This window comes from Streptomyces sp. NPDC002588 (assembly GCF_040295925.1).
Classification (GTDB): Bacteria; Actinomycetota; Actinomycetes; order Streptomycetales; family Streptomycetaceae; genus Streptomyces.
On record NZ_JBEOWF010000042.1, the window covers coordinates 1 to 56,596 of the forward strand.

51 protein-coding genes (1 of these 51 cut by a window edge) are annotated in these 56,596 nt (G+C 72.6%); 32 read left to right on the forward strand and 19 right to left on the reverse strand.

The genetic code is table 11. From position 1 onward, the window contains the following. Window positions 1–90 precede the first annotated feature (90 nt). Window positions 91–1,284 carry a helix-turn-helix domain-containing protein gene (locus tag ABT057_RS36850; protein WP_352348247.1) on the reverse strand — a complete coding sequence of 398 codons (1,194 nt, stop codon included), beginning with the start codon at window positions 1,282–1,284 and terminating at the stop codon, window positions 91–93. A 372-nt stretch (window positions 1,285–1,656) separates the two neighbouring features. Between ABT057_RS36850 and ABT057_RS36855 the strand changes: the two genes are divergently transcribed. Next, window positions 1,657–2,199: a hypothetical protein gene (locus ABT057_RS36855; RefSeq protein ID WP_352348248.1), complete on the forward strand. Its 543-nt coding sequence runs from the start codon at window positions 1,657–1,659 to the stop codon at window positions 2,197–2,199. A gap of 101 nt (window positions 2,200–2,300) precedes the next feature. Here the strand turns inward: ABT057_RS36855 and ABT057_RS36860 are convergent, their stop codons facing one another. After that, window positions 2,301–3,884: a right-handed parallel beta-helix repeat-containing protein gene (locus ABT057_RS36860; RefSeq protein WP_352348249.1), complete on the reverse strand. Its 1,584-nt coding sequence runs from the start codon at window positions 3,882–3,884 to the stop codon at window positions 2,301–2,303. Between the two features lie 189 nt (window positions 3,885–4,073). Beyond that, the gene (locus ABT057_RS36865; RefSeq protein ID WP_352348250.1) at window positions 4,074–5,312 is read right to left on the reverse strand and encodes a wax ester/triacylglycerol synthase domain-containing protein; all 1,239 of its coding nucleotides are present in this window, start codon (window positions 5,310–5,312) and stop codon (window positions 4,074–4,076) included. A gap of 202 nt (window positions 5,313–5,514) precedes the next feature. Between ABT057_RS36865 and ABT057_RS36870 the strand changes: the two genes are divergently transcribed. Continuing rightward, a complete protein-coding gene (locus ABT057_RS36870; RefSeq protein ID WP_352348251.1) occupies window positions 5,515–6,693 on the forward strand; it encodes a macrolide family glycosyltransferase in 1,179 nt (392 codons plus the stop codon). Here ABT057_RS36870 and ABT057_RS36875 read toward each other — a convergent pair. Together ABT057_RS36875 and ABT057_RS36880 are read right to left on the reverse strand one after the other, a co-directional pair. After that, a complete protein-coding gene (locus ABT057_RS36875; RefSeq protein WP_352348252.1) occupies window positions 6,687–6,863 on the reverse strand; it encodes a DUF397 domain-containing protein in 177 nt (58 codons plus the stop codon). The two genes, ABT057_RS36870 and ABT057_RS36875, sit on opposite strands and share 7 nt — an antisense overlap. Then, window positions 6,860–7,723, reverse strand: a complete 864-nt coding sequence (locus tag ABT057_RS36880) for a helix-turn-helix domain-containing protein (protein ID WP_352348253.1) — start codon at window positions 7,721–7,723, stop codon at window positions 6,860–6,862. The genes ABT057_RS36875 and ABT057_RS36880 overlap by 4 nt, the downstream gene beginning before the upstream one ends. Before the next feature lie 123 nt (window positions 7,724–7,846). Here ABT057_RS36880 and ABT057_RS36885 point away from each other — a divergent pair, with 123 nt between their 5' ends. The 3 genes from ABT057_RS36885 to ABT057_RS36895 all read left to right on the forward strand — a co-directional run bounded on the left by ABT057_RS36885 (window position 7,847) and on the right by ABT057_RS36895 (window position 10,085). Next, the gene (locus ABT057_RS36885) at window positions 7,847–8,335 is read left to right on the forward strand and encodes an ATP-binding protein (RefSeq protein ID WP_352348254.1); all 489 of its coding nucleotides are present in this window, start codon (window positions 7,847–7,849) and stop codon (window positions 8,333–8,335) included. Between the two features lie 138 nt (window positions 8,336–8,473). Continuing rightward, window positions 8,474–9,313 carry a helix-turn-helix domain-containing protein gene (locus tag ABT057_RS36890; RefSeq protein ID WP_352348255.1) on the forward strand — a complete coding sequence of 280 codons (840 nt, stop codon included), beginning with the start codon at window positions 8,474–8,476 and terminating at the stop codon, window positions 9,311–9,313. A 178-nt stretch (window positions 9,314–9,491) separates the two neighbouring features. Next, window positions 9,492–10,085 carry a Uma2 family endonuclease gene (locus ABT057_RS36895; protein ID WP_352348256.1) on the forward strand — a complete coding sequence of 198 codons (594 nt, stop codon included), beginning with the start codon at window positions 9,492–9,494 and terminating at the stop codon, window positions 10,083–10,085. 56 nt (window positions 10,086–10,141) lie between these two features. Here ABT057_RS36895 and ABT057_RS36900 read toward each other — a convergent pair whose 3' ends face one another. The 3 genes from ABT057_RS36900 to ABT057_RS36910 form a co-directional block, all read right to left on the reverse strand. Beyond that, window positions 10,142–10,801 carry a class I SAM-dependent methyltransferase gene (locus ABT057_RS36900; protein WP_352348257.1) on the reverse strand — a complete coding sequence of 220 codons (660 nt, stop codon included), beginning with the start codon at window positions 10,799–10,801 and terminating at the stop codon, window positions 10,142–10,144. 118 nt (window positions 10,802–10,919) lie between these two features. After that, entirely contained in the window at window positions 10,920–11,828 is a 909-nt protein-coding gene (locus ABT057_RS36905) for a hypothetical protein (RefSeq protein WP_352348258.1), read from the reverse strand. A 179-nt stretch (window positions 11,829–12,007) separates the two neighbouring features. Further along, entirely contained in the window at window positions 12,008–14,743 is a 2,736-nt protein-coding gene (locus ABT057_RS36910) for an AAA family ATPase (RefSeq protein ID WP_352348259.1), read from the reverse strand. A 321-nt stretch (window positions 14,744–15,064) separates the two neighbouring features. Between ABT057_RS36910 and ABT057_RS36915 the strand changes: the two genes are divergently transcribed. From ABT057_RS36915 to ABT057_RS36925, 3 genes are all read left to right on the forward strand, one after another. Further along, a complete protein-coding gene (locus ABT057_RS36915; protein WP_502974027.1) occupies window positions 15,065–15,775 on the forward strand; it encodes a helix-turn-helix transcriptional regulator in 711 nt (236 codons plus the stop codon). A 160-nt stretch (window positions 15,776–15,935) separates the two neighbouring features. After that, window positions 15,936–16,592 carry a Pvc16 family protein gene (locus ABT057_RS36920; protein ID WP_352348260.1) on the forward strand — a complete coding sequence of 219 codons (657 nt, stop codon included), beginning with the start codon at window positions 15,936–15,938 and terminating at the stop codon, window positions 16,590–16,592. Further along, window positions 16,589–18,562 carry an ATP-binding protein gene (locus ABT057_RS36925; protein WP_352348261.1) on the forward strand — a complete coding sequence of 658 codons (1,974 nt, stop codon included), beginning with the start codon at window positions 16,589–16,591 and terminating at the stop codon, window positions 18,560–18,562. Before ABT057_RS36920 ends, ABT057_RS36925 begins: the two co-directional genes overlap by 4 nt. Before the next feature lie 27 nt (window positions 18,563–18,589). On the opposite strand, the gene ABT057_RS36930 is transcribed toward ABT057_RS36925, so the two are convergent. From ABT057_RS36930 to ABT057_RS36945, 4 genes are all read right to left on the reverse strand, one after another. Next, window positions 18,590–19,975, reverse strand: coding sequence for a ricin-type beta-trefoil lectin domain protein (locus tag ABT057_RS36930; RefSeq protein WP_352348262.1), 1,386 nt, complete (start codon window positions 19,973–19,975; stop codon window positions 18,590–18,592). 98 nt (window positions 19,976–20,073) lie between these two features. Next, complete coding sequence (locus ABT057_RS36935; RefSeq protein WP_352348263.1) at window positions 20,074–23,994, reverse strand: trypsin-like peptidase domain-containing protein; 3,921 nt, start codon at window positions 23,992–23,994, stop codon at window positions 20,074–20,076. Between the two features lies 1 nt (window position 23,995). Beyond that, on the reverse strand, window positions 23,996–24,343 hold the full coding sequence (locus ABT057_RS36940; RefSeq protein ID WP_352348264.1) for a CU044_2847 family protein: 348 nt from the start codon (window positions 24,341–24,343) through the stop codon (window positions 23,996–23,998). A gap of 129 nt (window positions 24,344–24,472) precedes the next feature. Beyond that, window positions 24,473–25,915, reverse strand: a complete 1,443-nt coding sequence (locus ABT057_RS36945) for a hydrolase (RefSeq protein WP_352348265.1) — start codon at window positions 25,913–25,915, stop codon at window positions 24,473–24,475. Window positions 25,916–26,295: 380 nt separating this feature from the next. On the opposite strand from ABT057_RS36945, the gene ABT057_RS36950 reads away from it, so the two are divergent. From ABT057_RS36950 to ABT057_RS37005, 12 genes are read left to right on the forward strand one after another with little or no spacing between them, the layout of a single operon-like run. Further along, window positions 26,296–27,879 carry a phage tail sheath subtilisin-like domain-containing protein gene (locus ABT057_RS36950; RefSeq protein ID WP_352348266.1) on the forward strand — a complete coding sequence of 528 codons (1,584 nt, stop codon included), beginning with the start codon at window positions 26,296–26,298 and terminating at the stop codon, window positions 27,877–27,879. Window positions 27,880–27,930: 51 nt separating this feature from the next. After that, window positions 27,931–28,374 (forward strand): phage tail protein, encoded by a 444-nt coding sequence (locus ABT057_RS36955; protein ID WP_352348267.1) that lies wholly within the window; start codon window positions 27,931–27,933, stop codon window positions 28,372–28,374. Continuing rightward, window positions 28,374–28,847: a hypothetical protein gene (locus tag ABT057_RS36960; RefSeq protein WP_352348268.1), complete on the forward strand. Its 474-nt coding sequence runs from the start codon at window positions 28,374–28,376 to the stop codon at window positions 28,845–28,847. Before ABT057_RS36955 ends, ABT057_RS36960 begins: the two co-directional genes overlap by 1 nt. After that, the gene (locus ABT057_RS36965) at window positions 28,844–29,002 is read left to right on the forward strand and encodes a DUF6760 family protein (RefSeq protein ID WP_352348269.1); all 159 of its coding nucleotides are present in this window, start codon (window positions 28,844–28,846) and stop codon (window positions 29,000–29,002) included. Before ABT057_RS36960 ends, ABT057_RS36965 begins: the two co-directional genes overlap by 4 nt. A gap of 3 nt (window positions 29,003–29,005) precedes the next feature. After that, window positions 29,006–32,584 carry a hypothetical protein gene (locus ABT057_RS36970; RefSeq protein WP_352348270.1) on the forward strand — a complete coding sequence of 1,193 codons (3,579 nt, stop codon included), beginning with the start codon at window positions 29,006–29,008 and terminating at the stop codon, window positions 32,582–32,584. 53 nt (window positions 32,585–32,637) lie between these two features. Then, window positions 32,638–33,063: a phage tail protein gene (locus tag ABT057_RS36975; RefSeq protein WP_352348271.1), complete on the forward strand. Its 426-nt coding sequence runs from the start codon at window positions 32,638–32,640 to the stop codon at window positions 33,061–33,063. A gap of 29 nt (window positions 33,064–33,092) precedes the next feature. Then, on the forward strand, window positions 33,093–33,818 hold the full coding sequence (locus tag ABT057_RS36980; protein WP_352348272.1) for a CIS tube protein: 726 nt from the start codon (window positions 33,093–33,095) through the stop codon (window positions 33,816–33,818). Next, window positions 33,818–35,719 carry a VgrG-related protein gene (locus ABT057_RS36985; protein WP_352348273.1) on the forward strand — a complete coding sequence of 634 codons (1,902 nt, stop codon included), beginning with the start codon at window positions 33,818–33,820 and terminating at the stop codon, window positions 35,717–35,719. Before ABT057_RS36980 ends, ABT057_RS36985 begins: the two co-directional genes overlap by 1 nt. Before the next feature lie 58 nt (window positions 35,720–35,777). After that, window positions 35,778–36,221 (forward strand): GPW/gp25 family protein, encoded by a 444-nt coding sequence (locus ABT057_RS36990; RefSeq protein WP_352348274.1) that lies wholly within the window; start codon window positions 35,778–35,780, stop codon window positions 36,219–36,221. Then, complete coding sequence (locus ABT057_RS36995; protein WP_352348275.1) at window positions 36,221–38,179, forward strand: putative baseplate assembly protein; 1,959 nt, start codon at window positions 36,221–36,223, stop codon at window positions 38,177–38,179. The genes ABT057_RS36990 and ABT057_RS36995 overlap by 1 nt, the downstream gene beginning before the upstream one ends. After that, window positions 38,176–38,742: a phage tail protein gene (locus tag ABT057_RS37000; protein WP_352348276.1), complete on the forward strand. Its 567-nt coding sequence runs from the start codon at window positions 38,176–38,178 to the stop codon at window positions 38,740–38,742. The genes ABT057_RS36995 and ABT057_RS37000 overlap by 4 nt, the downstream gene beginning before the upstream one ends. Beyond that, window positions 38,739–40,079 (forward strand): NADase-type glycan-binding domain-containing protein, encoded by a 1,341-nt coding sequence (locus ABT057_RS37005; RefSeq protein ID WP_352348277.1) that lies wholly within the window; start codon window positions 38,739–38,741, stop codon window positions 40,077–40,079. Before ABT057_RS37000 ends, ABT057_RS37005 begins: the two co-directional genes overlap by 4 nt. A 73-nt stretch (window positions 40,080–40,152) precedes the next feature. Here ABT057_RS37005 and ABT057_RS37010 read toward each other — a convergent pair whose 3' ends face one another. Continuing rightward, complete coding sequence (locus ABT057_RS37010) at window positions 40,153–40,764, reverse strand: TetR/AcrR family transcriptional regulator (protein WP_352348278.1); 612 nt, start codon at window positions 40,762–40,764, stop codon at window positions 40,153–40,155. Window positions 40,765–40,886: 122 nt separating this feature from the next. On the opposite strand from ABT057_RS37010, the gene ABT057_RS37015 reads away from it, so the two are divergent. Next, window positions 40,887–41,684: an SDR family NAD(P)-dependent oxidoreductase gene (locus ABT057_RS37015; protein ID WP_352348279.1), complete on the forward strand. Its 798-nt coding sequence runs from the start codon at window positions 40,887–40,889 to the stop codon at window positions 41,682–41,684. A 73-nt stretch (window positions 41,685–41,757) separates the two neighbouring features. On the opposite strand, the gene ABT057_RS37020 is transcribed toward ABT057_RS37015, so the two are convergent. Then, window positions 41,758–42,777: an aldo/keto reductase gene (locus ABT057_RS37020; RefSeq protein ID WP_352348280.1), complete on the reverse strand. Its 1,020-nt coding sequence runs from the start codon at window positions 42,775–42,777 to the stop codon at window positions 41,758–41,760. A 143-nt stretch (window positions 42,778–42,920) separates the two neighbouring features. On the opposite strand from ABT057_RS37020, the gene ABT057_RS37025 reads away from it, so the two are divergent. Beyond that, a complete protein-coding gene (locus tag ABT057_RS37025; RefSeq protein ID WP_352348281.1) occupies window positions 42,921–43,517 on the forward strand; it encodes a TetR/AcrR family transcriptional regulator in 597 nt (198 codons plus the stop codon). Window positions 43,518–43,643: 126 nt separating this feature from the next. Next, a complete protein-coding gene (locus ABT057_RS37030) occupies window positions 43,644–44,144 on the forward strand; it encodes a GtrA family protein (RefSeq protein ID WP_352348282.1) in 501 nt (166 codons plus the stop codon). A 14-nt stretch (window positions 44,145–44,158) separates the two neighbouring features. On the opposite strand, the gene ABT057_RS37035 is transcribed toward ABT057_RS37030, so the two are convergent. Continuing rightward, window positions 44,159–45,022, reverse strand: coding sequence for an SDR family oxidoreductase (locus tag ABT057_RS37035; RefSeq protein WP_352348332.1), 864 nt, complete (start codon window positions 45,020–45,022; stop codon window positions 44,159–44,161). A 140-nt stretch (window positions 45,023–45,162) separates the two neighbouring features. On the opposite strand from ABT057_RS37035, the gene ABT057_RS37040 reads away from it, so the two are divergent. Then, complete coding sequence (locus ABT057_RS37040; protein ID WP_352348283.1) at window positions 45,163–45,903, forward strand: TetR/AcrR family transcriptional regulator; 741 nt, start codon at window positions 45,163–45,165, stop codon at window positions 45,901–45,903. Window positions 45,904–45,953: 50 nt separating this feature from the next. On the opposite strand, the gene ABT057_RS37045 is transcribed toward ABT057_RS37040, so the two are convergent. Next, a complete protein-coding gene (locus ABT057_RS37045) occupies window positions 45,954–46,445 on the reverse strand; it encodes a MarR family winged helix-turn-helix transcriptional regulator (RefSeq protein WP_352348284.1) in 492 nt (163 codons plus the stop codon). A 148-nt stretch (window positions 46,446–46,593) separates the two neighbouring features. Between ABT057_RS37045 and ABT057_RS37050 the strand changes: the two genes are divergently transcribed. Together ABT057_RS37050 and ABT057_RS37055 are read left to right on the forward strand one after the other, a co-directional pair. Then, a complete protein-coding gene (locus tag ABT057_RS37050; RefSeq protein WP_352348285.1) occupies window positions 46,594–46,752 on the forward strand; it encodes a hypothetical protein in 159 nt (52 codons plus the stop codon). Between the two features lie 156 nt (window positions 46,753–46,908). Next, complete coding sequence (locus ABT057_RS37055; RefSeq protein ID WP_352348286.1) at window positions 46,909–48,177, forward strand: sensor histidine kinase; 1,269 nt, start codon at window positions 46,909–46,911, stop codon at window positions 48,175–48,177. 178 nt (window positions 48,178–48,355) lie between these two features. Here the strand turns inward: ABT057_RS37055 and ABT057_RS37060 are convergent, their stop codons facing one another. The 3 genes from ABT057_RS37060 to ABT057_RS37070 form a co-directional block, all read right to left on the reverse strand. After that, the gene (locus tag ABT057_RS37060) at window positions 48,356–49,759 is read right to left on the reverse strand and encodes an LCP family protein (RefSeq protein WP_352348287.1); all 1,404 of its coding nucleotides are present in this window, start codon (window positions 49,757–49,759) and stop codon (window positions 48,356–48,358) included. A gap of 326 nt (window positions 49,760–50,085) precedes the next feature. Continuing rightward, a complete protein-coding gene (locus ABT057_RS37065; protein ID WP_352348288.1) occupies window positions 50,086–50,559 on the reverse strand; it encodes a carboxymuconolactone decarboxylase family protein in 474 nt (157 codons plus the stop codon). Between the two features lie 131 nt (window positions 50,560–50,690). Beyond that, window positions 50,691–52,385 (reverse strand): lysyl oxidase family protein, encoded by a 1,695-nt coding sequence (locus tag ABT057_RS37070; RefSeq protein WP_352348289.1) that lies wholly within the window; start codon window positions 52,383–52,385, stop codon window positions 50,691–50,693. A 308-nt stretch (window positions 52,386–52,693) separates the two neighbouring features. Here ABT057_RS37070 and ABT057_RS37075 point away from each other — a divergent pair, with 308 nt between their 5' ends. The 6 genes from ABT057_RS37075 to ABT057_RS37100 form a co-directional block, all read left to right on the forward strand. Continuing rightward, window positions 52,694–53,182: a GNAT family N-acetyltransferase gene (locus ABT057_RS37075; RefSeq protein ID WP_352348290.1), complete on the forward strand. Its 489-nt coding sequence runs from the start codon at window positions 52,694–52,696 to the stop codon at window positions 53,180–53,182. Between the two features lie 15 nt (window positions 53,183–53,197). After that, on the forward strand, window positions 53,198–54,223 hold the full coding sequence (locus ABT057_RS37080; RefSeq protein ID WP_352348291.1) for a glycoside hydrolase family 26 protein: 1,026 nt from the start codon (window positions 53,198–53,200) through the stop codon (window positions 54,221–54,223). 64 nt (window positions 54,224–54,287) lie between these two features. Beyond that, window positions 54,288–55,091 (forward strand): M23 family metallopeptidase, encoded by an 804-nt coding sequence (locus tag ABT057_RS37085; protein ID WP_352348292.1) that lies wholly within the window; start codon window positions 54,288–54,290, stop codon window positions 55,089–55,091. 42 nt (window positions 55,092–55,133) lie between these two features. Continuing rightward, complete coding sequence (locus ABT057_RS37090) at window positions 55,134–55,625, forward strand: GNAT family N-acetyltransferase (protein ID WP_352348293.1); 492 nt, start codon at window positions 55,134–55,136, stop codon at window positions 55,623–55,625. 116 nt (window positions 55,626–55,741) lie between these two features. Further along, complete coding sequence (locus ABT057_RS37095) at window positions 55,742–56,260, forward strand: FxLYD domain-containing protein (RefSeq protein ID WP_352348294.1); 519 nt, start codon at window positions 55,742–55,744, stop codon at window positions 56,258–56,260. 126 nt (window positions 56,261–56,386) lie between these two features. Further along, window positions 56,387–56,596: the 5' portion of an SCO0607 family lipoprotein gene (locus ABT057_RS37100; protein WP_352348295.1), read on the forward strand. The gene runs 108 nt beyond the window's last position; the window shows 210 of its 318 coding nt (coding positions 1–210); its start codon is at window positions 56,387–56,389; the stop codon falls past the right edge of the window.

A 56,596-nucleotide genomic window follows, 5' to 3' on the forward strand; every position in this document is an offset into this window, starting at 1 on the left:
ATCCACACCAGGCCAGAAGGCCCTCACCTATTTCAAGATCCCTCAGCCGAGATCTGCCTCACCCGTCCACAACCTCCCGGGACAGAACACCTAGCTGTCGTAGGGGACCCAGGCGCGCTCGCCCGTGTCGTTGGTGCCGTACCAGTAGTGCGGCATTCCCTTGATGCTGGTGGTGTGAAACGGGCGGCCGTGGTCGTCGATGCGGATCGTGCCGGTGCGGCCCTGGGAAAACCAGTCGAGTTCGAGGTACCAGCGGGCGTCGTAGGCCTGTGTCGTCGTGTCGACCAGCAGCACCTCCGGGTCCTCGGCGGAGACGCGGTACGGGAAGTGCACGGCCGGGATGGTGTGTTCGCCCTCGGCGCCGTCCTTCGGGCGGGCGATGGGGCGGTCGACATCGAGGTTCACGGTGAAGCGGCGGGGCGCGAAGTCGCCGCCGCAGCCCTGGTCCATGGCGTACGCGTTCCCGGCGGCCGGGGTGCCGCGGCTGACGACGCGGACGTGCAGCGCCTCCAGGACCACGGCCGTGGACGACCGCCCCTGCACCGAGATCTGCACCCTCGTCTGCCGCCCGTGCACCGCGCCCTGCGTCGCCGCCCATGCCCCGGCGCTCTGCTCCACCGGCGGCGGAGGCACCTGTGAGGGCGGCTTGTCGATGACGTAGTCGTGGTCGCAGCCCTTGTCCCAGACCAGGGAGTCGACACTCCAGGCGAGGGGCAGGCCGGCGGTCGGCTTCGCGGCCGGGGTGGCACCACTGCCGGTGGCGGACGGGGCGGGAGTCTGCTGCCGGGGGCCGGACGAGGAATGGTCGTCGGACAGGGCGGACGTACTGCTCAGAACAGCGAGCAGCGCGCAGGCGACGGCGGTGGCCGTCAGGACCCGTCGGCGGCGGTACCAGGGGCGGGGAGCGGGAGAGGGGGCGGGCTCGTCCGGGTCGGGATCGTTTCCGGGCTGCTCCGCGGAGCGGCCTTCCTCGACCCGTACCCCGTCGGTGTCCGGCGCTGGAACTGCCGTCGCCGCCGAACCGGGCCCCGGCACCCGCTGCCGAGCTTCCACCGCCGACAACCACAGCCGGTGCAGTTCGAGCCGCTCCTTCGGTGTCGCCTCGCAGAAGGCCGCAAGCCGCTCCACGGGCGCGAATTCCTGCGGCACCGCCTCGCCCGCGCAGTACCGGTGCAGCGTGGAGGTGTTCATGTTGAGGCGGCGGGCCAGGGAGCCGTAGCTCCGGTCCGTGCGGTCCTTCAGCCGGCGCAGCAGCGCCGCGAACTCCTCGACGTCGTCGCGCATCGACACCGTTCCTCCGTCGTACGCCCACGACCCCGTATCCCAGGCACTCATATCCCTGCACGTCAGATGGGCTGGGATGGTTCCACCATCGCCAAAGGGGCGGCAGCCGTTGCGCCGGCCTCCGGTGACCGCCGATGCTCCTGGTGTCGCACCGACCACGGCCGTCCCGGCTCTGGGGACCGACCGGCGCCGGGCGACATCCGAGACGCATGCGCTGACGGTTGCCTCCATGGCCACCGCGCTTGATACGTCGTCACACACACCCACGACGCCGGTCGCGGTGTCAGGCGATCTGCTCACCGTGGCCGTGGGGCGGGCATGTCCGGAACCGGCCGAGAGCAACCACATACGGTTCAGAAAAGGAAGACGCACATGAACAACATGAACGACATGAACAAGAAGTCCCCCGCACACCGTCGTCCGGGCCGCCGCGCGGCCGTCGCTGCCGGCCTCGTCCTGGCTGTCGGACTCGGTGTGTCGGCACAGGCGTCGGCACAGGCGTCCGTCCATGCCCCCGCGAAGGTGTCCGTCGCCGCACAGAAGCCGGTCAGCGGCACGTCCGGCCAGGCGGTGACCCGGGTCGCCGACTTCTACGGCGCGTACGTCGACGCGAAGGGCGATTACTCGGACCCGGACGGCAAGCTGGCCACGGCGCTCCGCAAGCACTATCTGACGCCCGCCTTCGCCAAGCGGCTGGCGGCCTGGGAGAAGAGGAACGGGGCGGACGGCATCCTGCGTGCCCAGAACGTCCCGGCGCGGTGGACGGTGTCCGACAACGGCACCGTGGGCAACGGCCATGAGGTCGTCGTGACCTTGACCTTCGGCAGCGGAGGGACGACGCAGAAGACCAGGCTTTTCGTGCTGCTGGAGCGGTACGACCACATCGTCGACATCGGCACCACGAGCGCCCGCTGACGGCAGAGCCACCCTGGTGCCCTGTCCCGGCCGGGACAGGGCACCGGGGTGGAGAGTCGAACCGCTCGGCATCGACGGCCGGCCGGGGCCTGCCCGTACCGCTACAGCGTCACCTGCCTGCCCCCCAGCGTCACCACCAGCTTGCCGTCCGAGGCGAACGACCAGGCCAGTGCCCCGGAGTAGGAGGCGCACCGGGAGCCGTTCGTGCCGGTCCAGAACTGGTTGGTGCTGTCGGCGTCCCCGACGGTCTTGTCGTTGGATCCGCTGACGCCGAAACGGCAGGACGTGTTGTTGCGGAACACCGAAGTCCCCGCGTCCCAGCTGTAGTTGCGGGTGGCGTTGTCGATGCTGAGGTTGTTCGACACGGCCATGGAGCCCGGGTTGCTGTTGTAGGTGAACCCGTGCTTGCCGTTGCCGTACGCGATGCTCCGCCGGACGACGTGGTTCACGGCGATGTCGTCGCCGCCGAGCTTGTAGCCGTTGCGGTCGCCGTTGGAGTTCACGGTGCCGTCGGAGAGCGTGCCGTTGCCGTAGGACAGCGAGTCCTCGATGGTCACCGCGCCGATGGCACCGGTGTCCGTCTTGGTGTAGAGGTCCCAGCCGTCGTCGATGTTGTTGTGCGAGACGGCGTACCGGAAGACGTTCCCGGTGCCGGTGGTGAGCTTCGCGGCGAAGCCGTCGGCGTCCTCGCCGTCGGAGTCGGCGTTGTCGTGCGACTCGGCGGAGACGATGAGGTTGTCGGACGGCCACTGCGCGGCGGGCGTGCTGGAGGAGATCCGGCCGAGCTGGAGCCCGGTGTCGTGGTTGTAGCGGGTGACGGTGCGCTCGATGACGTTGTCGCTGCCGCCGACGTAGATGCCGTTGTCCCCGGCGTGTTCGACGACGATGCCCTGGACGTGCCAGTAGGAGCCGTAGAGCTGCAGGCCCCGGTTCGATGAACTCTCGCTCTGTGCGGAGAAGTTGAGGACGGGTGTCTCGCCGGGGTAGGCGGACAGCGTGGTCAGGGCGGCGGCGGTGCCGTTGCTGGTCTGCGGGACGGTGACCGTCGAGGAGTAGGCGTACGTCCCTCCGCGCAGGTAGATCGTGCCGCCGGCGGTGACGCGGCTGATCGCCGAGGTGAGGGTGGTCGGGGCGGACTGGGTGCCGGCCGCGCCGTCGGTTCCGCTCGGCGAGACGTAGATCGCGCCGCTCGCGGGGGGTGTGGTGCCGTCGGTGGTCGTCGCCTCGAGGTAGTCGACGTTGGGCAGGCCGTCCGCGGTGGTGGGGTTCAGCCGGATGGTGTTGCTGCCCGCGTTCAGCGTGACGGTGAGGGTCTTGGTGACCCAGGTCGACCAGGCGCCGGTGGCCTCGAAGGACGGCGTCTGCACGGTCGTGCCGTTGACGACGAGCGAGGCCGGGCGGGCGGTGGTGGCGCCGTTGGCGAAGCGGACGTTCAGGGTCGCCGTGCCGGCGGTGGCCGCGTTCACCGTGAACTGGGCGTATCCGCTGGTCGCGTTGGTGCCGTTGCAGAATCCGCTGCCGGAGTAGCCGGTCCAGTCGGAGTCGATGGTGCCGGTGCAGACCGCCGGGGAGGTCTCTGCCTCGTAGCGGGTGGTCGCGGCCTGGGCGGCCGGCGTGCCGGTGAGCGCGACGAGCGCGCCCGCCAGCAGGCCGGTGCACGCCAGGGTGTGTCTCGGATGACGCATCGTTGGTCTCCATCTCCAGAACGTGCGGGTGCGGGTGCCGCGGCGGTGGATCAGGGAGATTGCTCCCGAGGGGATGCAGAAAGCGCTTTCCACCGGGAAGCTAGAGGTGTTGGTCCGAGCACGTCAATAGTCACGTACATGATTGTTGTTCACGTGCATGGACGCACAAAGGTCGCCGGACGGTCCCCGTCAGGAACCCCCGGACGCGGCGGACAGGCCCGCCAGCAGCCCGAGTTCATGCAGGAACGCCTCGGCGAGGAGTTCCGCGTCCTCGGCGCCCGAGTTGGTCGTCACGCTCAGCGTGTGACCTCGGGCGCAGCCGCCGAGACCGAAGGTCACCGTGTCCTCCGGGGGCACCATCGGGACCACACCGACCCGCCGCAGCGGCCGCCCGGCGAGAGTGCGGCCGGTCTCCCGGAGATGGACGTAGCTACAGGCCGCCGGCGCGTACGCGGGCGCGAAAAGCCGCCCCCGGGCCAGCGACTGCGTCACACCGGGGAAAGCCCCGAACACCCCCTCGACCAGCCGCTCCGCCGTACGGCGGGCCCGGGTCTCGACGGTCAGCAGTCCGGTGCAGGCGGCCAGCCGGGCGGCCGGATCGGGCAGCGCCACGGGGGCCGCCACCCGGACGTTCGTGAAGGCGTTGCCGAGGAAGTTGCCGTGGGAAGAAGGCCGTTGGTCGACGGGAACGGACAGCCACACCCGGCGACGCCCGTCCTCCCCCGTCATGCCGCCGCCGAGCAGACAGGACCGCAGCACACCCGAAACGGCCGCGAGGAACACCTCGTTGGTGGTCGTCGCCCGCCCGGGAGCCGCCTCGCGCGCCGCCCTCATCCGCTCGGACGGCAGCCGCAGCAGCGTGTACGCCGGCGCCCGCTCCCCCTTCCCCGGCAGCGGCACCGCCAGCCCCGCCGTCAGCAGCCCCGGCCCGCCGACGACCGCCCGCCGCAGCGCGCGCGGCTCGGCCAGCGAGGCCGCGACGTCCACCGGAGGGACACCGTCCAGCAGGGACCGCAGCAAAGTGGTCAGCGAGCGCCCGTCGAGCAGGCTGTGGTGCATCCGGAACAGAAGGGAGAACTCCCCCTCCGCCGACCCCCGCAGCAGATGAAGGTTCCAGGGCGGCAGCCCCTCCGGAAAGGGGGTGTGGAACCACCGCCGTACGGCCTCCCGCAGGGTCACCTCCTCACACCGCACCCGCAGGGCGGGCGACCCGCCGTCCTCCACGGTCTCCCACCCGTGCCGCCGCGCCCCGCGCACCAGACGCTGCGCCAGCCGAGGCAGCGCGCCCCAGCGCGCGTCGACCAGGGCGCGCAGTTCGGCCGGGGTCGGCGGGGTCCCCGTGAAGTCGAGGGCGACCCCGGCGTTGGGCGGGCCGAACGGCCAGCGGGCCATGCCCTCCTCCATGAGGGGCAGAGGCGATCCGGGCATGAGACTGCTCCTGTCTTGAGGTGCTACGCCCAACTGCCCGAGGCCACCCCTGGTCACGCTGTCAACGGCACAGGGCGTCCGGCTCCCCGATGGAGTGAGCTTCAGCGGTTGACGGTCACACCCGCCCCCGGCACGTCGTTGGTCAAACCCTCCACCTCCGGCATCCGCCCCAACGGCCCACCCAGGACAGGAATCACGCAACGTGACTGGCACCCGCCCCGCTCACATCGCCGTCGTCAACCTGCCGATGCACGGGCACGTCAACCCGACCCTCGGGGTCGTCGAGGAACTCGTGCGCCGGGGCCACCGGGTCACGTACGCCATCACCGAGGACTTCGTGCACCAGGTGAAGGCGGCGGGCGCGGAGCCGGTCCTGTATCCGGTCGAGGCGGGAGACGGCTCGGAGCCGCCGGAACGCCTGTCCGAGGGCTTCGCCCTCGCCGTCCACGCCTCCCTCGGCTCCCTCCCGGCACTCACCCGCGCCTACGCCGGCGACCGCCCGGATCTCATCCTCTACGACGTCTACGGCTTCGCGGGCCCGCTGCTCGGCACGCAGTGGCGGATCCCCACCGTCCTGTTCTCCCCCACACACCTGCGCTACGACGGCATGATTCCGGAGTTCTTCGACGGCGCCCCCCGCCTCGACGCTCTCCCGGGCCATGCGGACCTCGTCGCCGCCCTCACCGACCGGGGCGCGGACGCCGCCCGCATCCACGAGATCGAGCACCCCGAGTACGCCGTCGCGGCCTTCCCCCGCGCCTTCCAGCGCCGCCCGGAGACGGTGGCGACCCGCCGCGCCGCGTACGTCGGCCCCACCCTGCACGACCGCTCCTACCAGGGCACCTGGCGGCCCCCGCACCCCGACACACCCGTCCTCCTCATCTCCCTCGGCTCCCAGTTCACCTGCCGCCCCGACTTCTACCGCGCCTGCGCAGAGGCGTTCACCGGCCTGGACCACCACGTGGTGATGTCGGTGGGCCCGAACCTCCCCCCGGACCGACTCGGCCCGCTGCCCGCCTCCTTCGAGGTACACGCGCACGTGCCCCAACTGTCCGTCCTGGCCCACGCGAACGCCTTCGTCACCCACGCCGGAATGGGCAGCACGATGGAGGCCGTCCACCACGGCGTCCCGATGGTCGCGGTCCCGCAGATGGCCGAGCAGCGCGTGAACGCCGCCCGGATCGAGGCCCTGCGCCTGGGCGTCCACGTCCCCCGCGACACGGCCACCCCCGAGACGCTGCGCGAGGCGGTCCTACGGGTCTCCTCGTCCCCCGACATCCGGGCGGGCCTCGCCGCCCTCCGCGCCGAACTCGACCGCGCGGGAGGGGCGAGGGCGGCGGCCGACCTGATCGAGGAAGCCCTCGGATCAGCCCCTCACTGAGCGGCGTACACCACGAAGTCCGCCCAGGCGGCGGAGGCGACCTGGAAGGTGGGGCTGTCAGGGAGCTTGGAGTCACGGATGTGGATGGTGGTGGGGGCGACGGCGACTTCGACGCAGGAGTCTCCGTCAGGGCCGCTGCTGTAGCTGCTCTTGAACCAGTTCAGGGTCATGTCTCTCCCAGCAGATGCTCAATGAGGGCCAGCGACTCCCTCGGAGGGAGAGCCTGCGCCCGGATGGTGCCATACCGCAGTTCAAGGATGCGCAGGTGTTTTGGATCGTTGATCCGACGGCCGTTGAACGCGCCGTCGGAACGTCCGACCGCTGAACCGTCCACGAACTTCAGCAACTCGATCCTGCCGCTCAGTCCGGGGTGGGGCCCGCTGTCCAGCGGCATCACCTGAAGCGTGACGTTTCGCAACTGGCCCACCTCCAGCAAGCGTTCGAACTGCTGTCGCCTCACCATTGTGTCCCCTACCTGGCGGCGCAGCGTGGCCTCTTCCTGGACGAAGCTGAGCGACGGGGCAGGCTCACGCCCGTAGACGGACTGCCGCGCCATACGAGCTGCGAGCATTCGGTCCGCTTCGGAGGGCGAGTACGGCGGTTGCCAGACGTCGAACAACGCGCGTGCGTGCGCAGGTGTTTGCAGGAGACCGTGGATGTTGTTGCACTCATACACCCCGATCTCAACCGCCTTCGCCTCCATGTCCGCAAGGGCGCGCACCTTCTTCGGGTACCGGACCTTCTCCACGTCCTCCTTCATCGCCGCCAGCAACCCGCCCGCCCCCAACACCTCGTCCGCCCTGTCGAGGAACTCCGGGCGCGGGATCCTCTTCCCGCTCTCAACCTTGTAGACCATGTCCTCGCCGTAGCCCACCGCCACGCCGAACTCGGCGGCCCGCATCCCCACCGCCTCGCGCCGCAGCTTCAACTGCCGCCCCACCGTGGCGATGACGGCGACTCCCCACTCGTCGTCCGGGTCCACCTCCCAGCCCGGCTCGTCCACTTCCACCCTGACGTCGACCTGCGTCATCCCGCACGCCTCCCTCGTACCGTGCTCGACAGCCCGGACACGCCCGGACAAAGAGCGGACAGTGACCGTACGCAACCGCGTTGTCACTGTTCACGGTAGGCGCAGACCGCCACGCTGAGTGACGTGATCCGAGAATTCCCCCAACTCCGTCTGTCCCCCACGCCCCGCGGCGCCCGCCTCGCACGCCTCCTCGCCACGGAGCAACTCCGCAGCTGGGGCGTGCCCCTGGACCCGGCGGCGCACATCGTCGCCGAGCTGGCCAACAACGCCGTCACCCACGGCCGCGTCCCGGGACGGGACTTCGCGCTCGACCTGTACGTCATCGCGGACACCCTCCGTATCGAGGTCACGGACACCCGCGGTGATCGTCTGCCGTGTCTGCGACCGGCGGGCCGGGGCCTGCTCCTCGTGGACGCGCTGGCCGACCGCTGGGGAGTGTTCGAGGGGCTGCGGCCGCGCAAGACGGTGTGGGCGGAGGTGCGACTGTCACCGGAACCCGAAAATCAGGGCTTCGGCGCCGGGGGCGGTCATTCCAAAACAAAAACCCGGGTGAAAGGACCCCACCAAGCCCCGCCCCTCCCTCCCGCGGAGCGGTCTCACCCTGGCGGGTGAAAATCACCAACTCAGCTGGATTTGGGTCCTATTGCCTGCCTTACGCTCAGCGCGACAACCCCCAGACATACGTCGGCCCTCGCCGGGAGTAGCGTCCCGAGGCGAGGGCCTGACCACCGAGGAAGCAGGACCTTCCTGATGGATACGCGAAACCCTAGCGCGCACCCGCACGCCAAGTCCCGCTTCTCGGGCACAAACCACCCCCACGGGGGTCTCACCCACGACAACACCCGCCACACCGCCCGCTTCACGGTGATCGGCAACCACCTCACCCAGCACGAAGAGCTGAGTCTCCTCGCGATCGGCCTCGGCGCACACATCCAGTCGCTTCCGCCCGGCGCCCGGGTCGACATCAAGTCCCTCGCCGCCCGCTTCCCCGAGGGCACGACCCGTATCGCCGCCGCGCTGCGCGAGCTGGAGACGCATGGCTACCTGCGCCGCGAGCGCAAGCGCAACGCCGACGGCCGCATCATCACCCGCACGGTGTCCTGCAACCACCCGGGGCAGCAGAGTCGGCCCGCAGCCGAGCGCCCTCCCAGCAGGCGGCCCCCGTCCCCGCCCCGCAAGGCCCTCCCCGCCGTCCCGCAGCCGTCGTGTCCCTCCCCCACCCTCATCCGGACGGCGACGGACCTCCTCGCCACCCTCCGCCGCCACGACCCCCGCCTGCTCCTTTCCGCCACCGACGCCGAACACCTCGCGCCCGGTGTCGCCGCCTGGCTGGAACGCGACCTCACCCCCGGCGCCGTACGCCAAGCCCTGACCGCCAACCTCCCCGACGAGCCGCTGCACCGCCCCGCGGCCTTTCTGGCCCACCGCCTCACGGCCCAGCTCCCACCGCTCGCGCCGTACCGCACACCCGAACCACCACCACCGGTCAAGCACCCGGTCCGAAACTGCGACGGCTGCGACCGCGGCTTCCGCTCACCGACACCAGGACTCTGCCGTGACTGCCGCCCTCCCCTCGCCGCCACCTCTTGAGACCGCTCTGTCCCGTTCTCTGCCCGCAGGCCGGACGCCTCGGGCAGTACGCCTTCGGGGAGCCGAGGAAGCCACCGATCCCCCTCCGGACCCGCCCCCCCCACGCGATTCCCGAAGGCCGCCTAGCATGAACGTGACGATCCTTGCCCCTGGGCACAGACGACGAGGAGCGAGCGCCATGACCATCGCCTCGGACAACGCGCAGCAAGGCGCCTCCCACCGGTACCGGGCCATGCGGGACTTCGTTCAGTCCATGGACGACACCCTGCCCGGCAAGTTCGAGGTCACCAAGGAAGGAATCGTCCACGACATGACGGCGCCCGTTGGTCCGCACGAGCTGACCACCCTGCATCTGCGGAAACGACTCGAAAAGCTGATGCCGGACGAGATCGTGGCCCATACGGGCGAACCGGACGTGGAGAACGAGCCCGAAGGCATCATGCGACGCCCTGACGTCATGGTGATCGCCATGACGGACATGGAGGTCCCGGGCAGCTTCGATCCCCGTACACTCATCGCCGCCGTCGAAGTCGTCTCCCGCTCCAACCCGGACAACGACTGGGTGAGCAAGACGCGCGACTACCCCCTCATGGGCATCCCCGTCTACGCGATCTTCGACCCCCGCACCGGCACCGGAGCCGTTCTCACCGACATCCACCTCACCCCCGACGGCCCCCGCTACGCCACCCGCAAGGACTTCGTCTACGGCGAGGACGTCACCATCGGGGACTGGACCATCTCCACCGACAACCTCCCTCGTTACACCCCCTGATCAGCCGGCCGCGCGGCTCCGGCGTCGTCCGGCAGGGGTGAACGCCGGAAGGCCCGCTACACCGGCTTCCTGGCCAGCAGGTAGGCCTGTTGGCCCTGGGTGGGCCGCTCCTGGTCGGTGGGCTCGCGGATCAGGCGGGCGTCCATGGTGAACCCGGCGCGAATCAGCTGTTCTTCGACCCGCTCGGGCGACACCCAGTAGACGTCGAGGGAGATGTCGTGGCCGTAGCCGTGGTCCAGGTGGCGGATCCGGTCGCCCGCCTTGAAGCCCGTCAGCAGATGGCCGCCCGGGGCCAGCACCCGGTGGAACTCCGCGAACAGCGTCGGCAGTACCTCGGGCGGGGTGTGGACGGTCGAGTACCAGGCGACGACGCCGCCGAGCGAGCCGTCGGGCAGGTCCAGGGCGGTCATGGATCCCACCTCGAACCGGAGGTCGGGGTGCCTGTCGCGGGCCACCGCGACCGTCTCCGGTGAGAGGTCGACTCCGAAGGCCGAGACTCCCAGGGAGTGCAGGTACGCCGTCACATGGCCCGGTCCGCAGCCGAGGTCGGCGACGGGACCGGCCTCGGAGCCCCGGGTGAGTTCGGCGAACACGCCCATCATCGCGTGGCCGTAGCGGTCGTCGTCGAAGAGGGACACGACGATCTTGGCGTAGTCGGTGGCCACGGTGTCGTAGGCCAGCCGGGTCTGGTTGAGGTAGGTCGACTCGGTCGTCATGGGCGGGGACGGTAGTGCCCATCGGCAACCCGACCCCCTCGTTTTCGCCAGCCCTTCGCTCCCTCTTCGCCCTCTTCGCTCCCTCACCGCACCGGGAACATCACCCGTGAGCGGCCCCCTAGCCCTCGTCCTCGGAGCCCTCGTCCTGGAACGGGTCGCCCATCCAGTTCGCGCCGACCCGGTCGAAGTGGCGGCTGGTGCTGGCGGCGGCGCGGGCGCCTCCGTTGCAGTGCTGGCAGTAGGCGCGCAGGTTCGACTCGGCGTTGTAGAGAGCCTGGGCCTCGTCGTGGGTGATGGCGCTGACCTGCCGGTACCAGCCGTGACCGAGGTCGTGCGCCCACGTGTCGCCGTCGGCGTTGCTGTTCACGTAGTCGAGGATCGCCGTGCGGTGATCGATCTCGACCCAGTTGTCCAGCCCGAGCTGGTCGGCCACGGCGCGCTGGTGGACCTCCTGCCTGCAGTTGGCGCATCGGAACAGCTGGTGCCCGTTCCTCGCATTGCGCGTGTAGGCCCTGCCGAGGACGTTCTGGGTGGTCTGCGGCCAGAAGCTGAGGCGGTCGCGCGTACCGTCCCACAGGCGTTCGTTGTTCTCTCCCCGGGTGGGCACCGGCTGCCGCCTGGCCCAGGACAGGTCGTGCCGGGTGGCGCCCTGCTGGCGGCTGCTGCGGGTGCGTCCCGAAGGGTCGGTGCGGTCGCGGTTGCGTTGCTGCCGGGTGGAGTCCCGGGTGCTGCGGCCGCTGTACATCCGCTGCACCGTGGGGGTGTCGCCCGTCGGTCCGGTGGAGCGCTGGACGACGGCGTTCACCGCGGCGTTGCCGGCGCCGCGCTGCAGCGCGGCGATCCCCGCGCTGCCCAGGACCGCCGGGCCCGCTGCGGGGCCGGGGTTGTGGAGCCAGCCGGTCACCGCGTCGTTGCCCGCGTCGCGCTGCAGCGCGGGCAGTCCGGTCCGTGCGGCCGGTGCCGCCGGACGGGTTCGGGTGGGCCGGCCTGCACCGGGGTTCTCGGTTTCCTCTTGACGAGCCGCCACGAACCCGCCCTCCAATCGTCATGCGAGCAATGGCCTGTATATCCGTCCGTCCCACCTCGGTACAGGGGGCGACGGGCACCTGCGAAGGCAGTCTTCCGGTCGTCCCGGGCAATGGGCCGAACGTGCCTTCCCGGGCGAGCCGGAACCGCGGTCCCGGTCCGGTGCGGCCGGTGGGGCGCTCACCCCTCCAGCACCCCCCGCAGCTCCCCCCTTCTGCGGATGCCCAGCTTTTTGTAGGCGCTGGTCAGGTGGGTCTCCACGGTGCGGCGGGCCACGTGGAGCAGTTCCGCTATCTCGATGTTGGTGCGGCCGTCGGCGGCCAGTTCCGCTATGCGGCGTTCGCTGGCGGTGAGGGCGGTGGAGCCGGTGCGGGTGGGGGTGGTGCGGCGGGCGCCGGCGGTGCGCAGGGCTTCGTCGGCGTAGGCCAGCAGGCGGGTGCTGCCGATGCGTTCGGCGTGTTCGGCGCCCTCCCGGAGGTGGTCGCGGCCCCGGCCCCGCTCGCCGGTGACGGTCAGCTGGAAGCCATGGGCGAGGAGGGAGGTGACGAACTCCTCCTGGGCCGGGGAGTCCCGCAGTATCCGCACCGCCTCCGCGCCGAGCTCCAGTCCGCGCCGGCCCCGGACCGCCCGGCCCAGGACGCGCAGGGCGCGGCCCATCGTGCGCGGGGTGTTCCAGACGCGGGCCAGCCGTAGTTCCTCCTCGGCCAGGGTCAGTGCCTCCCGGGGGTTGCCCAGGGCGAGCCGGCACTCCGCGGCCGCCGTACGCCACGGGGTGATGACCGGGCTGAGGACGGCGCGGGCCGACTGGCGGCGGCCGCACTCCAGGAAGTCGTGGAGGGCGCCGGGGACGTCGCCCTCGGTGAAGCGGAGGACTCCCCGCGCGTAGAGGAAGCGGTTCAGCTCCCAGGAGTCCTGGGTGTCGCGCAGGTCGAACGCGTCGGCGAGCCGGCGGGCCTCCTGGATGCGGCTCGTCTCGACCAGGGCGATCAGGGCGTGCGCGTCGGCGTTCGACGGGCCGCCCCGGGACGCGGGGCGCTGGGCCACGAGAGTCTCGTACTGGCCTCGGGCTGCCGCGATGTCGGACCTGGTGTCCAGCAGGGCCTGCTTCATGGGGTGCAGCAGCGAGGCCTGCTGTCCGGCGAGGCCGCGCTCCACCAGGCGCTGCGCCTCGTCGAGTTCGTCGGCCCACTGGGCGACCGCCGCGGCCGTGCCCAGCAGGAAGGGCTCGGCGAGCGGGTCGGAGGGCTCCTCGAGCAGGGTGCGCAGCCGGCGCATCGCCTCCTCGGCGGAGATGGCGCCGGCCGTCGCCGCGTACCGCACGAGCAGGGCGCGGCCGGACGCGCCGACCAGTTCCGGGGAGAGTTCGACGGTCTCGGTGAGCCGGCGGTAGGCCTCCTGGCGGACGGTCTGGTCCTGGTCGGACAGCAGCGCGGACGCGGTCTGCAGGGTGCGGGCCAGGTCGGGTTGGTCGGTGAGGCCCGACTCCAGCCGGCTCAGCATCTCCACCGCCGTACGGACCTCGCCGCGTCCGGCGAGCGCGGTGCCGAGCGCGATGGCGGTACGGACCCGGTCGCGGGGTGCGGCGGGCAGGTCGAGCGCCTCGGTGAACCGGGGGATTCCGGCCCCGGTGTCGGCGCAGACGTACTCGAGCGAGCCCAGTTCGGTCAGCAGCCGCTGGCGCAGGTCGTCGGGGAGGGGTTCCTGGATGGCGCGGCGCAGATAGTTGACGGCGTCGGCGGGGCGGGCCTCGCGCACGGCGACGGTGACCGCGTCGCGCAGCACGCGCAGCGCCCAGGGCAGGCCCACCGGCGTGCTGCGCAGCAGCTGCCGGGCCACGGCCTCCGCCCCGTCGCCCCGTCGCAGCATCGCCTCGGCGACCGTGCGGTAGGCGTCCTGCCGGCGGGCGACGGGCCAGCCGGCGAGTACGGCGTCCCGCAGGAGGGGGTGGGCGTAGCGGGGGGTGCCCGAGGCGTCGGTGCGCAGCAGGCCCAGCCGGGTCATCGCGGTGATCCAGCCGGAGACCCGGGTGGGGTCGGCGTCGCAGGCGTCGGCGAGGAGCAGGGCGAGGCGGAAGTGGGAGTCGTAGGTTTCCGCTCCGTCCGCCCGCTCCAGTGCCGCGAGCGTCCGCGCCACCTCGGTCGTGGCGGGCCCGGCGCGGTCCAGCCACCAGGTGACGGCGGCCGGGTAGGAGCCCGGGTACAGCGCGGCGCACGCCTCCGGTACGGCCGGGGCGGGCGGGGCGCCTGCGAGGTCGTCGAGGAGGGCGTGCAGCAGGAGGGGGCTGCCCGCGGCGGCGCGCAGGCAGTCCGCCGTCCAGCGCGGCCGGGCCGTGGGGAAGGCGGCACGGACCAGCTCCGCCGCCGCGTCGTCGGTGAGCGGGGCGAGCGTGTGGGTGCGGATCAGGGACGGGCTGAGGGCGTGGGTGAGTCCTGCGGGGGTGGCATCGATGTCGTACTGGCTGCGCTCGGTCGCGACGATCAGGAGAGGTAATCGGTCGACCCGGCGGGCCGCCTCCAGCAGCCAGCGGCGGGAGGCGTCGTCGGCGAGGTCGACGTCGTCGACCGCCATCAGCACCGGGCCCTCGGTGGTCTGCGAGCGCAGCAGCCGCCACAGCCGGGCCGCGCTCCCGCGGTCGTCCTCGCCGGGTGCCACCTCTCCCGTGAACTCGGGTACGGGGCCGAGGAGCTGGAGGACCGCGGAGAAGGGTACGGAGAAGTCCTCCGGGGAGCAGCGGGCGCGCAGCACGCGCAGGCCGCGGGCGGCCGCGTGGGCCGCGGCGGCCTCCAGCACGGCGGAGCGGCCGGTGCCGGTGGCCCCGCGCAGCAGGACCAGTCGGCCGGCGCCGGCGCGGGCCCGCTCCACCTCCGCGGCGAGCAGTGCCTGCGTGTCGTCGCGCTCCCGCAACGGTCCGGTCATCCCTGCCTCCTGCCCACACATATGTCTGATGGATCCGACATGCACGGTTCGATGCGGTGATGTCCATGCCGCCGCGGGGCTGTTGTGGCGAGGCTCACGACTGTCCCTCCCACGGCTCTCGAACTCCCAGTTGACCTGCGGTGATGCTCGCACCCCGTGGTTGTCTCCCCGTTGCTCTCGTGGTTCGCCTCGTGGTGCTCCACGATTGCGCCGCCCGCGCAGGTCCCAGAAGTCTTGACCACAGGGGTCCCAGAAGTCCGAATCAGACCCACCCGCCGCTGGTTCCCGCCTGCCGCGGGCCCGTGACCATAGGGGATACGGTTGCTCAACTCACCCCGGACCACCGACACCGGCACCACGCCGGCCGCCGTCGTCATATCCGGCACCGGCACCGGTGCCGCGCCCGCCAGGCGGCGGGTCGCCGTCTCCGTCCTGGCGCCCGACCCGATCTCCCGCGAGGGTGCCGCGAGCCAGTTGCGCGGGCGCCCCGAGATCGAGGTCCGCGAGGAGCCGACTCCCGCCCCCGGCACGGTCGCGCTGCTCATCGAGGACACCCTCGACGAGACGGCGCTCGCCCGGCTGCGCCGGATCGTGCGCACCGAAGGCACCCGTGCGGTGCTCGTCGTGGGCACGATCCGCGAGACCGAACTGCTGGACGTCATCGAGTGCGGGGTCGGGGCGATCGTCTGGCGCCGCGAGGCCACCGCGCACCGGCTGGTGCAGGCGGTCCTGGCGGCCGCCCGCGGCGACGGCGACCTGCCCTCCGATCTGCTCGGCCGGCTGATCAGCCAGGTCGGCACGCTGCACCGGGGCGCGGCGGGGCGCCCGGGCGCGCCCTCGCTGGGCCTCGCGCCACGAGAGGTGGACGTCCTGCGCCTGGTCGCCGAGGGCCTCGACACCGGGGAGATCGCCAGCAAGCTGTCCTACTCCGAACGAACCGTCAAGAACGTGATGCACGGACTCACGACCCGCCTGCATCTGAGGAACCGGGCACACGCCGTGGCATATGCCCTCCGGGAAGGCTACATCTGACCGAACGGGCACTCGAAGGAGGACACGCGGGCAGCGCGCCCTGCCCACCCCTCGACCCCGGCGCGCGTGCGGAACCCGCCCTGCCGGAGGCACGATCGGTGAGGACGGTTCCGCGGCGGGTGAAAGCGGCTCCGCGGCAAGGCGATTGAGGAGCGCGACGGTGATCCACGAGGTCGACGAGGTCCTCAAGGGCCTGCTCGGCGGCGGCGCGCTGACCGGCTCGGGCATCGACGTGTCCTTCGACGCCCCCACCCGCGACTGGGCGGCCCGGCGCAACGCCCCCGTGGTGAACGCCTACTTGTACGACATCCGCGAGGACGTGGCCCGCCGCCAGCGCGGCCAGGTCGCACTGCGCGACGAGCGGGACGTCGTGGTGAAACGGCGTCAGCCACCGCGCTGGTTCCGGCTGTCGTACCTCGTGACCGCCTGGACGAAGACCCCGCAGGACGAACACCGGCTGCTGTCGGCCGTGTTGGCGAACCTCATCCCGCGCGAGATGCTCACCGCCGAGGAACTCCCCGGCGCACTGGGCGCGTTGGGGCTGGCCGTGCCGGTGAGCGTGGCGGGCGTACAGACCGAGTCGCGGTCCCTCGCCGAGATCTGGTCCGCGCTGGGCGGCGAGCTCAAACCCTCCCTGGACCTGGTGGTCACGGCACCCTTCCCGGCGTACCCCGAGTACGACGCCGGGCCGCCGGTCACCGAGGGCGCGGTCGTCCGCGTCGGCGGCCTCGACGACGACCCGCCCCAGGACGGCGAACGGGCCCACCGTCCGCACCAGGTCGCGGCCGCCCGCGCCGCCCGCGAGTCGGGCCGATGACCGCGCCGGTCACGGCCGCCGACCCGACGCTCGCGCTGCTCGCCCGGCTCGCCGAACTGCGCGAGCGGGTCGCCGTCCTCGTCGAACAGCGCGCCGCCGGCGACCCCACGGCCGGGGACCCGCTGCGCGGCCTGTACCTCTCCGAGGAAGCCGTACGGCACCTGCTGCACCGGGAAGCGGGGCTTCCCGGCCCCCCGGCGGACGACTCCCCCATCGCGCCCGCCGACCGCCTCACCGCGCTCGCCCACCGCCTGTCCCTCACCGAACTCGACGTCTCCGTCCTCCTGATCGCCCTCGCCCCCGACCTGGACCGCTCCTTCGAGCCGCTGTACGGGTACCTCAACGACGACGTCAGCAGGCGCCGCGCGACGACCGGCCTCGCCCTCGACCTGTGCGGGGTTCCCGCCCACCACGCGGCCGCCCGCGCCCGCCTGCACCCCGCGGCGCCGCTGTGCACACTCGGCCTGCTGGAACTCGAGGAGCCCGAACGGCCCTTCCTGTCCCGCACGTTGCGCGTTCCCGACCGGCTCCTCGCCCACCTCCTGGGCGACGACACCCCGGACGCCGCCCTGGACGGCCATCTGCACCCGCTGCCGCGGCCCCTGCCCGCCGAGGAGTTCGCCCACCGGCTGGCCGGCCGGGTCACGCACGGCCCCCTCACCGTCTACCTCCGTGAGCACCGCGAGGGCGACGGCCTCGCCGCCGTCGCCACCGCCCTGCACGCGGCCGGCGTCGAGGCCCTGCGCTTCACCGGCCCCGCCGGCCACCTCCCGGGCCTCCTGCGCGAGGCCCGCCTCACCGGACGGGCGGTCGTCGTCTCCGGACTCCCCGAGCAGCCCGCCCCGCTCGTCGCCGCGCTGACCGCCGCACCCGACGTCACCGTCCTGCTCAGCGACCCGCGCCCCTACGACCCCCACTGGTCCCCGCACGACCCCCTGGTCCTGGACGCCCCGCGCCGCCGGGCCGGCGGCACCGCCGCCTGGGAGACCGAACTCGGATCCGCGGGCGACGACTTCGACCTGGCTGCCACCGTCGCCCCCTACCGCCTCGGCGGCGACCGGGTCGCCCGCGCCGCACGGGCCGCCCGCTCCCTCGCCGCCTTCGAGGGCGGCCCCCTCACCGCCGACCACGTACGCCTCGCCGCCCGCCAGCAGTCCGCGTCCGGCCTGGAACGGCACGCCCGCCGCATCCGCCCCGACGTCGACTGGACGGACCTCGTCCTGCCCGACCGGCCCCTCGCCCAGCTCCACGAACTCGCCCTGCGCGCCCGCCACCGCGACCGCGTCCTCGGCGACTGGCGGCTCAGCGCGGGCGGCGGCCGGGGCAGAGGCGTCCTCGGCCTGTTCGCGGGCGAGTCCGGGACCGGGAAAACCCTGTCCGCCGAGGTCGTCGCCGCCGAACTCGGCCTGGACCTCTACGTCGTCCAGCTCTCCTCCGTCGTCGACAAGTACGTCGGCGAGACCGAGAAGAACCTCGAACGCATCTTCACCGAGGCCGACCGCACCGACGCCGTGCTGCTCTTCGACGAAGCCGACGCGGTCTTCGGCAAACGGTCGGAGGTGAAGGACTCGCACGACCGGTACGCCAACATGGAGAGCGCCTACCTGCTGCAGCGCCTGGAGTCCTTCGACGGCATCGCGCTGCTCACCACCAACCTGCGCGCCAACATCGACGAGGCGTTCACCCGCCGGCTGGACCTGGTGGTCGACTTCCCGTTCCCCGGCAAGGAGCAGCGCCTCGCCCTGTGGCGGCACGGCCTGGCCCACGTGCCGCGCGCCGCGGACGTCGACCCGGCCCCGCTGGCCCGCGACTTCGAACTCGCCGGCGGCTCCATCCGCAGCGCGGTGGTCACCGCCGCCTACCTGGCCGCCGGACGGGACGAGCCGGTCGGCGACGGCGACCTGCTGGAAGGGGCCCGCCGCGAGTACCGCAAGGCGGGCCGCCTGGTGCCGGGCGAGGCCAACTGGTAGCCCGGCTACGGCGATCGCTCCCCCTGACTACTCCACCCGCCACTTCTGGTTCGGGGTCCCCGAGCAGGTCCACAGCTGGAGCTTCGCGCCGTTGCCGGTGCCGTTGTCCTTGACGTCCACGCACTTGTTCGCCTGCGGGTTGACCAGGTCGCCCTGCTGGCTCAGCACGAACTGCTGGGCGGGGTTGCCGCTGCACCGGGCGATCTGGATGACCGCGCCGTCGTCCTTCGAGCCCCACGCCACGTCCATGCAGAACCCGACGGAGCGGACCGTGCCGTCGCTGCGGAAGTCCCACTTCTGGTTGGCGGTGCTCGCGCAGTCCAGGATCTGCAGCGGGGTGCCGTCCTTGCCCGTGCCGTCCTGGGCGTCGGTGACGTCGATGCAGCGGTTGGAGCCCTGCCCGATGATCAGCTGACCGGCCACCTCGGCGGGCGTCGTGTCCTTGTCGTCGCTGGAACCGCCGCCGCCACCGGAACCGGACCCGGAGCCGGAGCCGGACGACTCCCCCGACCCCGACCCGCCGGTGTCGTCCTTCGCCACCGGCGTGGAGGCGGCCGGCGGCTCGGGCAGGGCCGCGGCGGAGGAGTCGGTCTTCGGCGCGGACGGCGCGGACACCGAGGGACTGGGCAGCGCGGTGCTGCCTGCCTCCACGATCCGCTCCTTCGCCGCGCTGGTCACCGTCGGCCGGTACGACAGCCAGATCATCACGAACGCGATGGCGAGGGCCACCGAGATGCTCAGCGCGGTCGCCAGCCACCTCGGCAGGAACCCGCGCTGCACGAACGTGCCGTCCACCGACAGCGGCTGCTCCCCCGACCGCTGCACGGTCAGCGCGTACGGCCGTTGCTCCTTCGACCCGAACCAGATGATCTGCCGGGGCCGCAGCGTGGTGTTCACGAACACCGCGCGCCCCGGCTCGATCTGCACGTTCCCCGGCCGGAACTCGTACCCCAGGTTGTCGCCAAGGTCCGCCCCCGCGACGGACGCGGTGACCCTGCTGTTGCCGAGGTTGTCGATCGCGAGACGCGGACGGCCCCGGAAACGGCCCTTCACGGTCGGCGGCACCAACTCGGCGCGCACCTCCGTGAACGGGGTGATCGTCAGGTTGCCCTCCGGGACCGTGACCGCGTCCGGATGCTCGGTCGGCGTGATCCGCACCGCGTACGGGTTGGGGCCCGCCGTCGCGTCCGAGGTCCGGGGCGGGGCGAACGTCAGCTCCACCGTGCCCGTCGTCCCCGGGTACAGCCGGAGCGTCTGCGGCTCCACCGTCGTCCAGGGCGCGATGGCCCCGACCGGCTCGAAGCGGTACTCGTCGACGACGTCACCGGTGTTGCGCACCCTCAGCCGGACGGTCGTGATGCCGCCGGGGTCCACTGACGCGGAGGCCGGTTCAAGAGAAGTCCACAGAGTCACGTCCCGACGCTACGGTGAGCACGGCCACCGGATCAGAGGCCCCGGGGCAGAGCGAGTGCCCTCCGGGACCGTCCGGGCTTGCCCTGACCGGCGTCCGGTCACGGCAGTGACCACAGTGTCAGGTCGGTGTGCCAGTTCGCGGTGGCCAGGGTGTGGCCGTCGCCGCTGAAAGCCATGATCATGCCACCGACATCGCCGACAGGGAGGGTGGCCTTGACGGCGTACGGGCGGCTACGGAGACTCCAGACGCGCACGTTGCCCGAGTAGTCCCCCACGGCGAGGTCGCCCTGCGGGCTGATCGCGATTTGGCCCACCGAGTCACGCTCGGTCAGGGACGCGGTGACCTTCTTGGTGTGGACATTCCATAGCCGTACCTGCCTGCCCGGTCCGGTCGTGGCCAACGTCGTGCCGTCCTGGCCGAACGCCAAGCCTCTCACTCCGCTCAGGCCTTCCTGGAGCGCGACAGGGCTCGGGTGCGGGTCGCGAAGGTCCCACAGCCAGACACGCCCCCTGCTGTCCACGCTCACCAGGAGCTGTTCGGTCGGACTCAGCGCCAGTAGGAGGTAGGGATTGTCCTCGTGCGTGTCCAAGGTGAACACGCGCCGCGAGTCCATGTCCCAGACGGTGATCTCGGTGTTGTCCTCTTCGATGGTGCCGATCGCCAGGAGGCCCTGGGCGGGGCTCAGTGCCTCTCCGAAGGAATGCGCCTGTGTCGCCTGCGGCACGTCCGCGGCGCGCGGACCGGTCCGGCGGCCGGTCGCGAAGTCGTAGCGCCGAACTGTTCCGTCCGCTCCACCGGTGACCACGGTGCCGCTGTCACGGTCGCAGGCGATGACGGCCATCGAGTCACCCGGGAGGACAGCACCGGAGTCGGCGACGGCCCGGTGATCGGCGACACGAAAGATCCGCGGCCGCGTACGGTCGTGCTCGGCCACGGCGAGGTATGTGCCGTCCGGTGAGAAACACAGGCCGGACACCACCGAAAGGCTGCCGGGAAGCGGATAGACGTCGCCGACGGCTCCCGACCGTATGTACAGCGAAGCCCCCACGAGAGATCCGGTCGCGACGAGGACCGCGGAACACCGGGCGGCGCCGCTGAGCCAGGGCGAACGGAACAGCGGGTGCCCGGTGAACCGAGCGCCGCCGGGCTCGGGCGACCGGGCGGTCACCGCCGTCGGGGCATCGGTGCGCTCGCCGGCAAGGGCGAGATGTTCCCGTACCTCGTCGTGACGGAACTGGTGGGCCGCGCCCGCCGGCCGCAGAACTCCTGCCTCCTGCGCGCCGCGCAGGGCCCGGAACAGGCGCGCCGGCACCCTTCTCCAAGCGGTCAGCCAGGCGTGTGCGAGGACGAAGGTGATCCACGCGGAGCCGGAGCCGTAGCCGACCGTGAGCGCGATGCCCGCCCCGAACGCGACACCTGTGGCGGCCGCGGTCGTCAAGGGATCGCCGGTCGCCAGCACGATGCCCGAGACCACGGCTGTCACCACGGCGCCCGGCACCCCGGCGATGATCAGCGTGGCCCTGCGGTCGGCGCGCAGGACGGACGCCGGTGAGCGTTCCTCGTCGGGGGTCAGCGGCCGGGCCAGCCAGCGTCCCAGCCCGAGTGCCACGGCGACGGCGGAGGCCAGCACCAGGCACGCCGCCGCGGTCTCGTCCGCGCGCATGCCGCCGGCCACGGCCACCGCGACAACCGGTACATCCACCAGGGCGCCGACCCCGAACGCGGGCGCCAGCGCGGGCAGCAGATCGGCGGTCCGAGGCGCGCTGTGATGGGGGGCGCCGTGGCGCGCCGCGTCCAGCATCGTGCCGACGACGGCGCACCCGATGCCGACCATCAGGTAGACACCCAGCGTCGCCGCCTCTTCGTACTCGTTGTCCAGCAGGTCCGCCCACCATTCCCACAGCGCGTGGTTGATGACGGCGGCCTCGGACGGCGCGGCCGCATACAGTCCCAGAAGCAGCACGGCGATCAGCGCGCAGGTCACGGCAGCGGCACTCAGCGCGTCACGCAGGCTGGACACCACCACGGCGCGGAAGGGCGGGCGGGGTGGCGGAGGCCTCGTATGTGCCGTCCGTCCCGCGATCACGCCGGACAGCGAGCCCAGGAACCCGCCGGCCGCGGCCCCGGCGAGCAGGACCGGGACAAGGGGGCGGGACTCCTCGCCGAGAGCAGCGCAGAGCCATCCCGCACCCGCCCCGAGAACGGCCGCGGAGAGGGTGTACAGCAGGGCGATCACCGGCCGGGGGACCGCGCGTGCCAGCCGCCACCAGTAGAAGTCCGGGTCCCGGCCCTGGCTGCGCCGCATCTCGCGGGCGAGGAAGGTCAGCCATCGGGCGGCACGGCGGTGCTCGGCCGGCACGGGATAGACCGACGTCAGATACCGGCGCAGAAGGGTTCGCTTGACCGTGGCCGTGTGGCCCGACTCGGCGAGTTCGGCCGGACGGGTGTTCGGGCCGTCGTAGGCCTTTCTGGCCAGCGAGATCATCAGCGGGGTGGAGAGCACCTCGGCGAGCGGGCCCTCCCCGTGCTCGATCGCGTGCCGCACTTTCTGCCAGCGGTGCCGCTCGTTCTCGCGGTCCCGGCCGGTCAGATAGCGAACGGCGTCCTCGGGCCGGACGCGCTCGATCTCGATGCCGCGGGCCTGTGACAGGACGCCCCTGGCACTCGCCTCCTCGAACTCGGCGCTCCGGCTGGTCAGGACCAGCCGGTGGTCGAGTCCGTCGAGGTGGGCGATCGCCGCGGCCCGCAGGTGCCGCGGCATCTCGTCCAGGCCGTCGAGGACGGGAAGCAGTTCGGAGGCGGGGAACAGGTCCGTGGGGTCGCAGTGTGCCCTGATGGTCGGGCAGATCTCCGTGATGCGGCGGGCGAACCAGGCGGTGAACTCCTCGCCTCCGCCGGCTCGCGCGTCGCGCCCGCGGGGCGGAACCGCCGGATCGTCCTCGACGGTCGGGCCCGGCTCATCGGGTTCGCCGGGGTCCCAGCCCGCCACCGAGACCAGCACGGGCACCACGTTCGGCTCCTCGAGCAGGGCCCGTACGAGCAGGACGGCCAGGGTCGTCTTGCCGGCTCCCGCCTCCCCGAGGACGACGAGATGCCGGGGGCCTTCGGCCAGAAGGATCCGGGCCAGCCAGGTCGCCGCGAGCTCGTTCCCGGTGTGCGCTGTCAGCTCCCCCGCCAGGGAGCGCGCCGTGCCGGTGGGAAGACCGGCCCGGGCGGGGAACATCTCGGTCCGGTCCTGCCAGCGCAGGGTCAGCGGCTCCGGCCGGTGCAGCCATTGTGTCCGCACCCGGTCGCTGATGTCCTTCTTCACCGCCAGGTGCAACTCGGACAGGGCATCGGCGGCGGCCGGGGGAAGCGGGCGGGGCGGGGCGGGCGGAGGCGGCGGCCGCCGGGGGCTGAAGACCATGGGCCGGATCCCCTGGAGCAGCGGGGCGAGGTCCTCGGTGCGGGGGATCCACACGGTGTGCCGCAACCATCCGTCCACGCTGTTGTAGCGAGCGGACAGGACACCGATGACCAGGTCGTCGTCGGCGCGGCGGACCGGTGCGCCGCTCATTCCGGGAAGCACGTCCGGGGCCTTCGCCCGCCCCAGTGGCACTTCGTCGCGCAGCGTCGTGCCCTCCCACGTCCCGCGCGCGTCCAGGTAGCGGTACTCGTGGACGTCGTGCACCTCGGGCGCGCCGGTGATCACCAGGTCGGTGGCGACCCGCTGGTCGTCGCTGCGGCTCCATCCGGCGACCGACGCGGCCAGTGCCTCCGGTGCGCGGATCACCGCCAGGTCGTGCACCGCGTCGAGTGCCGCGACCTCGCCGTGGAAGGCTCCGCCGCCGGCGAGAGGATCGATCCCGACCTCGGCGCCGAGGTGGTGCGCGCCGATGCCTTCCAGCACGTGCCATGCGGTGACCAGGATCCCGGGCGAGGCCTGGAAGCAGGTCCCGACGGCGGCGAGTTCAGGATCCAGGACCCTGCCGAGGTATCCAGGTACGCGAAGCGAGGCGGACGGGTGGGGGGCGTTCACCTCACGCCCCGGTGGACCCCGTGCCGACGCTCCGCTGGTAGGTCAGCTTCACCCGCAGCGTGGCCTCACCCGCCGAGCCCGCGACGATGACGTTGCCCTTGGCGGAGAACTTCAGCCCGAACTCCACCTCCATCGCATCGGGCCTGGCGGCTCTCCGCCCTGCTCCTTCGAGCACCTCCATGGTGGACGCGGCGATCTCCACGATCGCGTTCTGGGCCCGGAGGAAGGCCTCGCGCACCCTCTCCGCGGTGTCACCGGCGCGCGAGGTCGGCTGTGTCCCGGCGACCTGCGCCGTCTCCACGAGGAGTTCGCTCTCCCCGACGCGCACCGTGATGGATCCGACGGCCATGTATCTCCCATACGCACGTGCCACAGCAATGGACTACGAATGATGAGATGCAAGGCATATCAGGCACACCCCCGACTCATGTGGGCAGTCGGACAGGTGACACTCGATAGGGTGATTTTGGCCGGGTCCTCACACGGTGAAGCGGACCGCCTCCAGCTGGAGCTTCCAGTCCATCGGGCTGCCGCCGTAGACCCACTTCTGCGTCGCGTTGGGATCCGAGCAGCCGATGCCCCGCCAGCCCTTGTCCTTGATGTTGGTGTTCTGGCAGACGGAGGAACCGTCCCCCAGCCCGATGGTGAAGCCCTCCATCGGCGAGACGGCCTCCTTCGTCTGGCCGATGTACATGTCGGCGCCGTCGGCCGCGCTCGACCACTTGCCGCCGGTGTACCAACCCTCGACGACATGGGCACCGTTGCCGGAGAGGCCCTTCGTTCCCGCCGTGGCGATGTTGAGGGCCTTGATGGGCAGGCCCTTGCCGGTCGTGCCCGCGATGGCGCCGTCGCACACCGGGTCCTGCCAGCCGCGGTCGGCCACGTAGGCGCGGTAGCAGATGTGCCGGCCGTCGCTGTTCGCGGCGACCTGCGCCACCTTCTGAGCGGCGGTCAGCTGCTTCGGCTTGGCGGGCGCCGTGGTCGTCGAACTCCCGCTTCCGCTGCCACTGCCACTGCCGCTGCCGCTGCCGCTCCCGCTGCCGGCCCCGCTGGTGTCCTGGGGCACGACCGGTGCGGCGGGCGCACTGGTCTCGGCCGCCGGGGGCGCGCTCGGGGCCGTCGGGGAGGGTTCGGGCAGCGCGGTGGCGCCGGCCTCCACGAGCCGCTCCTTCGCCGCACTGGTCACCTGCGGCTTGTAGGACAGCCAGATCATCACGAAGGCGATCGTGAGGGCCACGCAGATGCTGAGCGCCGTCGCCAGCCACCTCGGCAGGAACCCGCGCTGCACGTACGTGCCGTCCACCGACAGCGGCTGCTCCCCCGACCGGCGCACCGCCAGGCTGTAGGGGTGTTCCTCTTTCGACCCGAACCAGATGATCTGCCGGGGCCGCAGCGTGGTGTTCACGAACACCGCGCGCCCCGGCTCGATCTGCACGTTCCCCGGCTGGAGTTCGTAGCCGAGCCGGTCGCCGTTGTCGCTGCCGCTGAGGGAGGCGGTGAGTTTGGTGTTGCCGAGGTTGTCGATCGCGAGACGCGGACGGCCCCGGAAGCGGCCCTTCACGGTCGGCGGCACCAGTTCGGCGCGCACCTCCGTGAACGGGGTGATCGTCAGGTTGCCCTCCGGGACCGTGACGGCGTCCGGATGCTCGGTCGGGGTGATCCGCACCGCGTACGGGTTGGGGCCCGCCGTCGCGTCCGAGGTCCGGGGCGGGGCGAAGGTCAGCTCCACCGTGCCCGTCGTCCCCGGGTACAGCCGGAGCGTCTGCGGCTCCACCGTCGTCCAGGGCGCGGTCGGTCCGACGGGCTCGAAGCGGTACTCGTCGACGACGTCACCGGTGTTGCGCACCCGCAGTCGGACGGTCGCCCGGCTGCCGGGGTCGACCGTGACGGAGGCTGGTTCGAGGGAAGTCCACAGGCTCACGCACCGACGCTACGGTGACGGAGCCGGGGGAGGTCAGAGGACAGGGGGCAGAGCGGATGCCCGCCAGGGCCGCTCCGGCTGCCCTCCCGGCCGGAAGTACGCCGACGCGTGCCCCCGGAGCGCTGCCGTGCACGCCGGACCGGCGGTGACGGTGACAGCCGCTCCCGGCCGGGCGCTCCACGGCAAGCAGACGGCAACAGGGCGGCAACAGGGCGGAAGGCGGAAGGCAGGCGGGGCGCGCGGGCGCGGTCCGCCCGGGTCGGAGGTGCCCCGGCGGGCAACGACTCTGCCCCGGGATGTGCACCGGGGGACGTTTCGGCCGACGCGCTTCGCGCGTGACGGTGAGAACGTCCTGACGCGTACCCCGAGGAGAGCACAGCATGCCGTCCTACCTGTCGCCCGGCGTATACGTCGAGGAGGTGGCCAGCGGCTCCCGCCCGATCGAGGGGGTGGGCACCTCGGTGGCGGCCTTCGTCGGGCTCGCCCCGACCGGCCCCCTCAACGAGCCGACGCTGGTGACCAACTGGACCCAGTACGTGGCGGCGTTCGGTGACTTCACCGACGGGTACTACCTGGCGCACTCCGTCTACGGCTTCTTCAACAACGGCGGTTCGGCCGCCTACGTCGTCCGGGTCGGCGGTTCCTCCGCGGGTGCGTCCGGCGACGCCAAGTCCCCGTCCGCGGTGACCGGTTCGGCCGCCCCCGCCGCGCTGCCCGCCGGTGAGCCCAAGCAGCTCGGCACGTTCACCGTGACGGCCGTGGCGCCCGGCAACCTGAGCGTGGAGGTCGCGGACGCGGAGGGCGAGGGCCCCGCCGAGCGGTTCAAGCTGATCGTCAAGGACGGCGACCAGCCGGTCGAGACCTTCGACGTGTCGGCCAAGAAGGGCAACCGCTCCTACGTCGTCACGCAGGTGAAGGAGCGCTCCAAGCTCATCACCGTGGCCGAGGCCGCGCCCGCCGCGCAGCTGGCCCGCCCGGACAACCAGACGGTCGCACTGCCGTCGGCCGCGTCCGCCGCCCCCGCCGTACCGTCGTCCTCCGGCGAGGCCGGGTCCGCCGGCCCGGCGCAGTACCTGGGCGACAGCTCCGACCGCACCGGCTTCGGCGGCCTGGAGGCCGTCGACGAGATCTCCATGGTCGCGGTCCCCGACCTGATGGCCGCCTACCAGCGCGGCGCGATCGACCTGGAGGCCGTCAAGGCCGTCCAGCTCGGCCTGATCGCGCACTGCGAGCTGATGGGCGACCGTGTCGCGATCATCGACCCGCCGCCCGGTCTGAACGCCCGCCAGATCCGCGTCTGGCGCCAGGAGACGGCCGGCTACGACTCCAAGTACGCCGCCCTGTACTACCCCTGGATCAAGTCCTTCGACCCGGCCACCGGCCAGGCCCGTCTGGTCCCGCCGAGCGGTCACGTGGCCGGCGTCTGGGCCCGCAACGACTCCGAGCGCGGCGTCCACAAGGCCCCGGCGAACGAGGTCATCCGCGGCGCGGTGGACCTGGAGATCCAGATCACCCGCGGCGAGCAGGACCTGCTCAACCCCATCGGCGTGAACTGCATCCGTGCCTTCCCGGGCCGCGGCATCCGCATCTGGGGCGCCCGCACGCTGTCCTCCGACCCGGCCTGGCGCTACCTGAACATCCGCCGGTACTTCAACTACCTGGAGGAGTCGATCCTGATCGGCACCCAGTGGGTGGTGTTCGAGCCGAACGACCACGCTCTGTGGGCCCGGATCCGGCGCAACGTCTCCGCGTTCCTCGTCAACGAGTGGCGCGCGGGCGCCCTCTTCGGCGCCAAGCCCGAGGACGCGTTCTACGTCAAGTGTGACGAGGAGACCAACCCGACGGAGTCGGTCGACGTCGGCCGGGTGGTGTGCGAGATCGGCATCGCCCCGGTCAAGCCGGCCGAGTTCGTGATCTTCCGGCTGGCGCAGTTCTCCAGCGGGAGCGGGGAGCTGGAGGAGTAGGCCCACTCCGTCTCCGTATCCCCTCCTCAACTCCCCTAGAAGGAAAGTCAGATGAGTCTCCAGCCGGGTGACGCCCTTACTTCGCACAATTTCGGCCTGCAGATCGACGGCGTGATGGTCGAGTACCTCGCCGAGGTCAGCGGTCTCAGTCTCGAGCAGGACGTCATCGAGTACCAGCAGGTCTCGTCGCAGGGCAAGCCGGTCACCAAGAAGCTGCCGGGCGTGAAGAAGGCCGGCACCTGCACGGTCGTGCGCGGTATGACCCAGTCCGCCGCGTTCAACCAGTGGATCACCGAGTCGATCAACGGCGTCATGGGCACCGCCCGCAAGAACGCCACGATCATGGTGATGGACTACCAGAACAACCCGGTCAAGCGGTACAACATGCGCAACGCCTGGTGCAGCAAGATCGACACCAGCACCGTGAAGGCGGGCGAGGCGTCCGCGCTGACCGAGACCGTGACGATCACGTTCGAAGAACTGGTCATCGAGTAATGCGGCGTACGGCAGTACGGGGGCCGGTGGCGGGAGCGGAGCAGCCTCAGGAGGCCGCCCCGCTGCCGTCGGCGGCGCCCGCGCCGGCGCCGGTGCAGCAGCGACTGCAGACGGAGTTTCCCTTCGAGCTGCCGCGCGGCTATGTCGACGAGGCGGGCACCGTCCACCGCGACGGCGTGATGCGCCTCGCGACGGCGCGCGACGAACTCGTCCCGCTCCGGGACATCCGCGTCCAGGAGAACCCCGCGTACCTGTCGGTGGTCCTGCTGGGCCGGGTCATCACCCGCCTCGGCACGCTGCCCCTGGTCCACGACGGGGTGGTGGAGAACATGTTCGCCTCCGACCTGGCGTTCCTGCAGGACTTCTACCGCCAGATCAACGCCGAGGGCCACACCCGCGCCTCGGTGGAGTGCCCGCACTGCGCGGAGCCCTTCGAGGTGGAACTGGGCGGGAGCCGCCTGGGGGAATCGTGACGTACGCGACCGACCGACTGCACGAGGAGATCGCGTACGTCGCCTACCACTTCCACTGGTCCCTGGACGACATCCTGGACCTCGAACACCACGACCGTCGCCGCTGGACGGACCAGATCGGCTCCCTGGTGACCCGGGGCGGGACGGAGGGCTGACGCGTGGGGCTGCTGGACCGATTCCGCGGCGCACGACGCGGGGACCGCGAGGACACGGCTGCGACGAACACCGGGGTACCGGCCGACGAGGGTGGTGCGTCGGGTGCCGTCGCGGCGCCGGCCGTGCGGGTGCCGTCCGCCTGGCCCGGGCTGCCGCCCATCCAACGGGCGACGGCGTCCCGTACGGCGGCGGGCGTCGCCGACTCCGGGTTCGGCGGCCGGCTGGCCACCTGGCAGAACCCGACCTTCACGAGCACCCGTTCACCGTCGATCCTGGACGGCTCCCCGAGCGGCCCCCTGGCGAACCTGTCGGCCACCCCGGCACAGCCGTCACCCGCGCCCGCTCCCGCGCCGCCCCCTCAGCCCGCGATCCCTCTCCAGGCGGCGCCGGCACTGGCGCCGTCCCCGCCTTCTCTGTCGTCGTCCCTGCCGTCTCTCCTCCAGCCGCCGGTCCAGCCGGGGGCCGCCCCGTCCCGCCCGCGGCAGCCGGTCACACCGGCCGCCGCATCCGCACGTCCGGCCGCGACGCCGACCGCGCCCCGCCCTCTCCAGCGGGCCGCCTCGGCCGCCGTACCGTCACGTCCGGCCCCCGCGCCCGCTCCGCCCGCCACCCCGCGCGCGGTCGCCCAGCCGCGTCCGGCGGAACCCGCCTCGCCGCCGCCGGCCACCCCGGCGCGGGGCATCCGGGTGTCCCCGGCCGCCGCGCGTCAGTTGCCGCCCACGGCTCCCCTGACCAGGTCGGCCCCGGCCCCGGTACAGCGCCGGACCCTGCCCGCGCGCCTGCCGTCCGCCCCCGCCGCACCGGCTCCGGCCGCACCGGCTCCCGCCGCGCCCCGCGCCGCGAAGACGGCCACGGCGACCAACTCGGCCACGAAGGCCGACGGCGACGGCCCGGCGTCCGGCAAGGAACCCGCCCCGGCCCCGGCGCCCGTTCCGAGCACGGCGGAGGACCGCCCCGTACAGCGTGCTGCCGCCGCCCCGGCCACACCAGCCGTACCGCCCGCCCCCGGACTCCCGGTCCTGCGGACGGTCGCGGCGGCATCTCCCGCCCCGGAAATCCCGGTACGGCACACGGCCACGCGCCCGGACACCGCCCCCGTCACCGAAGCGCCGGTCCGGCGCGCAACCGCCCGCCCGAACGACGCCACCGAGGCCCCAGTTCAGCGGACAGCCGCCCGCCCGGCCGGCACCACCGCCGAAACCCCGGTCCAGCGGACGGCCACAGCACCGAGCGGCACCACCGAAACCCCGGCCCAGCCCAAAGCCCCCCGACCGGCGCCCGGTACGGCGACGGCACCCGCCGCCGAAGCCCCGGTCCAGCGGACGGCCACCCGCCCCGGCGACACCGCCACCACCGCCGCCACGACGCCGCCCGCCACCGGGCGCCCGGCGCAGCGGCCGGCCCCAGGCCCCAGCGCCGTCCCCGCCCCGGAAACACCGGTGCAGCGGACGGTCACGCCCCCGAGCGGCGCCGCTGAAACCCCGGAAGTGCCGAAGACCTCCCGCCCGGTCCCCGCCCCGGCGACGCCTCCTGCCGCGGGAACACCGCTCCAGCGGGCGGCCACCCGCCCGCCCGGCACCCCCGCCGCCACGACGCCCGTCCCGACGCCCGCCGTGGAGCCCCCGGTCCGGCGCACAGCCTCGAGCCCGGCCACCCCGCCCGCCGCGGTACCGCCGGTGCGGCACACGGCCACGCCCCCGAGCGGCACCCCCGTCGCCCCGTCAACACCACCCTCGGCACCAGCGCCGGCGCCCGCCGAACTCCCGGTCCAGCGGGCGGTCCCGGCCAACCCGGGGCCCTCGACGACGGCGACCCCCGCACCCGCGCCGACGCCGCCGACGCCGGATGCCCCACAGCCCGTGCAGCGAGCCGTACCCCCGCGGCAGGACGCCCAGCCGGTCGTCCCGGCCACCCGCACTCCTCAGCGACCGGTGAACACACCCGGCCGAGCCGTCGCGCCCACGGCACCGGAAGCCACAACACCACAAGCCACACCCCCGCCGGCCGGTCGGCGAGCCGTGTCCCGGCAAGAGGACACCCAGCGCGCGCACACCCGGCCCGCGCACACGAACGCCGTGGCCCGGCCCACCGCGCCGACGGCCCCCGGGTCCGCGCCCCAGCCCTCCGTCCAGCGAGCCGTGCCCCGGCACCAGGACACCCCGCAGGTCGTCCCGACCGCCCCCGCGGGGTCCGCTCCTCCCCGGGGACCGGCTCCCCGTCCGGCCGAAGCGACCACGCCGCCCGGGCTCCCGGCGCCCATCGCCGCCCAGCGTGCCGTCCCCGGCCGGGCAGCCGTGCCCGCGGCCACCACGGCCGCGCCCGTCCCGCCCGTCCCGCCCGTCCCGGCCGTCCTCCAGCGCGCCACTCCGGCGAGGACCACCACCACGGCACCCGGACACCACACCCCGGAACCGGCCTCCCCTCGGCCCGCCCCGGAGCCGGTCCGGCACCCCACCGCCCCGCGGCGGCAGGAAGCCGCCGCCCCGGCGGCACCCGGTCTCCCCGTCCAGCGAGCCGTCCCCCACACCACCTCACCGGCACCGACCTCGGCCCCGGCCCCGGCCCCGACCGCAGAGCACACCCCGATGCCTCAGTCGCCCCAGCCATCCCAGATGCCCCAGCCGTCCCAGACGCCCCGCGCCGCCGCGGAGCCGGCCTCCGTGCGCGCCACCCCTCTCGGCGTCCGGCCCGCGTCCACCACCCCGGCAACGGCTCTCCAGCGTCGTAGTCGCATCGGACTCGGCGCGCCCCTCACCGCGCCGCCCCACCGCCCCGCGCCCGGTTCCTCCACGCCCGCCGTCACTCCGCGCTCCCTGCTCGGCGCGCCCCTCAGCGCGCGTCCCACGGACATGGCCCCGCTCGACCACTCACGCGGCACCGCCGCACAGCGACCGGCCCCCACCCCCGCGGCGATCCAGCGAGCCACCCCCGAGCCGATGCCCACGCCCTTTCCCTCACCCACGCCCGCGCCCGCGCCCGCGGCCGCGGCCGTGCCCCCGGCCGCCCGGCCGACCCCGCTCCCCGCCGCCCCGGTCACCCCGGTCACCCCGGTCGCCCCTGTCACTCCCGTCCAGCGCCGCGCAGTCGCCACCCCCACCCCGACACGAATCACCACCCCCATCGCCCCCGCCGTCGTACCTCTGCGACGCACCACCCCGGGCACCGCCGCGGTACCCGTGGTCCACCCCCGCGCCGCCACCCCCAGCACGCCACCCCTGCCCGGCCCCACGCAGGCACCGTCCCCGGCGCCTCGGCCGGCGGCCCCGGCTCCGCTTCCCGCCCCCGCCGTTCCCAGCACCGCCGTCCCGGCCACCGTGCAGCGGCGCGCGGCCGCCCTGCCGCCCGCACCCCCGGCACCCCCCGCATCGGCCGCGACCCAGCACCGATCGGCATCGCCGCCCCCCGCCCCGGCGTCCACCCCGGCGTCGGCCGCCGCTCCCGCCTTCGACCCGCGGGACCTCACCGACTTCCAGCTCGACGAGCTCACCCACCGCCTCACCGGTCGCATCACCCGTCTTCTGCGCACCGAGCTCCGGCTCGACCGCGAGCGGATCGGCCGCCTCCGCGACCCCCGCAACTGACCGCATCCGACCCACCGAACGACCGTCTGCCCCCAGAAAGGCCAGGCCCCTCGATGTCCCGCGATCTCGACCCGGGCTCCACCATCTTCTTCACCCTGACCATCGACGGCGAGAGCCTCGGTTACTTCAACGGGTGCGAGGGACTGTCGTCCCAGGTGGAGATCGAGCACCGCCAGGAGGGCGGCAACAACGGCTTCGTCTGGGCGCTCCCCTCCCGCGTCACCTTCTCCAACATCCGGCTGACCCGCCCCCTCACCCCGGACACCGCCAAGGTCGCCAAGTGGATCTCCTCGGTCACCACCGGGGTGACCCGCCCCACCGCGCAGATCGCGGCGCTGCGCGCGGACGGCTCCGAGGTCGCCCGCTGGGGCCTCATCGACGTGCTGCCGGTCAGCTGGCAGGGACCCTCCCTCGACCCCGCGAACCCGGGCGTCGCCACGGAGGTCCTGGAGATCACCCACCACGGGTTCACGGACTAGGACGCAGGGACGGGACGAGGAGAGACACCATGGCCAAGGGAAGCAAGGGCGGCGCCGGCAAGAGCCTGGTCCGCGCCACGCTCGCGATCCACGAGCCGCCCGTCGGCACCAGCACCACCCCGGGCGGGCTGATCAAGTCCTTCGGGTTCGACTTCAACCCGTCGCAGTTGCAGCTGGGCCGGCGCGCCCAGTGGAAGGTGACCCCGACGGCGGCCGTACGGGACGGTTCCAAGCCGGAGTTCATGGGGCCCGAGCCGCGGCAGATGACGGTCGAGATCTTCCTCGACACCTCCGACGAGCCGGGCAGCAACTCGGTGCTGAAGAAGGTCGAGTCGCTCCTGGAGTGCTGCGAGGTCACCACCAAGAGCATCGCCGCCGAGCAGCCCTCGCCACCCTGGGTGGTCTTCCAGTGGGGCTCCTTCTCCACCGCCCGCTTCACCGCCTACGTCAGCAGCATCGACGTCACCTACTCGCTGTTCGGCACCACCGGCGTCCCCATCCGCGCCACCTGCCAGGTCTCCCTGCACGAGATCCCCAGCAAGACGCAGGGCCAGAACCCGACCTCCGGCGCTCTGACCGCGCAGCGCGTGCACCGGGTGGTGGCCGGCGACTCGCTCCAGTCGCTGGCCTGGCGGGAGTACGGCGACACCGCGGCCTGGCGGAACATCGCCGAGGCGAACGGCATCGACGACCCGACCCGGCTGCCCACCGGCATCGAGCTCGTGCTGCCCTCCGCCGGGGAGGTGGGTTCCTGATGGTGCAGACCGCGTACTCCAGCATCATCAAGGTCACCCTCGGCGGTGCCCCCCTGCCCCGCGACATCGCGCCGCTCCTCGTGGACGGCTGGGTGGACCAGGGGCTCGGCGTGCCCGCCGCCTTCCGGCTGACCTTCCGCGACCCCTACCGGCTCGTCCTCGGCAAGCTGGGCGTCAAGTTCGGCACGCCCGTCGTCCTCACCCCCATCGCCGACGGCCAGGGCAAGGGCGAACCCCTCCTCACCGGCGAGGTCTGCGGCCTGGAGGCCGACTACGACGGCACCGGCTCGTTCACCGTCATCCGCGGCTACGACGCCGGGCACCGCCTGATGCGCCAGCGCCGCATCGCCGCCTACCGCAACCAGAGCGCCTCCGACATCGCCCGCAAACTGGCGGCGGGCGCGGGCGTGGCCGTCGGGAAGATCCAGTCCACCAAGACCGTCTACGAGTTCATCAGCCAGGCCAACGTCACCGACTGGGACTTCCTCGCCCGGCTCGCCGACGAGAACGAGATGGTCATGTCGGTGGACTCGAAGGGGAAGTTCCAGTTCGTCAAACCGGATCCCGCCTCCGGGGCCCCGGCGCCCTCCACACCAGGTGAGAAGAGCCCGTTCGTCCTCGAGGCGGGCACCGACATCCTGCGGCTGCGCGCCGGCGTGACCTCCGCCGAGCAGGTCGCGACGGTCGAGGCCCGCGGCTGGGACGTGACCACGAAGAAGGCGCTCACCGCGACCGCGCCCGCCACCACCAACCCGGGCATCAAGATCGGGACCACCCCCGGCGAGGCCGCCGCCAAGTTCAAGCCCACCAAGCTGGTCGACGCGCAGACGCCGTACGACCGGCAGGCGGAGGTGAAGTTCGCCGCCGAGGCGCTCGCCGACGACGTCACCGGCTCCTTCGCCGAGCTGGAGGTCATCGCGCGCGGCACCCCCAAGCTCCGCCCCGGGCTGCCCGTCGCCCTCGCGGACGTCGGCGCACCCTTCGAGGGCAAGTACACCGCCACCTCCGTCCGGCATGTCTTCGGCGACGGCAAGCACTACGAGGTGTGGGTCACCGTCAGCGGCAGGCAGTGGCGGTCGCTGTACGGCCTGTCCTCCGGCGGCGGCGGAGGACAGAACGGCCTGAACCTGCCCGGCACCACCAACGCCCTGGTCACCGATGTCTCGGACCCGCTCAAGCAGGGCCGGGTCAAGCTCCAGTTCCCCTGGCTCGACGACGTCTACGTCAGCGACTGGACCCGGGTCATGCAGTGGGGCGGCAAGGCCGGCGGCTCGGTCTTCCCGCTCGACGTCGGCGACGAGGTCCTGGTCGCCTTCGACCGGGGCGCCCTCGACCACCCGTACGTCATCGGCGGCCTCTACAACGGCCGCGACAAGGTGCCCCCGATGAAGGAGCCGCTGCACGACGGCGCCCGCCGCCGCGCCGCCCGGCACACCCTCGCCGACCGCGACGGCAACCGCGTCGACCTGCTCAGCCAGAAGACCGGCGCCCGCGCCCAGGGCGTCCGGGTCACCTCCGGCGACGGCAATCTCGTCGTCAACCTGGACCGTACGAAGACCGAGATCACCGTCGACAGCAAGGGCAGGGTCAGCATCAAGGGCGGCCGGGCGGTGTCCGTGGAGGCCGGCACCGACCTCACGCTCAGCGCGCGCCGCAACGTCTCCATCAGGAGCGGCGGCTCCCTCACCCTGCGCGGCGGTCTGGTCAACATCAGGTCCATGACGGGCGTGGTGGCGGTGGACGCGGCCGGTCTGCTCAACCTCAAGGCGGGCGGCGCGGCGACCGTCAGCACCGGCGGCATCGTCCAGATCAACACCACCGCCAACGTGGGCATCCGGGCCGCCACGCTCATGCTGAACGGCATCGTGCTGGTCAACAACAAGCCGTATCCGATCCCGTGACGGCCCCGCGTTCGCTGCGGAGCAGCGACAAGAGCAGTAGGAGAAGGGTGGCCGTCTGATGGCCGAACAGTTCGTCGGGTCCGGCTGGGCGTTCCCCCTGCGCATCGGCCCCACCGGAGGCATCGCCCTGGTCAGCGGCGAGCGCGAGATCGAGGAGGCGATCCGGCTGATCCTCGCGACCGCGCCGGGCGAGCGCCCGATGCGCCCGGAGTACGGCTGCGCCATCCACGACCTGGTCTTCGCCCCGGTCAACGAGGCGACGGCCGGCCGTATCCAGCACGAGGTGTACATCAGCCTGGACCGCTGGGAGCCGCGCATCGAGGTCAACGACGTCGAGGTCTCGGCCGGCACCGAGCAGGGCGTCCTCTTCATCGACGTCCGCTACTCCATCCGCGGGACCAACAACCCGCGCAGTCTCGTCTTCCCCTTCTACGTCATTCCGTCCCACGACGAGCCGGACGCCTCCGGCTCCTCCGGCACGGCTTCCGAAAGCGACCGCTGATGGCTCTGCCCTCCCCCAATCTGGACGACCGCCGCTTCCAGCAGTTCGTCGACGACGCCAAGCGCTACATCCAGCAGCGCGCCCCGGAGTGGACCGACCACAACGTCTCCGACCCGGGCGTGACCCTCGTCGAGACGGTCGCCCACATGGCCGACCAGATCGTGTACCGCCTCAACCGGGTCCCGGACAAGAACCATCTGGCCTTCCTCGACCTGGTCGGCATCCGCCTGTTCCCGCCGACGGCGGCCCGCACGGACGTCACGTTCTGGCTGTCGGCCCCCCAGGAGGAGACGATCCTGCTGCCGACCGGCACCGAGGTGGCGACCGTGCGCACGGAGAGCGAGGAGGCGGTGGTCTTCGCGACCGAACGCGAACTGTCCGTCGTGCCGTCCGCCCTGTCCCACCTCGTCGTCCAGCACCAGGGCGAGCCGGTCACCGACGTGACCACCGACCTCGCCGAGGGCAAGGACGTGTTCTGCTTCTCCGAGGCCCCGCGCCCCGGCGACTGCATGCTCCTCGGTCTGAGCGCCGCCGTCCCGCACTGCGCGGTCGCCTTCGAACTCGACAGCCGGGTCGACGGCGTCGGCGTGGACCCGCGCCAGCCGCCCCTGGTGTGGGAGGCGTGGACGGAGGACGGCTGGCAGCCCTGCGAGGTCGACCGCGACGGCACCGGCGGTCTCAACCGCCCCGGCGAGGTCGTCCTGCACGTCCCCGGCGGGCACGTCCTGTCCCGCTCCGGCGGCCAGGAGGCCGGCTGGCTGCGCTGCCGCGTCACCGAACCCCTCGTCGGTCAGCCCTTCTACACCCTGTCCCCGACGATCCGTTCGGCCGAGGCCTTCACGGTCGGCGGCACGGCGCCCGCCGTCCACGCGGAGACGGTGTACGACGAGGCGCTCGGCGAGTCGACGGGACTTCCCGGCCAGCGCCTGCGTCTGGCCAACCACCCCGTCGTGGGCGACGATCCGCCCCTGCTTCTCCAGACCGCCGAGCACGAGGGGTGGACGGACTGGCAGGTGGTCCCCCACTTCGCCGCCTCCGGCCCGTACGACCGCCACATCACCCTCGACGCGGCCACCGGTGAGATCGCCTTCGGCCCGTCCGTCCGCGAACCCGACGGCGGGCTGCGGCAGTACGGCTCGGTCGCCCCCAAGGGCGCGGTCATCCGCGCCCGCCGCTACCGCACGGGCGGCGGCAGGTCCGGAAACGTGGCCAGGGGTGCGGTGCAGGTGCTCCGCACCTCGGTGCCGTACGTCTCCGAGGTCGTCAACCGGGAGGCCGCGCGCGGCGGGGTCGACGGCGAGACGGTCGAGGAGGCGAAGCTCCGCGCCCCGATCACCCTGCGCGCCCAGGAGCGGGCGGTGACCCTGCGCGACTACGAGGAGCTGGCGCGCCGGGCGGCCCCCGAGACGGCCCGCATCACCTGCCTGGAGGGCGAGCCCGACGAGCACGGGTCGTACGCGGTACGGGTGTTGGTGGTCCCGCAGGCCGTACCGGACCCGGGAGGCCGCCTCCGTTTCGAGCAACTGGTGCCCGGCGACTCCCTGTTGGACCGCATCATGCGCCACCTGGACGAACGCCGCCTGATCGGCACGAGGTTGGCGGTCGGACCGCCGTACTACCAGGGTGTGACGGTGGTCGCGACGGTGCACGCCTTCCGCGGCGTCGACACCGACCGCGTCCGCCGCCAGGCCCACGACGCCCTCTACCGCCACCTGGACCCGCTGACCGGCGGCGCCGACGGCAAGGGCTGGCCGTTCGGCCGGCCGGTGCAGTCCGGTGAGGTCTTCGCGGTCCTCCAGCGCGTCCCGGGCGTGGAGCTGGTCGACCAGGTCACCCTGCACCCGGCCGACCCGCTGACGGGCAAGCGCGGCGAGGCGACGGACCGCATCGACCTCTCCGCCCCGGCGCTGGTCTTCTCCTACGACCACCGGGTCCGCGTGATCGGGGACGGCGCGTGAGGGGCTCCGTCGACGGCCTCGGCTCGTCCTCCCCGATCGGCATGATGCTGCCGGCCGTCTTCGCCGACGACGACCTGGCGCAGCGCTTCGTCGCGGGCCTGGACGAGGTCATGGCCCCCATCCTCAACGTCCTGGACTGTCTGCCCTCGTACTTCGACCCGGCCCTCGCGCCGGTCGACTTCACCAACTGGCTCGCGGGCTGGGTCGGCGCGGAGACGGACGGCACGGAGCCGGAGCCGCGACTGCGGGCGGCGGTCGCGGCGGCCGCCTACCTGCACCGCGTCCGCGGCACCCGCAAAGGCCTGTCGGAGGCGATCCGGCTGGCCTTCGGGGTGGAGCCGGAGATCTCGGAGAGCGGCGGATCGGCCTGGAGCGCCCGCCCGCTCGGCCCGTTCCCGGGCGATCCCCGCCCCCACCTGCGCGTCACGCTCCGTCTGCCCGACCCCCGCCCCGTGGACGAACACCGCCTGGACACCCTCGTGGCCGCCGCCCGCCCCGCCCACATGCCGTACACGGTCGAGGTGACCGCCGCGACCGCCGCCGAAAGGACCCCGGAGAGATGACCACCCAGAACTGCGCCGAGTGCGGCACCCGGGCGGAACCCGGCCAGTCCTTCTGCGACGCCTGCGGAGCCGTCCTGAGCTGGACGGACCGCGCCCCGGCCCGCGCGACGACGGCCGCGACGGCGTCCGCCACGGCATCGGCGTCGGCCCCCGCTCCCGCGCCCGCATCCGCATCCGCATCCGGTTCGGTTTCCGGGGACGCCGCCCCCGCCGCCCGTACGGCTCCCGCCGCCACGACGGCCGCGCCGGCACCCGCCGCCGATCACGCCGACGCCGACGGCGACCGCACCCCGGACGCCGGGACCAACGAGGCCGACGAGGACGACGAGGACACCACGGAAACCCCCCTCCCGGCGCTCCCCCCGGAGACCCCCGCCGCACCCGCCGCGGCTTCCGACGAGAACGCGGCGACCGCCCCGGCCCCCGCCCTCGGGGACACGATGGCCGCCCGGGCCCGCTCCCTCCTCGTCCCCGTCGCCGAGCCGGAGGCACCCGCCCCCGCCGCGCCCCCGTCCGTCGCCCCGGTCCTGCCGGGCGTGCCGGTGGCGGACCGCCCGCAGGTGCGCGCCCCCGGTCCGGTCCTCGGCGAGGAGCACGGCGTCGCCTGCCCCTGGTGCGCCACGCCCAACCGCCCCGACCGGCACTACTGCGCCCGGTGCGCGATGCCGATGACCCTGGAGGACCGCTCCTCCTTCCGGCTGCCGTGGTGGCGCCGGCTGTTCGGCCGGGGCGGCGAGACCCCGTGGGCGGGCGACCGCCCCCGCCTGCGCCGCACCTTCGACCGCATCCTCACCTGGGTGGTGGCCGCGGCCGTCGTCGGCGGACTGATCTTCGTCGGCATGAAGACGCCGGGCTGGATCCAGGCGACCCGCGACCACTTCGCCAAGCGCGCGGCGGTCGACCCGGACACGTACGCGGCGTCCCGCTCCTACCCCGGGCACAAGCCCGACCTGGCCTTCGACAAGGTCAACAACACCTGGTGGGGTCCGGGTGTCTCGCAGTCGGGCGAGGGCGAGTGGATCGAGGCCCGCTTCAGCGAGCCGACCCGGCTGCTTGACCTGATCATCACGTCCGGCACCTCGACCAAGGCCGACCAGCTCAACCAGTCGGCGCTCCCGCACCGCGTCAAGGCGACGATCACCCTGAAGGACGGCACGACCACGACCCGCGAGATCACCCTCGACCAGGTCGCGGGCGGCCAGCGCCGCGCCTTCCGCGTCGGCGAGGTCACCAAGGTCCGCTTCACGCTCGAGTCGGCCTACCGGGCCTCGGCGAGCACCCAGGTGGCGATAGCGGAGATCGAGTTCTTCGGCCCGTCCAGCGCGAACGCGTCCTGATCCACCTCCACCACGAACGGCCCGGCGTCCTGGACGCCGGGCCGTTCGTGTTCTTCGTCCCGCGTCCGCCCGCCTATGCGCGTACGGCGGCGACCGCCTCGTCGAAGGCCTGCTCCAGGCCGACCGCGCCGTCGCTGCCGGCCCAGGCTTCCAGGGCGACGTCGGAGCAGGTCAGGGCGCAGGCGACGAGCGCGCGGGCCCGTACCTGGGTCAGGGGGTCCCCGGCGGCGTCCCCCGTGTCCATTCGTCCGGCGATGTCCGGCACGAGCAGCTCCGTCCACTGCTGCTGCTTCTCCAGCCTGCGTGCCCGGAGGGAGGCCGACGCGTGGAGCATGCCGGTGATCCGGAGGAACTCCTGCGGTGAGTACGGGAGGCCTTCGACGAGTGTCCTGAGCGCCGCCCGGAGCGCTTCCCAGGGGGACTCGTCCGCCGGCCGCGCTTCGAGCGCCGCTCGCAGGACGCGGCCGCTCTCGGCGTGGTCGCCGAGCACGATGTCTTCCTTCGTGCCGAAGTAGCGGAACAGCGACCGGCGGGAGATGCCGATCTCGCCGGCGATCTGCTCCATGGTGGTGGCTTCGAATCCGTGTTCGAGGAAGAGCCGCATGGCGGTGGCGGCGATCTCGGCCTGCACCGCCCGCCGGGTGCGCTGCCGCAGCCCGGTCGGCCCGCCTTCACGATCGCTCATGGGCGCCTACCCTACCGCGACCTGCACTCGGTACCGACTTGGCATCCAGTACCTGTTTGGCACTGGGTGACAGTTTCGGCGTACAGTGCCCTGTGCACGTCCGTCGTCTCCAGGGAGCAGCCATGAACTCCGTCGACTACCGCGGCCAGACCACTCTCATCACCGGTGCCAGCGCCGGTATCGGGGCGGAGTTCGCCCGCCGCATCGCCGCGCGCGGTTCACACCTCGTCCTGGTGGCCCGGCGACGGGAGCGGCTCGACGAACTGGCCGCCGAACTCACCGCGGCGCACGGCGTCCACGCCACGGTCGTCCCGCTCGACCTCAGCCTGCCCAACCCCGGGCAGACCCTCGCCGAAGAGATGGCGCGGCGCGGCCTGACCGTGACGAGCGTCGTGAACAACGCGGGGTTCGCCACCTTCGGCCCGTTCCACACGGAGGACCCGCAGCGGCTGCGGGAGGAGATGGCGGTCGACATCGCGGGCGTGGTCGACATCAGCCGGGCCTTCATCGAGCCGCTGCGGGCCTCCGGCACCGGCGTACTGGTCAACGTCGCCAGCATGGCCGCGTACAGCCCGGTCCCGAACATGGCCGTCTACGCGGCCGCCAAGGCCTTCGTGCTGAGTTTCACCGAGGCTCTGTGGCAGGAGTCCCTGGGCACCGGGCTGCGCGTGCTCGCGCTGTCCCCCGGCGCGACGAACACCGAGTTCTTCGACGTGGCCGGCACGAACGACGCCGACGGCGGCACCCGGCGCCAGTCACCCGGGGAGGTCGTGGCGACGGCGCTGCGGGCGCTCGACCGGCGCACCCCGCCGCCGAGCGTCGTCTCGGGCCGCCTCAACCGCGTGATGGCGACCCTGGGCCGCGCGGTCACCAGGCGCCGCGCGGTCCTCCTCATGGGCTCCATGACCGCAGGCCGCTGATGCCCCCGTGCCGCGGCGGCAGGGCGAACGCCGCCTGCCGGGGCACCGGCCGAGCCGGGTGCGTCGAGCGGTGTCAGCGGCGGCGCAGGGACGGGTCGAGCAGGGCCGGCGGGGTGTCGAACTTCTCGTGCGGGGCGAGGTCCGTGCCGGGTGCGACGATCTCGTCGATAGCGTCGAGTACGTCGGCGGGGAGCACGGTGCCGGCGGCGGCGAGCTGCGCGTGCAGGTGGTCCAGCGTGCGGGGGCCGATGAGCGCGCTGGTCACGGCCGGGTGCGCGGTCACGAACCCGAGCGCGAGCTGGATCATGGTCAGCCCGGCCTCGTCGGCGACGGCGGCCAGCCGCTCGACGGCGTCGAGGCGGACCCGGTTGCCGGGGACGGTGAGGTCGAAGCGCTCCGGCATGAACGCCGACCGGCTGGTGGTGACGGCCCGGCCCTCGCGGACCGCGCCCGACAGCCAGCCCGAGGCCAGCGGGCTCCACACCAGCACGCCGAGGCCGTACTCCTCGGTCACGGGCAGGACGTGGCTCTCGATCCCGCGCTGGAGGATCGAGTAGCTGGGCTGCTCGGTGACGTAGCGGCCGAGGCGGTGTTCGCGGGCCGCCCACTGCGCCTGCACGATGCGGTGGGCGGGGAAGGTCGAGGAGCCGAAGTAGCGGATCTTCCCGGCGCGTCGGAGGTCGGTCAGTGCGGACAGCGTCTCCTCGTCGCCGGTGCTCGGGTCCCACCGGTGGATCTGGTAGAGGTCGACGTGGTCGACACCGAGCCGGCGCAGGCTGTCGTCCAGCGCGGTGACGAGCCAGCGGCGCGAGCCGCCCCGGTGGTTGCGTTCCTCCCCCATGGGCATGCCGGCCTTGGTGGCCAGCACGATGTCGTCGCGCCGCCCGGCGATGGCCTTGCCGACCATCTCCTCCGACTCTCCGGCGCCGTACATGTCGGCGGTGTCGATGAGGTTGATCCCGGCCTCGAGCGCGGCGTCGACGATCGCGGTCGCCTCGTCCTGGGTGGTGCGCCCGATACTGCCGAAGTTCATCGCGCCGAGCGCGAGCGAGCCGACCTGTACTCCGGTGTGGCCCAGGGTGCGGTACTGCATGAGCGTGTCTCCTGACATCCCGAATAAGCGGAACAACGTCCCGCTTAAATATACGGAACGGCGTCCCGTTTAACAAGCCCGGTAGATTTGGCACGCTCGACCACACACGCTCGACAACAGAGGAAGCGAGGGGAGCGAAGGCCATGAACGACAGCGGCACCGGCACCGGCCCGGGACGCGCGGTCCGGCCCAAGCGGGCGGACGCCCGGCGCAACGAGGAGACCCTGCTCGACGCCGCCGCGTCGGTGTTCGTCGCCTCGGGCGTGGAGGCCCCGGTACGCGACATCGCGGCCAGGGCCGGCGTCGGCACGGCCACGATCTACCGCCACTTCCCGACCCGGGCGGACCTCATCATCGCCGTCTACCGGCACCAGGTGGAGGCCTGCGCGGACGCGGGCCCGGCCCTCCTGAGCACCGGCCCCACGCCCTACGCCGCCCTCAGGCAGTGGATCGGCCTCTTCGTCGACTTCCTGGTCACCAAGCACGGCCTGGCCGCCGTCCTGCAGTCCGACGAGGCCGGCTTCGAGGCACTGCACGCGTACTTCCTGGACCGCCTCGTGCCCGTGTGCGGCGAACTGCTCGAAGCCGCGGCCGCCGCCGACGAGATCCACGCCGACATCACCGCCCTCGAACTCATGCGCGGCGTCGGCAACCTCTGCATCGGCGCGGAGGACAACCCCCTCTACAACGCGCGCCGACTGGTCGAGATCCTGATCGCGGGCCTGCACCGCCGGCACTGACGACCCCACCCCGGAAGAGGTGCTTGCGTAACTCAAGCAATCTATTTATAGTTGCCTGAGTTAAGCAAGCTAAGTGCTGCCGAGGTGCTGTGCCCCGTCACGGCCGCCGCTGCGGAAGGACCAGCCGTGAAGACGCTCCCCACCCCCACCACCACGCCGAACGCGGCACCCACCGGCCCCTTCGCCTCCTTCGTCCGCTTCGTCGTCTTCGGCGGAGGCACCGGAGTCCTCTGCAGCCTCGCGGTCCCCCTGCTGGCCGCCCTCATGCCCTGGACCCTGGCGAACGCCCTGATCACGATCGCCTCGACCCTCCTGTGCACCGAACTCCACGCCCGCTACACCTTCCGCACCGGGCGCCGGGCGGGCTGGCGCCGCCACTGGCAGTCGGCGGGCTCGGCGGCGGCGGCCTACGCGGCGACCAGCATCGCGGTCCTCACCCTGCACGCCCTCCAGTCCTCCCCGAGCATGCTCACGGAACAGGTGGTCTACCTCTCGGCCTCCGCCCTGGCCGGCACAGGCCGCTTCCTGCTCCTGCGGCTGGTGGTCTTCACCACCACCGAGACCCGGAGCACCCCCCGCCCCCGCCCGGCCACGACCGTCCTCCCGCGCCCCGCCCTCTCGGTCTGAGATCCGGGACCGGATCAGCCGCCGGCCAGCCGCTCGCGCAGCACCGCGCCCAGGGTGGCGGGTTCGCGGCCTATCAGGGTGGCCAGCGTGGGGTCGACGGTGGCGAACTCGCCGGCACGGCTGGCGGCGAAGATGCCCAGCAGCTGATCGGCCGTCTCCGCCGGAACGCCCTGGCCCACCATCCCCTCGCGGAAGTCGTCGTCGGATGCGACGGTCCTCGTCATCGGACGGCCGGTGACCTCGGCGGCGATGCCGGCGATGTCCTCGAAGGTGAGCGCCCGCCCTCCGGTGAGCGGTGGCGTGGGGCCGTCGAAGCAGCCCTCGTCGGCCAGGATCGCGGCGGTCGCGTCGGCGAGGTCGGCGTGCGCGGTCCAGCTGACCGGCCCGTCCGCGGGGAGCACGAGCCGGCCCGACTCCACCGCGTGGCCGAGGAAGTGCGCCGCGCTGGTGGCGTAGAAGCCGTTGCGCAGCGAGGTGAACGGGACGCCGCAGGCGCGCAGCATCTCCTCGGTGGCGGCGTGGTCACGGCATGCCTGGAAGGCCGACGCCGCGCCGGCCCCCATCTGGCTGGTGTAGAGGATGCGACGGGCGCCTGCCGCCACGGCCGCTTCGATCGCGGTCCGGTGCTGCTCGACGCACTCCTCGCCCATCTTGTCGACGGAGACGATGAGCACCTGGGAGGCGCCCTCGAAGGCGTGGGCGAGGCCGGCGGCGTCGGTGAAACCGCCCTTCCTCACCCGCACCCCCCGGTCGGCGAAGGCCTGCGCCTTCCGCGGGTCGCGGACGCTGACGCCGACCCGGTCGGCCGGCACCCGCGCGAGCAGCCTCTCGACGATCTGCCGCCCCAGCTGTCCGGTGGCTCCGGTCACGATGATCATGATGCGCTCCAGTGTTGTGGCCATGCGATTCCAGCGATTCCGGTGGTTCCGGCGACCCGACGGCCGATGGTTCCAGTGGAATCACTATCAAGGTATCACTGTTACTAACGATGGAATCGCCGACGCGGTATCGTTGTTCCGTGCCCTCACCTTCACGCGACGGAACGGACTCCGCCGCCAAGTCCGACACGGCGTCCCCGGCCCGGGAGCAGACCCGGCAGCGGGTCGTCGAGGCCGCCATCGACCTGTTGACGCGCGGGGGCCGCGACGCGGTCACCACCCGCGCGGTCGCCGAGGCGGCGGGCCTGCAGCCGCCGGCCATCTACCGGCTGTTCGGCGACAAGGACGGGCTGCTCGACGCGGTGGCCGAGCACGGCTTCGCCGCCTTCATCGCCACCAAGCACGTCGACCCCGACCCCCAGGACCCCATCGAGGACCTGCGGGCGGGCTGGGACGTCGCGGTCGAGTTCGGTCTGGCCAACCCCGCGCTGTTCACGCTCATGTACACCGAACCCACCAGGACCGCCTCGGCCGCCTTCGAAGCAGGCATGGAGATCCTGATGGGCCGCATCCGGCGCCTGGCCGCGGGCGGCTGGCTCCGCGTGAACGACGAGCTCGCGGCCCAGATCATCCACGCCACGGCGCGCGGCGCGGTGCTCACCTGGCTGTCGCTGCCCGAGGACCGGCGCGACCCCGCCCTGCTGACCACTCTGCGGGAGTCCATGGTCGCCGCCGTCACCAACCGGCAGCCGGCCGTGCAGGACGCGGGTCCGGCGGGCGCCGCCCGCGCCCTGCGCGCCGCACTGCCCGAACAGACCGCCCTCAGCGGCGCGGAGCAACACCTGCTGGGGGAGTGGCTGAACCGCCTCGCCGACGGCTGACCGCCGGCGGTCCGTACGTCCTCATCGGACGCTCACGGCGCAAGGACCCCTCAGGCCCCCTCCATAGGCATCTCCGCATGCGCCACGAAATCCTTCACCAGCCGCTCGAAGAGGGAGGCGAGTTCGTGGAGGTCGCCCGGGTTCCAGTCGGCCAGAGCCGCCTGCATGCCCCGCAGGCCTGCCGCGCGGACGCGGTCCACCGCGGTGCGGCCGGACTCGGTGAGGCGGATGAGCTGGGCGCGGCGGTCGTCGGGGTCGGGGACCCGGGCGACGAGACCGGCCTGTTCCATCTGCCGCAGCTGACGGGTGACATGGGACGCCTCGACCGACAGGCGCATCGCCAGCATGCCGGGACGCAGCAGCTCGTTCTCGGCGAGGTGCCGCAGGATAGCCACGGCGGCGCGGTCCAGCGGGAGGCCGGCCAGCGCCATCAGCCGCTCGTGCTGGCGGGCGCGTCCGGCCAGGTAGGTGATGCGGGTGAGGGCCTGTTCGATGGCGATCACATCGGCGGATACCGGCGCTGCGGGTGGCGGTGACGTCATTACTTCACAGTACATATGGTTGCGTGACTCAAGCAAGATCCCGGTCGGAACACACAGCGAACCCAGATGCTTGCTTGACTTAAGTAAGTCAATATGGTTGCCTAACTTAAGCAACGACCGCCCCAGACGTCCCACAGGAGCGTCCGCCATGCCGCACGCCACCGCCACCATCGCCCCCGCCCGGAAGGCCCGCACCCGCCGGACCACGCACCACCGCCCCGGTCCGGTACGGCCGTCCCCCGCACGCCCCGTCTTGACCGTCATGCCCCTCTGGCAGGCCCTGGCCACCGACGGACTGCACCCGTGATCACCCCGCCGGTCTGCCTCCTCCTGCCGCTCGCCCTCGCCGTCGGCTCATCCGCCTTCGCCGCCGCCTGGCGCGGCTGGGGCCACCACGGCGACTGACCCCCTCGTCCCCCTCCCCCGACCGATCGCCCAGGTCGAGCGACAGGACCCCCACTCCATGAGCTCCCAGCCCCACAGATTCCCCGGATCTCCCAGACCCCTGCCCCGCCCCGCCGACGCCGTTCTCGCCGCCGCGCTCTTCGCCTGCTCCTTTCCCGGCAGCGTGGTCACCTTTCCCGGCCAGGATCTGGGCGTCCCCTGGTGGCCCGGTGTCGTGCTCGCCGGATTCGCCTGTACCGCGCTCGCCTGGCGCCGCACGCACCCCCGCCGTACGGTCCTGGTCACCCTCGGCTGCGCGGTCGTCGCCTCCGCGCTCGGATATCTGCTCACCGTGCTGCTGCTGGCGCCCCTCATGCTCGCCCTGTACTCCCTCGCCGCGGCCACCGACCGCCGTACCGCCAACACCTTCACCGTCACCGGCATCGCGCTGCTGGTCGGCACCGGGCTCCTCGCGGGACCGCCCGGCGAACCCCTCGTCCTGAAACTGCTCGGGCCCACCGCCTGGCTGCTGCTGCCGACCTCCCTCGGTACGGTGAACCGGCTGCGCACGGCCTATCTGGACGCCGTGCGGACCCGTGCCGAGCACGCCGAACGCACCCGGGAGGAGGAGGCGCGCCGCCGGGTCGCCGAGGAGCGGATGCGCATCGCCCGCGATCTGCACGACGTCGTCGCCCACCACCTCGTCCTGGCCCACCTCCAGGCGGGCGCCGTGGCACGCCAGTTGCCCGCCCGCCCCGAGGACGCCGCCCGTCTCACCGCCGACCTGGCCGGCACCACCGCCTCCGCGCTGCGCGAACTCAAGGCCACGGTGGGGCTGTTGCGGCAGGCGGACACCGCGGCGGCGGACACCGACGGCACCGACGGCACCGACGCGGACGACCGGCCCCTCGGGACCACGCCCGGACTCGCCCAGCTGCCCGAACTCGCCGCCTCGTTCCGGGGCGCCGGTCTCGAGGTCACCCTCGTCACCCAGGGCGAGCCCCGCCCGCTGACCAGCGGCGCGGACCTCACGGCGTACCGGATCGTGCAGGAGGCCCTCACCAACGTCACCAAGCACGCCGCCACCTGCACCGCGGAGGTACGGCTCGTCTACACGGGTGACCGGCTCGCGCTCACGATCGTCGACAACGGCGGCCCCGGGACGGCGAAACGCCCCGCGGCGGCACCCGACGGCGGTTACGGGCTCCTCGGGATGCACGAGCGGGCCCGGTCGGCGGGCGGGCTGGTACGGACCGGACACCGGCCGCAGGGCGGCTTCGAGGTCGTCACCGAACTGCCGTTGCAGGCAGGGAACACGGGCAGAACGAACGAGTCCCACCCCGCCTGACACGGGATGGGACTCGTCATCGGAGCGCCGGGCAGGCCTTGCACCTGCATCTCCCCGCAGGAAGCGGGGCGTCTTTCCTTGGACCACCAACGCAGAGGTCGTTCACCGTTTCTGTTTCCCGGTGACCGGCTCGAGATCAACTTTACCTCATCCCGAGGGCCGTCGCGACCACCGATGATCAAGCGACGTCGTCGACCTTCAGCTCCGGTCCGACGACGAGGGTGACCACGCCCGCCGCGGCCGAGGCGTCCTCCACCGCGCTCACGCCCGGCAGGCGGGAGGCGAGGGCGGCGGCCTGGCGCTGCAGGCCGGGCGGGTAGGTGACCGTCGTCTTCGTGGCCGTCCCGGGGGCGTTGCCGGTGCCGGCGAGGCTGTAGCCGGCGTCGGTCAGACGCTCGCCGACGGCGGCGGCGCGGCCGCCGATTCCGGTGCCGTTGAGGACCTGAACCTTCACCGAGGAGGCGTACACCACGTCCTTCTTGGCCGCTTCCACCTGCGCCTTGGTGACCTCCTTGTCCTTGGCCAGGGAGGTGAACAGGTCGGCGGCCTGCGGGTACTGCCAGACGACGTTGGCCTTGTCGCTCGGCTCGTCGGCCTCCCGGCCGTAGTTGGGCACGGTCAGGAAGCTCAGCCGGTCGCTCGGAATCCCCTTCAGCTCGTTCGCCAGCCCGTACAGGGGCTGGATGCCGGCCAGGTCGGGGTCCGCGGTGAGGGACTTGGTGACGGACTGCAGGAAGCCGTACATCGCGTCGGCGTCCGTCAGCTTGGACTTGGCCTTCTTCGCCATGGCGTCCATGAACTCCTGCTGACGGCCGATGCGTCCGATGTCGGAGCCGTCGCCGATGCTGTAGCGGGTGCGGACGTAGCCGAGCGCCTTCTCGCCCTTGATCGTCTGGCAGCCGGCGGGCAGGTCCAGATGGGACTTCGTGTCGTGGATGGCCTGCTCAGGACAGACCTCTATGCCGTCCAGCGCGTCGACCATCCCCTTGAAGCCGGAGAAGTCGATCGACATGAAGTGGTCGATGCGCAGGCCGGTGTTGGACTCGATGGTCTTGATGCTGCACGCGGCCGCCTCGGCGACCTTGCCGCCGGTGCCGCCGAGCGCGAACGCCTCGTTGATCTTGAAGTGGTGCGGGGAGGACGTGCTGCCGTCGCCCTTCTCGCAGGAAGGTATCTCCACATAGGAGTCGCGCGGGAAGGAGACCACCGACGCCCACTCGCGGTTCGCCGGGATGTGCAGCACCATCAGGGTGTCCGACTGCATGGTCGTCAGGTCCTTGCCGTACTTGGCGTTGGCGCCGTCCCGGCTGTCGGATCCCACCAGCATGATGTTCTTCGAGCCCGGCGACAGGTTCACCGGGCGGTCCCCGCCCAGCTTGTCGTCCACGTCGGCCTGCTGGATGTTGCTGTTGAGGTCCTGGTAGATCCAGGCACCGACACCGCCGACACCGAGGACGACGAGCGCGGTCACCCCGGAGCCCCAGGCGAGGATCCGGCCCCGCCGGGTCAGCCTGGTGCCGCCGCCCCCGTTCCCGCGCCCCCGCGCCGCCGGAGCGTGTCCACGCCTTCTCGTGCCACTCATCGGCGTTCGCTCCTTAGCATCGGCCGCTTTCCCCGTACACCGTGCTCGGACCACGGGCGTTGGTCACCGCCGAACGCCGGAACCCTACACGCAAGGGTGAGTACGTCCGGCGAGCACAGACGTCTCAGGAGACGAGCGGAAGCGCGGGAGGGTTGCCCCGCCTCCGAGGGACGGCACCGTCCCGGGTGACGCACCCTCACGCTGCCGGACGGGCACGTCGACCGAGGTGGCATCACCCAGCAGACGTTCCGGCCGCCGAGGGATGTGACGAACGGGGGTTGTCACATCCCTCGGCGTCGGCCGGTCGGCGACCGCCGGCCCGGCCGTCAGCCGAACATGCCGGGCTGGTAGTCGCCCGCGGGCTGCTGGACGACGATGTTGAGCCGGTTGTACGCGTTGATCAGGGCGATCAGGGAGACCAGCGCGGCGAGCTGGTCCTCGTCGTAGTGCTTGGCGGCGGCCTCCCAGACCTCGTCCGTGACACCGCCCGCCGCGTCCGCGATGCGGGTGCCCTGCTCGGTCAGCTCCAGGGCGGCGCGCTCGGCCTCGGTGAAGCAGGTGGCTTCCCTCCAGGCCGCGACCAGATGCAGACGCTGCACGGTCTCACCGGCGGCGGTGGCGTCCTTGGTGTGCATGTCGGTGCAGAAGCCGCAGCCGTTGATCTGGCTGGCGCGGATCTTCACCAGCTCCTGCGTCGCGTGCGGCAGCGTCGAGTCCGAGACCGCCTTCCCTGCCGAGTTGATGTACCGCAGGAACTTGCCGGCGATCGGGTTGGCGAAAAGGTTCAGACGGGCTTCCATCGTGGGCTCCTGTGCCGTTGTCGAGATGGCTACACCCCTATGACTCGGCGGAGCGGAGCAATGTGACAGCGGAGGATGTGACCTGGGTCACACATGGGTCACATCCTCCGCGGGCCGTCGCCCCTGGTGGGTTACGGCGCGTTGATCAGGTCGACCGGCGGGACCTTCACCGTGCGGTTGCCGGGCGTGCCGCCGAGGATCACCTTGCGGTACGAGATGTTGTTCTTGGTGCTGGTCTCCTTCAGACGGTTGGCCGGGTTCGCGACGACCTGGATGTAGTAGGTGCCGTTCGGCAGGTCGGTGACGTCGAAGGACTGGCCGGGCCGGTACTGGGTGTACGTGTCACCGGAGCCGACGTCGAGGACCTCGCGGACGGAGATGGAGTTCCGCTCGCCGCAGGCGGTCGACAGGTCGGTGTTGTAGGGGTGCCAGTTGGCGTTCTTCACCGTGTAGTCGATCGCGTCGGTGTTGGCGAGGCAGAACGCCTCCTTGCCGCTCTTGACGATGTCCTTCTTGTCCGCGGACAGCAGGTGGTAGCTGGCGAAGTCCGTGAAGTGCCAGTGCTCGTGGCCGACGCGCGGGTCCCACTCCATGGTGCCGGCGGGGGCGTAGCCGATCTGCTTGCCCTTGGCGTCGTAGAAGTACTGGTACGAGTCCATGAGTTCGGCGCCCGGCTTGCGGAAGCCGTCCACGACGAGGGGAGCGGGGCCCGCGTTCCACACGTTGGCGCTGAAGGCCAGGTAGTCCTTGCCGGGGGCGTCGCCGTCCTCGCCGTCGCTGATCGCGATGTCCCAGGCGGGCAGTGAACGCAGGTCCGGCTTGGGCGCGTTCGCCGGGACGCTCGCCCGGCCGACGGGCCGCTTGGTGGCGGCCTTCAGGGCGGGCGCGATGCGCGAGCCGTCGGTGTGGCCCGCGCCGTCGCCGAGGTGGTGGGCGAGACCACGGTCCTCGAGGGCGTGCGAGAGCGCGGAGGGGGTGGGGGCGTCGGCGCCGCGCGGGCCGTACTGGTGCTCGTGCCCGCCGGACATGCCGGCCATCCCCGGCATGTCCGCCATCCCGGCCATGTCGTGGGCCCCGCCGCGGGCGGTGAGGCCGACGCCGCCGCCCTCGCCGTCGGTGACCTCGCGGACGGTCAGCTTGACGGTCGGCTGGTCGTTGGGGATGCCGAACAGGTCGCGGTACTTCTTCGCCACCGCCACCTTGGCGGTGTACTCGCCCGCGGGCAGGTCCACCGGCCTGTCGTAGTCGAAGGCGGAGGTGTTGGCCGCCCAGCCCTTCTCGACGCCCCAGACCGAGCCGAGGGTGAAGGGGTTGGTGGAGCAGCTCTCCGGATAGTGCGAGGTGGCCGGGGCGTCCGGGCGCAGCCGGCCGGAGGCGTTGTTCGGGCAGAAGGTGCCCTTGGTCTTCACCACCTCCGCCCCGGCGGCGTTCTTGATGGAGACCTCCAGGAAGCCGGGCAGGCCGCTGAAGTCCTTCAGCAGCCCGGCGGGCAGTTTCCTCGTCGTCGTCCGCGATCCGCTGCGGAGGATCTGCTGGGCGACGATCGGGTCCTTGTACGACTTGCGGGTCACCTTGAGCTCCAGCGGAGCGTTGTCGGCGGTGACGTATGTGCCGAGGTCGAGGTAGACCCCGGGCTGGCCCTGGTACCGGTCGGCGGTCACGCTCTTCGACGCGGCGACGAGCTTCAGCTTCGGCGTGCCGGGCGGGTTCGCCGGCGCGGCCCCGGCGCCGGGAGCGGACCCGGCGACGGCGGCCACGACGGTGAACGCGGCCGCGGCGGCGAACGCCGTGCGCTTGAGGCCCTTGCGGTGCTGCAGTCTGGTCATCGGTTCCTCGTCTGCGAGTGCCCTGGTCAGGGGCATCGGACTGGACAGCCCAGATCCCGGCCGGGTCTCACACACCCCACACACCCCGGCCATGGCTATGAGCACCCTGTGAGAGAGGTAAACGGTGTCTTCGGGTTGCCTGTCGGGCGAGAAACCGTGTCAGCGGCCGCGGCGGAAGCGGGTCACGGGCCGTACCGGCTCTTCAGGTGGTGCGGGAAGTCGCGCGGTCGGATGTGCCCGCGTCCGGCGGGGAGTCGCCGGGGACCCCGGCAGGGGCTGCCGCCGCGTTCGCCCGTAGCATCGCCGGCATGACGGACTGGGGGACACGGGCTGCCACGGCGGCGGACGTCGAGGCGCTGGTGGAGGTGCGGGCGGTGGCGATGCGGGCCGATCTGGAGCGGCTCGGGCGTTACGACGAGCACCGGGTGCGGCAGCGGATGCGCGACGGGTTCGTGGCCGCGCACACCCGGGTCATCGAGGTCGACGGGGCCCTCGCCGGAAGTGTGGCCCTGCGCCCGGCGGACGACGCGCACTGGCTGGAGCACTTCTACCTCGCCCCGCACGCCCAGGGCCGGGGCATCGGCGGCGCCGTGCTCGCCGCCCTCCTCGACACCGCCGACCGGGAGGGTCACCGGGTCCGGCTCAACGTGCTCCAGGGCAGCCCGGCCCGGCGCCTGTACGAGCGCCACGGATTCGTACTGGAGCGCGAGGACCCGGTGGACGTGTACCTGGTGCGGGAACCGCGTCCCCGGTACGGGTGGTTCGGGGGCGAATCCGGCGTACGGGTGGGGGCGTGAGGTCATCATGAGCCGGTGCACGAACCGGTTGCCCCTTCCTCCCCTCGCTCCCCGCGCGCGCTGCTGACCCTCCTCCTCGTCGCCCTCGTCCTGCTCGCGGGGCCCGCCTGTGTCCCCGGCGGGAAGCGGGCGACCGGGGCTCCCGACGCGAAGGCGGCGAACAGTCCGCCCACCGCGCCCTTCGGGGCCTATCTCGGATACGGCTCCGACGGGGTGCGGCGGCTCTCGGAGCTCGACGGCTGGCTGGGCCCGGCCACCCCCCGGGTCGCACACGCCTACCTTCCGGGCGACCGGTGGTACAACATCGAGGGGGCGCCCAACGATCTCGACCACTGGGCGCGGTGGCGCAGGGCCCGCTCGGACCGGCTGTTCGTGCTCAACGTGCCGATGCTGGATCGCGCGGAGGCGCACCTGTCCGACGGGGAGGTGCGCGAGCTGTTGCACAGGGGTGCGGACGGCGCGTACGACGGACACTTCCGCAGGCTCGCCCGGCGGCTGGTCTCGCTCGGGGTGCCGGACACCGTGCTGGTCGTGGGCTGGGAGATGAACGGGATCACGTACACCCACCGCTGTGGGCCGGACCCGGGCGCCTGGAAGGCGTACTGGGTGCGGATCGTCGAGGCCATGCGGTCGGTGGCCGGGCAGCGGTTCCGCTTCGAGTTCGCGCCCAACCGGGGGCGCGACGCCATTCCGTGGACCGCGTGCTACCCGGGCGACCGGTACGTCGACGTCGTCGGCATGGACGCCTACGACCAGCCGCACGGCATGTCCTTCGGTCAGCAGCGCGACGAGCCGTACGGTCTCGCCGCGCACGTGAGGTTCGCGCGGGCGCACCACAAGGCGTTCGCGTACCCCGAGTGGGGGCTGTTCCGCAACGGCGACAACCCGGCCTATGTGCGCGGGATGCTCGGCTGGTTCGCCCGGCAGCGGCCGATGTACCAGACCATCAGCGACTACTGCCCGCACGGTGTGTGGCGGTGCTCCGAGAACCCGAGGTCGTCGGACACGTACCGCAGGCTGATGACGGGGCCGTTCGGCTGAAACCCGGCCGCGTGTCCGGCGGGCTGCCGCACCCTTGCACCACGACCGGTCTGATGATCCCAAGATGCGACGAGAACCCTTGGCGTCTTCGGTGCGCCTCCCGCGGACCCGCCTCGCCGCGGCGACGGCCGGGCTGTCCTGCCTGCTGGTCCTGGCCTCCGGTGCGGCGTCCGGTGCGGCGTCGGATCTGCCTCCGCGGACGACGCCGGCCGACGCCGTCCGCGCCCACGAGGCCGCCCGCGCACGCGTCGACCGGCTGCGGGCGGCCGAGGCCCGGCCCGCCGAGCTGGCCGGCGCCGAGCGCCGCCGCAAGACGGTCCGCGACGGCCTGTGGGACCTGCTGCGGGCGGTCGGACGGAACGCCGGCGACCCCGTCGCCGTCGACGCGTCCGGACACGAGGGCCACTGTCCCGTGCACCGGCGGGGCCGCCCGCCCCACCACCGCACCGGCGGCCCCTGGACCGCCCCGACCCGCGGCTACTGGCTCTCCGCCGGCTACGCCGCCCGCGGCACCCGCTGGGCCCGCCGCCACACCGGCCAGGACTTCGCGGTGGGCACGGGCACCCCCGTGTACGCCGTCGGACCGGGCAGCGTGTACGCCACCACCTGCGGCGACGGCTTCGGCAACCAGGTCGTGATCCGGCACCCCGACGGCTACTTCACCCAGTACGCCCACCTCTCCCGCATCGACGTCCGCAAGGACGACCGGGTCTCGCCGGGCACCCGGATCGGCCTGGCCGGCGCCACCGGCAACGTGACCGGCCCGCACCTGCACTTCGAGGTCCGCATCACGCCGTACCTCGGCTCATCGGTGTCGCCGCTGCCGTGGCTGCGGAGGAAGAACGTGGACGTGGCCTCCGAGCGGTAAAGGACGTGACAGGGCGCGGCCCCGTGAACCATGCTCCCGGGCATGATCCGCACCGCGACCGTCCACGACGTCCCCGAGATCCGGGCCATGATCGGCGAACTCGCCGCCTACCACAGGGAGACCGAGCAGGCCCGCGCCACCGAGGAGCAGCTGCGCGAGGCGCTGTTCGGCGACCTGCCCGCCGCGTACGCGCTGATCGCCCAGGACGACGGGACGGACCGGGCGGTCGGGTTCGCCCTGTGGTTCCCCAGCTTCTCCACCTGGACCGGCGTTCGGGGCATGCACCTGGAGGATCTGTTCGTCCGCCCGGCCGCGCGCGGCGCCGGCCACGGCAAGGCGCTGCTCGCCGCCCTGGCCGCGGTGTGCACCCGCAGTGGCTTCGAGCGGTTCGAGTGGTGCGTCCTGGCCTGGAACGAGCCGACGATCGAGTTCTACAAGTCGATCGGCGTCCAGGTCATCGACGACTGGAGGGTCTGCCACCTCACCGGCGAGCCCCTCGCCGCGCTCGCCGCGCAGGCTCCGCCGGTCGGCTGAGGTCCCGCAGTCCGCCGAGGCTCTTCCGGGTGACCCGGCATGCGCACGCGCCCGGCCGCGCCTTCACTGGAGGAAGGCCCTCAAAAACGGGCCCCCGGGAACCACCAGGAGGCACGATGCCCCGCACCCAGGGCGTGCTGCTGCTGACCGCGGCGGTGTGCTGCGCCGCCGTCCTCACCGGCTGCTCGGACGACAACACCCCCTCGTCCGTGTCGTCGGCCGCCAGCAAGGCCGCCTCCGCGGCCGAGTCACTGGGCAGCCGGGCCTCCGCGGCCGCGTCCTCCCTCGCCTCCGAGGCCGAGTCGGCGTTCGCGTCGGCGACGGCGGAGGCGGGCCGCCGGCTCGACGGCATCACGAACGGCGTGGACGTGACGTCCGACGTCGAGCTCGGCGGCACGGCCACGGACAAGGACGGCCGTTCCACGGTCGAGGTCACCGCCACCAACACCACCGACGCCACCAAGTCCTTCGCCGTCCAGGTCGACTTCACCGACTCCTCCGGCGAGCGCCTCGACACGGTCGTCGTCACCCTCTCCGACGTGCCCGCCGGCAAGAAGGCCACGGCGACGGCCCGCAGCAACCGCGACCTCCCGGGCGAGGTGAAGACCGAGGTGGCACGGGCGGTGCGCTATTGACGGCGCCGAGTCGAGTAGGGCCTCCCACCGCTCCTGAGTACGGGTACTCAGGAGAGATCCACGCGGCTCCCGCAGTCTGGTTCCACAAGCCGACCGGGCCGACCAGGCCGACCTGAGGGAGTCACCGTGACCAGCAAGTCCACCCGCCGCCGTGTCCGCCGCGCGCTGGGCCTCACCCTGGTGGCCGCCACCGCCGCCGGACTGTTGTCCGCCTGCTCGTTCTCCATGGCGGACGCCCAGTGCGGCGGCGGTGAGTACCCGGTCCTGGCCGTCAACAGCAGCGGCGGCGCATGTGTGGAAAACGGCCAGGAGCCGCCGAAGGGGTACGCCCGCTAC

Coding starts and splice junctions, on each gene's coding strand:
- ABT057_RS36850 (WP_352348247.1), bottom strand. CDS start 1,284: ATGCGCGACGACGTCGAGGAGTTCGCGGCGCTGCTGCGCCGGCTGAAG.
- ABT057_RS36855 (WP_352348248.1), top strand. CDS start 1,657: ATGAACAACATGAACGACATGAACAAGAAGTCCCCCGCACACCGTCGT.
- ABT057_RS36860 (WP_352348249.1), bottom strand. CDS start 3,884: ATGCGTCATCCGAGACACACCCTGGCGTGCACCGGCCTGCTGGCGGGC.
- ABT057_RS36865 (WP_352348250.1), bottom strand. CDS start 5,312: ATGCCCGGATCGCCTCTGCCCCTCATGGAGGAGGGCATGGCCCGCTGG.
- ABT057_RS36875 (WP_352348252.1), bottom strand. CDS start 6,863: ATGACCCTGAACTGGTTCAAGAGCAGCTACAGCAGCGGCCCTGACGGA.
- ABT057_RS36880 (WP_352348253.1), bottom strand. CDS start 7,723: ATGACGCAGGTCGACGTCAGGGTGGAAGTGGACGAGCCGGGCTGGGAG.
- ABT057_RS36890 (WP_352348255.1), top strand. CDS start 8,474: ATGGATACGCGAAACCCTAGCGCGCACCCGCACGCCAAGTCCCGCTTC.
- ABT057_RS36895 (WP_352348256.1), top strand. CDS start 9,492: ATGACCATCGCCTCGGACAACGCGCAGCAAGGCGCCTCCCACCGGTAC.
- ABT057_RS36900 (WP_352348257.1), bottom strand. CDS start 10,801: ATGACGACCGAGTCGACCTACCTCAACCAGACCCGGCTGGCCTACGAC.
- ABT057_RS36910 (WP_352348259.1), bottom strand. CDS start 14,743: ATGACCGGACCGTTGCGGGAGCGCGACGACACGCAGGCACTGCTCGCC.
- ABT057_RS36925 (WP_352348261.1), top strand. CDS start 16,589: ATGACCGCGCCGGTCACGGCCGCCGACCCGACGCTCGCGCTGCTCGCC.
- ABT057_RS36940 (WP_352348264.1), bottom strand. CDS start 24,343: ATGGCCGTCGGATCCATCACGGTGCGCGTCGGGGAGAGCGAACTCCTC.
- ABT057_RS36950 (WP_352348266.1), top strand. CDS start 26,296: ATGCCGTCCTACCTGTCGCCCGGCGTATACGTCGAGGAGGTGGCCAGC.
- ABT057_RS36955 (WP_352348267.1), top strand. CDS start 27,931: ATGAGTCTCCAGCCGGGTGACGCCCTTACTTCGCACAATTTCGGCCTG.
- ABT057_RS36960 (WP_352348268.1), top strand. CDS start 28,374: ATGCGGCGTACGGCAGTACGGGGGCCGGTGGCGGGAGCGGAGCAGCCT.
- ABT057_RS36975 (WP_352348271.1), top strand. CDS start 32,638: ATGTCCCGCGATCTCGACCCGGGCTCCACCATCTTCTTCACCCTGACC.
- ABT057_RS36980 (WP_352348272.1), top strand. CDS start 33,093: ATGGCCAAGGGAAGCAAGGGCGGCGCCGGCAAGAGCCTGGTCCGCGCC.
- ABT057_RS36985 (WP_352348273.1), top strand. CDS start 33,818: ATGGTGCAGACCGCGTACTCCAGCATCATCAAGGTCACCCTCGGCGGT.
- ABT057_RS36990 (WP_352348274.1), top strand. CDS start 35,778: ATGGCCGAACAGTTCGTCGGGTCCGGCTGGGCGTTCCCCCTGCGCATC.
- ABT057_RS36995 (WP_352348275.1), top strand. CDS start 36,221: ATGGCTCTGCCCTCCCCCAATCTGGACGACCGCCGCTTCCAGCAGTTC.
- ABT057_RS37005 (WP_352348277.1), top strand. CDS start 38,739: ATGACCACCCAGAACTGCGCCGAGTGCGGCACCCGGGCGGAACCCGGC.
- ABT057_RS37010 (WP_352348278.1), bottom strand. CDS start 40,764: ATGAGCGATCGTGAAGGCGGGCCGACCGGGCTGCGGCAGCGCACCCGG.
- ABT057_RS37015 (WP_352348279.1), top strand. CDS start 40,887: ATGAACTCCGTCGACTACCGCGGCCAGACCACTCTCATCACCGGTGCC.
- ABT057_RS37020 (WP_352348280.1), bottom strand. CDS start 42,777: ATGCAGTACCGCACCCTGGGCCACACCGGAGTACAGGTCGGCTCGCTC.
- ABT057_RS37025 (WP_352348281.1), top strand. CDS start 42,921: ATGAACGACAGCGGCACCGGCACCGGCCCGGGACGCGCGGTCCGGCCC.
- ABT057_RS37035 (WP_352348332.1), bottom strand. CDS start 45,022: ATGATCATCGTGACCGGAGCCACCGGACAGCTGGGGCGGCAGATCGTC.
- ABT057_RS37045 (WP_352348284.1), bottom strand. CDS start 46,445: ATGACGTCACCGCCACCCGCAGCGCCGGTATCCGCCGATGTGATCGCC.
- ABT057_RS37050 (WP_352348285.1), top strand. CDS start 46,594: ATGCCGCACGCCACCGCCACCATCGCCCCCGCCCGGAAGGCCCGCACC.
- ABT057_RS37055 (WP_352348286.1), top strand. CDS start 46,909: ATGAGCTCCCAGCCCCACAGATTCCCCGGATCTCCCAGACCCCTGCCC.
- ABT057_RS37060 (WP_352348287.1), bottom strand. CDS start 49,759: ATGAGTGGCACGAGAAGGCGTGGACACGCTCCGGCGGCGCGGGGGCGC.
- ABT057_RS37065 (WP_352348288.1), bottom strand. CDS start 50,559: ATGGAAGCCCGTCTGAACCTTTTCGCCAACCCGATCGCCGGCAAGTTC.
- ABT057_RS37070 (WP_352348289.1), bottom strand. CDS start 52,385: ATGACCAGACTGCAGCACCGCAAGGGCCTCAAGCGCACGGCGTTCGCC.
- ABT057_RS37075 (WP_352348290.1), top strand. CDS start 52,694: ATGACGGACTGGGGGACACGGGCTGCCACGGCGGCGGACGTCGAGGCG.
- ABT057_RS37085 (WP_352348292.1), top strand. CDS start 54,288: ATGCGACGAGAACCCTTGGCGTCTTCGGTGCGCCTCCCGCGGACCCGC.
- ABT057_RS37090 (WP_352348293.1), top strand. CDS start 55,134: ATGATCCGCACCGCGACCGTCCACGACGTCCCCGAGATCCGGGCCATG.
- ABT057_RS37095 (WP_352348294.1), top strand. CDS start 55,742: ATGCCCCGCACCCAGGGCGTGCTGCTGCTGACCGCGGCGGTGTGCTGC.